This window comes from Enterococcus sp. H57 (assembly GCF_003112495.1).
GTDB lineage: Bacteria > Bacillota > Bacilli > Lactobacillales > Enterococcaceae > Enterococcus_B > Enterococcus_B faecium.
The window spans coordinates 46,922-92,090 of sequence record NZ_BEHC01000068.1; the positions used below are offsets into that span (position 1 = coordinate 46,922).

A 45,169-nucleotide genomic window follows, 5' to 3' on the forward strand; every position below is an offset into this window, starting at 1 on the left:
AGCTAATGCACCAGCAGCAAATCCAACGATCAAACCAGGGCGGTCACCGATACTTGAAGCAATAAATCCTGCTAATACCGGCAGCATGAAACCAAATGCAGCTTGTCCGATTTGGTTGAACCAGCTAGCAGCTTGATTGTAATTCCCTAGATTTGATAATTGATCATGTGGCACGCCAATAAATTGGTCGATCATGAAAGAAAGCGCAATAGCGATTCCTCCACCAATAACGAAAGGTAACATGTGTGATACGCCGTTCATCAAATCTTTGTAGATTCTTTGTCCGATAGTACCATCCGCATTTCCTTCTTCTGAACTGCTTTCTTTTCCATCACCATGGAATACTGGTGCAGTACCACTAAGGGCTAGATTGATCAACTCTTCTGGTTTACGGATACCATCACTGACAGGACGATTGATCAGTTCTTTTCCGTCAAAGCGATTCATCTCTACTTTTTTGTCTGCTGCAACGATTACACCTTCTGCACGGGCGATGTCTTCAGCAGTCAATCGGTTTTTGATTCCTTCTGAACCGTTCGTTTCGACTTTGATCTCCACACCCATTTCTTTCGCTCTTTTCTTCAAAGCATCTTCTGCCATGTAAGTGTGAGCGATCCCTGTTGGACAAGCTGTAACGGCAACAACGAATTTTCTTTCTGGATGAGCAGAAGCTTCTGCAGCTTGTGTTTCTTGTTCTGCTTTTTCTTCTGCTTCTTTTTGCTCTTCAGCTGTTTGGAACAAGTCTTGGACTTCTTCTGGTGTATTTGCTTCTTTTAATTTTCCTACGAAATCTGCATCAATCAGCAATCGAGATAGTGCTGCTAATGCTTGCAAATGTGTGTCGTTTGCGCCTTCTGGAGCTGCGATCATGAAAAACAGATAAGTTGGCTGTCCATCTAAGGCTTCATAATCTACTCCTTTTTGGCTTTTTGCGAATAAAACTGTTGCTTCTTTAACTGCACTATTTTTCGCGTGAGGCATGGCGATTCCATCACCAAGACCTGTAGAAGTTTGTGCTTCACGGGCTAGAATTCCTTCTTTATATGTGTCGATATCGGAAATCCGGCCGGCATCAAACATTTTTTGGACCATTTCATCGATTGCGCCTTTTTTATCAGTCGCTTGCAAATCCATGATCATCGCTTCTTTGACCATTAAATCCTTGATATTCATGATTATCCTCCTTGAAACTAATCAATTTTTGTGATTTCAACTTCTGGCAGCAACTCATCAATCAATTCGCGAGCTGCCAAGTCATCAGAAAAAGCTGTTGCGCTTCCGCAAGCAACTCCCCATTTAAAGGCTTCGATTGGATCTTTCGTACGGCTGTAAGCCCCAATAAAGCCGGCAATCATTGAATCCCCTGCACCTACTGAATTTTTCAATGGGCGAACTAATACATTCGTTTTATAAGTTCCTTGTTCCGTGAAGAGCAAAGCACCGTCTCCAGCCATTGAGATCAGCACATTCTGTGCCCCTTCAGCTAGCAATTTTTTACCATACGGAATGATTTCTTCTACAGATTGAAAGGTTGTATTGTAAAGCTCAGCTAATTCGTGATTGTTTGGTTTGATCAACAATGGTTTCTTAACAAGTGCATTTTTTAGGTCATCACCTGTTGTATCAATCACGAAATCTGCACCTTTTTCTCGAATGATATCAATCAGTTCTTGATAAAATCCTTTTCGCAGGCTAGCCGGCGCGCTTCCTGACAATACGACGATATCTCCTTGTCCTACCGTTCCTAATGCTTGCTTCAACTCATCGATTTCTTCATCTGAAATAGATGGGCCCAAACCGTTAATTTCAGTTTCAGTATCTGATTTTAGTTTGATATTGATTCTTGTATCTTCTTTTACGGTTGTGAACAAAGACTGGATTTGTTCTTTTTCAAGCCACTTCGAAATAAATTCGCCAGTGAACCCTCCTAAAAACCCTAGTGCTGTAGATTGAGAATCGATCCGTTTCAAAATACGGGAAACATTGATCCCTTTTCCTCCAGGTAACTTGAAGTCTTCCTTCATTCGGTTCAAATCGCCTAGTTTTAACCCATCTACGCGTACGATATAATCAATTGATGGATTAAGTGTTACTGTGTAAATCATTGTATTGCCTCCTTAATTGTTGTCTTTTCACGGAATTCATTAACGAATTCTAATGGACAACGCTCGGTTATGATCGTGGCTGCTTCCAAAGGTGCAACAGAGGTGAACGACAACTGGTTGAATTTGGTATGATCAATCAATACAAATGTCTCTTCGGAATTTTTCATGGCTAAACGTTTAACAGCTGCCTCTTCTGGATCCGGAGTCGTGAATCCTTGTTCAAGATGGGCACCGTTCATTCCCATAAATGCTTTATTAAAATAAAAATTTTTTAGTTGTTCTATCGCATTAGATCCTAAAACAGCATTAGTTGCCAGCTTTATCGTTCCACCTAAAATAATGGTAGCAAGCTCCAAATCAACTAAATTTGCCGCATGTTGAACGGAATTTGTCACTACTGTGATCTGTTTTCCTTGCAGAAAAGGAATCATTTCTAACGTAGTAGAGCCAGCGTCTAAATAAATGACATCTTCGTCATTAATGGTTTCAGCTGCCGATTTGGCGATTTGCTGTTTTTCGTGAACGTTTTTGAGTGATTTTTCACTCATATTCTGCTCAAAATTCAATAATTGCTCTTTCTTAGCTCCGCCATGAACTCTTTCTAGAAACCCACTATTCTCCAGCTCTTGTAAATCACGTCTTATCGTTGATTCAGAAGCATTCAAAAGGTTTACAAGATCTTGTGATTTCACGATTTTCTGCTGTTCAAGCAAGTCTAGGATTTTTTGTCTGCGTTCCTCTGTAAGCATTTTCACGATCACCTCAATACAAATAATAGCATATTTTTTTTCTACTCGCAATATAAATCAGTCAAAAACGTTCATAAAAATTATAAATCAGTCAAAAAAAATAAAAAACCAGTCAAAAAGACTGGTTTTTTATTTTTTTGTCTATCATCAAACCGTTTTATCGTTTTTTATTTTCGCTTCTTGTTTTTTTCATATAAACAGAAGCAGGTTTTCTTTCCTTATGAAGAAGATAATAATAAAGTCCCATCCCGCCAAACATGACCAAAAAACCGATGACTGATCGAATAGGAAAATTAGGAACAAAAAAGAGACAGACGGATAATAATGATGCCGGAACCATTATTCGATAATAGAGTTGTTTATCCATTTTCTTCACCTCATATTTTTTTTAAAGTAATCAATTGTTCTAATTCTCGGTAATCTAAAAATTGCACACGCAGATGCTGCTCACCTTTCTTGACATCGAATTGGATACTTCGCCGCTTTTTCTTTATTCGTTTGAAGGTAACATCAGAGAGTCTATGTTTGACTTCCTTTAACGGTAATTCTGACAGGGATTCTGAAGGAACATAGATTCTTAAGGATAAAAGATACTCTTGATATTTTTCATCTGTTACCTCTACTTCTAGATATTCCCTAATATAATAACAATAAGCTTCGATTCCATTATCCAAAGCAACAGTCGGATCGATAACTTTATAGCACATCATGCGCGAGCGATTCTCGTCAACCCAAGGAAAATACGCCTGAGCATTTAGTGTTCCGCGAACACGCCTTTCTTTATAATCTTCTTGTTGAATATCATAACTTTTTGTTACAAAAAATGAAGCATTCTTTTTAGGAACAGGTTGCATTTGTGCATTCTGATACTGGACAGATTGGATCGTATGGTCAGTGTAAATGTATTCAACGAATGGCGGTTTCAATAAACCGACACCATTGTCCCAAGCAAGATGATCAAACCCAAGCTGGTCCCTAAAATAGGATTGAAACATTTGATTGTTTGGCTTTTGCCAGTTAAAGGGGTCTCGATAAAGCTGGATACATATGACTTCGTTTTCTAATTCCTTCACTTTTTCTACTTGTTGGATGTCGAGAAAAATCGGTTTAGGGATGATTTGATGATAATAGCGACTATAATACATTTCCCAACACGAAGTGAAACATAAACCTTGGTAAAAAAGATCGTATCCTGGAAATTGGTTGCAATCGACTACTACTTCCCCGTTTTGTTGTTTCATTTTAGGTAAATGTTCGATTTCATCCTTTTTCTCAAACAATAGCCGTTGAGAGATCTGTTTTGTATTGTGATAGATAAACTCGCTATAAGCTCGCATATAGGCGAACACCCCATGAGCAATCATTTTTTTCTGAATGAAGTCTCGAATCAAAAATTGCTTTTCTTTGAAAACAGAGATAGACAATACATTTTTTATCAACAATTTATTATCTTCCAAGCGAAAACTACATTCGTTCTCGTCATTTCCTACAACTAACCAACTTTCGTCTCTTACCGATGCTAGCATTATTTTTTCTTGAAGCTTTCGAAGATCATACGGATCCGCTTGTTGTGTGAAAGAGCGGATAAATGTTGGCTGGATCAACAGACGTGTCAAAATAGCCCAATCGCTTATTTCCTGTTTTTTTTCTTCTTCATTTAAGTCTGTGAGCTGGATAGTCATCAATAATTTATCTTCACCAATCATTTTCTCACCTCTTTCAAATATTTTTATAATTTAATTATAACCAATGATAAAGAAAAACTAAAACTTTATGTCTTAGAAACCAATTTGGACGATTACATGATAGACTAAGTAAAAAGAAACAAAGAGGTGTTTACAATGGGGTTGAAATTTGAACGTACAGATAATTTAGATAAACTTTTCGAATCATTTGCTGTCGATCCGGAAAAAACAGTTGCACCAAAAGAAGAGATCGATCGATTTCTAAAACCACAGCCACAAAATGAAAAGAAAAAAGACAAGAAACAAAAGTAAGTTAAGCTCAAAAAAAGACTTACCAGCCAAACTTTTATGAAAGAGTTTGACTGGTAAGTCTTTTTTATTCTTTTTATGATTCAATTGCTTGTTCGATTGCTGCCCACGCTTCTTCTTTTCCCTGTTTTGTAACGGAAGAAAAGAGAATAAACGTGTCATTGCGATCAAAATCCAACGCTTTTTTGATTTCGCTCTCATGCTTGTTCCATTTACCACGAGGGATCTTATCTGCCTTAGTGGCAACAACAATTACAGGGATATCATAATACTTCAAAAATTGATACATCTGGATATCTTCTTGAGAAGGCTTATGACGCAAATCTACTAAAGAAACGACCGCACGTAGCTGGTCTCTAGTCGTTAAATATGTCTCGATCATCTTTCCCCATTTTGCTCGCTCAGTTTTGGATACTTTTGCATACCCATATCCCGGAACATCGACAAAATGTAATGCGTTCTCGATCAAATAAAAATTCAATGTCTGGGTCTTTCCTGGCTTACCGGAAGTACGGGCTAAATTCTTGCGATCAATCAATGTGTTGATAAAAGAAGATTTCCCTACATTTGATCGTCCTGCCAGAGCTATTTCTGGCAATTGTGTATCTGGATATTGTTTTGGTGCCACTGCACTTATGATAATTTCAGCTTGATGGACTTTCATGGTCTCTCTCCTTAACAAGGTGATGAATAAAGCAAGCGGCTGTCGCAAAAGCCAAAATGACTTTTACGGCAGCCTCTTTTCATCAACCCGCTTTTTTCTCTGAATCTTTATAGATTACTGTTGGCTCACCAGACAATTCAGCTGCTTCTTTTGTGATAATCACTTTTTCGATGTTTTCATTTGAAGGGATATCAAACATTACATCCATCATGATTTCTTCAATGATGGAACGAAGTCCTCGAGCACCGGTATTGCGTTCGATTGCTTTTTTCGCAATGGCTCTCAACGCTTCAGGTTCGAATTCAAGTTCGGTATTATCTAGAGAAAGAAGTTTTTGATATTGTTTGACTAGCGCATTTTTCGGCTCAGTCAAGATCCGTACCAGATCATCTGTTGTCAATTTCTCTAAAGCTGCCATAACAGGTAATCGTCCGATAAACTCAGGGATCAATCCGAATTTTAGTAAATCTTCAGGAATGATATGCTGCATGACACTTTCGTCTTCAGAAAGTTTTTGGTTTTGTGTACCAAATCCAATCGTCTTTTCGCCCATACGATTCTTCACAATCGTTTCGATGCCATCAAATGCACCACCTACGATGAACAATATGTTCGTCGTATCAATCTGAATAAATTCTTGATGTGGATGTTTACGTCCTCCCTGAGGTGGCACGCTTGCAACAGTTCCTTCTAGAATTTTCAGCAAGGCTTGTTGGACACCTTCGCCGGAAACGTCACGAGTAATAGATACATTTTCGCTTTTACGCGCAATTTTATCGATCTCATCAATATAGATGATCCCTTTTTCTGCACGTTCCACATTGTAATCAGCAGATTGAAGCAATTTAAGCAAAATGTTTTCTACATCTTCCCCCACATAACCAGCTTCTGTCAAACTTGTCGCATCTGCGATTGCAAAAGGTACATTCAATGTTTTTGCTAATGTTTGTGCTAAAAATGTTTTACCAGACCCTGTAGGTCCGATCAAGCAGATATTGCTTTTTTGCAGTTCAACATCATCTGTGTTTTCTTGTGCTTGCTGATTGACACGTTTATAGTGATTGTATACGGCAACAGCTAACGAGCGTTTTGCGCGATCTTGTCCAATCACGTAGTTATTCAATACTTCAAGAATTTCTAGTGGTTTAGGGACTTCAGTGAATTCGCGTACAGCTTCTTCATAAAATTCTTCATCAATGATTTCTTTACATAGGTCGATACATTCATTACAGATGTAGACCCCTGGACCAGCTACGATCTTTTTCACTTCTTCTTGGGTTTTCCCGCAAAAAGAACAACGTACGGTCTCATTGCTACTTGGATTGTCATACATGGTCTTCACCCCTTAACTTGCAAAAAGTATGCAAGAAACTATCAAAGACTTTACAGTCTTTTACTATCATAACATAGTTTAGTAAAAAGAAAAAGTGTTTAACAAAGGATCAACTGACCTATACCTTTGCATTTTTTACTCTTAACAAAAAATAAGGAACTGTGACAAAATCGTGTCACAGTCCCTTATTTCGAATAAACAATTTTCTAGAAGTAGCTTCTTCAGAAATGATTTATTACTTGATTTCTATTCTTTCGCTTCTGTCGCTGTACCTGTGATCAATTCGATTGCTTTTTTCATTGTCACATCATGTTCCAGCATATCTTCTGTCAACACGCGTTTGATTTGTTCGATTGGCATGTTGTATGTTTCTGATAATTCTTGGATTTCTGCATTGATTTCTTCTTCTGTTGCTTGAAGATTTTCAGCAGCTGCAATTGCTTCGATCACAAGATTTGTTCTTGTGCGCATTTCTGCTTCACCTTCGAATTGTTTATGCAAGTCTTCTTCTGTAGAACCAGTTAATTGATAGTACATTTCAGGAGAGATACCTTGACGTTGCATGTTGTTCAAGAATTCGTCCATTGAACGATGTACTTCATCATGAACCATCACGTGTGGCAATTCAACGATTTCTGCGTTTTCAACAGCCATACGGATCGCTGCTTCATCTTTTGCATCGTCCGCTGCTTTTTCTTTTGTTTCTACTAATTCTTTGCGATATTTTTCTTTCAATTCGTCTAATGTTGATACTTCGTCATCAACATCTTTTGCGAATTCGTCATCTAATTCAGGCACTTCTTTTGCTTTTACTTCATGGATTGTCACTTTGAAGACTGCTTCTTTTCCAGCAAGATCTTCTGCTTGATAATCTTCTGGGAAAGTTACATTTACATCTAGACTTTCACCTGATTTATGACCAACTAATTGATCTTCAAAACCTGGAATGAATGAGCCTGAACCTAATTCAAGTGAGTAATTTTCGCCTTTTCCGCCATCAAACGCTTCGCCATCTACAAAGCCTTCGAAGTCGATTACTACTGTATCGCCATTTTCAGCTGCAGCATCTTCTTTGATAACTAATTCAGCTTGTGCTTCTTGTTCACGTTTGATACGTGCATCCACGTCTGCATCTGTTACTTCACGGTCTTGTTTTTCAACAACTAGATCTTTATATTGTCCTAATTTTACTTCTGGTTTCACTGTTACTTCAGCAGTGATTACCCAGTCTTGACCTTTTTCCATGCTTTCAACATCGATTTTTGGTTGAGAAACAGGATCGATGCCAGCTTCTTTGACAGCAGCTTCATAAGCTTCTGGTAATACAGCATTCAATGCATCTTCATATAAAGCTTCTTCACCGTACATACGGTTGAATACTTGACGAGAAACTTTCCCTTTACGGAATCCAGGTACGTTCAAGCTTTTTTTCACTTTATTAAACGCAGTTGTTAATCCTTTTTGGATTTCGTCTTGCGCAATCGTAAATTTTAAAACACCATCATTCGTGCCTTTTTTTTCAAATGTTGCAGTCATTTAATTCCCTCCGAGTTTAGAAATTCATTTTATACATCAAAAACGTTTCATGCATACCTTTAAATAGTACACTAACCCTTTCAAATTGTAAACATATTGAATGGATAGAATCCTTGTTTTTCATAACATTTTTATCTTTTTCACTGATAAAATTTAATGGAAGAAGATCATTTGCTGCAAAATTTTTTCTCTTTTTTTTAAAAAATCTTGTTTTTCATCTTCTGTACCTTCATACATCGTTTTTCCTGTACACGCCTCTACAGTCAGTTGAAACCAGCGCTTCGGGTCTTCGATGTATGTATCATAGACAGGATAAACAATTGCAGATTGCAACGTGAATTCTTCTTTTAACACGGAACTAAGCAGCGCATCTTCATTACCGTAACGATCTGAAAACACACATAATCGCTGGTAACTTGCCTGCTGCTGCGGCTTTGGCAGATCTTTTGGTATGACTCTGACTAACTTTTCTTCAATCGTCAAATAGAAAACAGGATGGCATTCGTTCAATTGCCTAAGTGTCTCCAGTAATTTTGCCCTTGCTAAAATATGGATCTCTGGCGATACAATAAGTTTACTCGCTGTTTGGATAAACTCATGATAAGGAAGCTGTTCGATCTCATCAATAGACGCAAGCTGACGTGCAGGTTCCAACGAAGGAAGTTCCTCCGATTTATTGTGGAGTGCCTTGATCTTCTGCCTCTCCATTTGTCCGGATAATTCTTCTGCAAATTGGATTTTTTCAATGACCCGCTGCTCGAAAGCTTCATAAAAATCTGTACTTGCTATCAATTTTCTAGCATATAAAAAATCTTGTGTACTGATTAACAAGTCAAAATAAAATTCAGCAAACTCCTCATTTTGAAGATACTGTTTTTCATGCAAGAGTGCTTGCTTCAATGCTTCTTTTTTCTCGTCCAACTCGTAAAGACAAAAAACAAGCAGGCTATTAGCCTCAAAGCTTTCTTTCAACTCGTAAGCTCGTTGAAATAATTCTTTTGCCTGCTGATATTGCTGGTTTGCTAGTGCTTGTTGTGCTACTCGCATTAAATTCTCATATTTTTCTGGAAAATCAATCGGCTTCACGCAGTGTCCTCCTCTTGCTCATGTTCAGCTCATGTTCAATAGTAGCAAAACAAAAAAAGCATGACAATTAAAAATAACTGAAGCACCCTCTAAAAGCTAGATTTTAGATCTGACTTTTAGAAGGTGCTTTCAACTGTTACTGCTTTTTATTGCTCATCAGCTGTTGACTTCCTGGTTGAATGCTTTGATCAGATTGATCGTAACAACACTTGTATTAGTGAAAAAATCGCCCAGATGTTGCTTTTTCTGATTAAAGATTGCTGGAAGATACCCTAACATCAGCAAAGGAAATTTTAGAATGAACCGGCAAGCACCTTCTCTAACTAAAACGGTTGACCAGCTAAGTTCTTCTTCATCAAAGCTGATGACTCGAATACCAAAGATCATTTTCCCAATCGTTTGGCCATGATTGAATTTCGTCAATAAAATAAAATACGCTAGATAAATAAGTAAAGCTGTGAATCCGTAGAGACTCAGATAAGAATCTGAAAAATTAAGCCAACCTAGATTTTTGGCAATACCAAGTGTTAAACACGTAATAGCTCCGATACACAAAAGATCGACCAAGAAAGCAAACATTCGGATAAAAAAACCTGCATAGAAATACTTAGGAAAATCATTTGCTTTCGGCGGTTCATTTCTTGTGTCCGTATACTTTTTCCATTTACGTTGTTTCTTTTTGATTTCTTCGGGCGTCAAAGGCTCTCTTTCAAAAGAGCTCAGTACCTTTTGGAAAAAGTTGGAGTCAGGTCCTACAGCAGGCTGCTGTTGCTTATCTTTTTCTTGTTCCTTATTTTCATTTGAAAGCTCTGACATGCTTACTCACCTCCGTAATAATACATTGCTTTTGGTGATTCCGCTGTCCCTAGATTCTCAAGAACGGATAAGATCTGACTAGTCTCAGAAGGCTTCAATCCCTGGAATTCTGCTAGTTTACTTCCTAACCATGTACTAGCAAACCCAGATGGCGTGGAAGAATATTCTACTAGTTCCGCATCTTCAAGCTGTTGTTCCTTTCGCATAGCTTTTAAAGCATCTTCAGGAAATCCCAATTCATCGACTAAACCTACTTCTTTTGCTTGGACACCATCATAAATCCTTCCATCAGCAATTTTTTTGACTTCTTCTTCAGATTTATTCCGTCCCTCGCTGACGATTGCTACAAAACGACTATATGCGCTGTCGATATATGCTTGAAGCACCGCTTCTTCTTCTTTTGTCTCTGGTCGCGTTCCTGAACCCATATCTTTCAACGCTCCGCTTTTAACTGTTGTATCTTCCACACCCAGTTTTTCTAGAAGTCCTGAATAATTCAATCCTGACATGATCACACCAATTGAGCCGGTCACTGTTTCTTCTGTTGCAAAGATTTTATCTGCTTGAGCAGAAATATAGTAGCCACCGCTAGCTGCCATGTTTTTCATGCTGACATACATTGGGATATCATGTTCTTTACGAATCGTATCCAATTTCTTAGCGATTTCCGCACTTTCGTAGACACCGCCACCAGGAGAATTTACTTCTAAAAAGATACCTTTGACTGTTGGATCTTCTTCAATCGCCTTCAGTTGTTCCATAAAATTTTTATGATTGTAACCTTCAGAAGCAAATAAACCTGAAGACCCTCCCGCAGCAATCGTTCCATCTACTGATAATTTTACGATTTTTTGCGTACTGTCTCCCTCTTCCAGCACATTTGGAGCTAGTTCTTCATCCCCATATAACCAACTGTTCAATCCCTCAATTTGATCGTTTTCCTGAGGCTTAGTCAAACTAGCTGAAACTAACGAAACCACAAATAATCCTGCAGCAATCAGAACTGCTGCCCAACGTCTTTTATTCATTCTTTCTCCTTTCTAATACAGGTTTTTTATGACGATCACAGTTTCTGACTGCTCAGAAGTGTCGAACCGCTCTGCTTTTTCTTCCCGCGCATACCCGGAAAACGACTCTTTTGTCAATTCATCTTCTACCGTAAACTCACGAGTTTGAGCAACTTCCAAGGCATCAGGTGCGATTTCTTGGATGCTATCCCAGCCAGTATCTAAAAATATTTTCGTATCATCTGATACTTCGAATTTGGACAATTGTTTTTTTAACATTCCCAGTGTCATGATCTCAATTTTTGAATCCATTTTTACTCCTCCTCTATCCGATTACTTTCTATTGTACCGAACTCCTGAAAAAGATGATAGATAAAAACCCATTATTTTTTGACATAAAAAGAGCATTTGACAAAGCATTTGATATATACCAATTTATTTTTTATTCTTTTTTTGTTGACAAGAACATTCGCAAAAGGTTATGATTTTAAATGTTTCCAGATAAAAAACAAAAAGGAGGATAGTTATACCTTTTAGGATAGCGCCAGGTCTGTGTAAACAGATGACGAGGAGAGGGTTTATCGAAAGATTCGGCGGATGGCCCTAGGGACTGCACTCTACAGAAAATCCACAAAAAGTATCTGCAAAGATAAAACAAAAGGATTTTCCTGCAGCTGGAAGCATTCATACGAATTCATTATAGAAAGTAGGATGTTTTTTATGTGCGGAATTGTTGGAATGATTGGATTAAAAAATGTAACACCAGGATTGATTGACGGTCTAGAAAAATTAGAATACCGTGGATATGATTCAGCTGGTATCTTTGTCTCAGATGGCACAACTGATTATCTGGTCAAAGCACAAGGCAGAATTCAAAATTTGAAAAACAAAATAAATATTGATACTACAGGAAATATAGGTATTGGTCATACACGTTGGGCAACTCACGGGCAACCTTCTGAAGAAAACGCCCATCCACATACTTCCCAAAGTGGACGCTTCGTGCTCGTTCACAATGGCGTAATCGAAAACTTTGAAGAACTTAAAATTGCTTATTTAGCAAATGACCACTTTATTGGTGAGACCGATACTGAGATTATCGCTCATCTAATTGAAACTTTTGCGAAAGATACTACAACGCAAGAGGCGTTTTTAAAAGCTTTGCGGGTCATCAAAGGTTCTTACGCTTTCGCTTTGATTGATCGTACAGCACCTGATGTTATTTACGTCGCTAAAAATAAAAGTCCACTATTAATCGGACTTGGCGATGGATTCAATGTGATTGCCAGCGATGCAATGGCTATGCTTGCTCATACGAAGGAATTCGTTGAGATTGAAGATGAAGAGATGGTTACCGTCACATCAGAAAAAGTTATTATTCAAAATTTTGCAGGTGACATCGTAGAACGTTCTTCATTCGAAGCACAAGTAGATTCTTCAGATATCGAGAAAGGTACCTATCCTTTTTATATGCTGAAAGAAATCGACGAACAGCCTATTATCATGCGTCGTATCGCTCAAAAATACGTAACAGAAGACAATCGTGTCTCTCTTGATCAAAAGCTGGTCGATACATTGTCTGATAGCGATCGAATCTATATCGTTGCTTGCGGAACTAGTTACCATGCGGGTTTAGCAGGTAAACAGACTTTGGAAAAATTGACACAGATTCCTGTTGAGGTTCATTTAGCCAGTGAATTTGGCTATAACACACCTCTTCTTTCAAAAAAACCATTCTTTATTTTCTTGAGTCAAAGTGGCGAAACAGCAGACAGCCGCCAAGTGCTGGTAAAAATCAACCGTCTCGGCTACCCTTCACTTACGATTACAAATGTTGCTGGTTCTACTCTTTCGCGGGAAGCATCCTTTACACTGCTATTGCATGCTGGACCCGAAATCGCAGTAGCATCAACGAAAGCTTATACTGCACAAATAGCTGTACTAACTTTATTAGCCAAAGCTATCGGTGATAAAAAAGAATTTGAAACTTCTCTTGTATTCGATATCACTCATGAATTGAGTTTAGTTGCTAATGCGATGGAATCGGTCATCGCCCAAAAAGATTATTTAGAAGAGTTGGCAGCAGTATATTTCAGCGGTACAAGAAATGCCTTTTACATTGGACGTGGCGCTGACTACAACGTTTCTCTTGAAGCTGCTTTGAAATTGAAAGAAATCAGTTATATCCAGGCAGAAGGTTTTGCCGCTGGCGAATTGAAACATGGAACGATTGCTTTGATCGAAGAAGGAACACCAGTGATCGGAATCATCAGTGAAGAAGTGACTGGTGCGCATACTCGAGGAAACCTGAAAGAAGTCGAAAGCCGTGGCGCTAAAACACTAGTTATTGTCTCAGAGGGATTAGAAAAGGAAAGTGACCAGCTGGTGCTACCAACTGTCCACCCTTATCTAACTACTCTAACCACAGTCGTACCGACTCAATTACTTGCATATTACGCAACGCTATTACGGGGATTCGACGTTGACAAACCACGTAATTTAGCGAAATCAGTGACAGTAGAATAATAAAAGAACAGGGGCCAGTGTCAGACATCTGACACTGGTCCTTGTTCTTTTATTTTTTATGAAAATATCTCTTAATCCAGTCCAATTTCTTCTTTGACTACTGCTGCGATTTTATCGACATAGTAATTGACTTTCTCATCAGTAGGCGCTTCTGCCATCACTCGAAGTAATGGTTCTGTACCGGAAGGACGAACTAGGATTCTTCCTTCTGATCCCATTTCAGCTTCTGCCTCTTCAATCACTTTTTTGATTGCCGGAACATCCATCGCACCGTTTTTATCACTTACGCGGATATTCACTAATTTTTGCGGATAGATTGTTACCTCTGCTGCAAGCTCTGATAATTTCTTACCTGTCTGTTTCATGATATTCAGTAACTGAATTCCTGAAAGCATCCCATCTCCAGTTGTGTTAAAATCTAAGAAAATCATGTGCCCAGACTGCTCGCCGCCAAAGTTATAATCGTTTTTGCGCATTTCTTCTACAACGTAACGATCACCAACTTGTGTAACGACATCTTTCAAACCGATTCCTTCCACCGCTTTGTGGAATCCTAAGTTACTCATGACAGTCGTAACGATCGTATCTTTTTTCAACCGATTTTTTTCTGCCAAATATTTAGCACAGATAAACATGATTTTATCACCGTCGACGATGTTTCCAAGTTCATCCACCGCAATAATACGATCGCCATCGCCATCGAAAGCTAGTCCAGCATCTGCTCCTTTTTCAACGACCATCTCAGCTAAACGTTCTGGATGGGTAGAGCCTACGCCGTCATTGATATTTAACCCGTCTGGATTTGTGCCCATGGTATAAAAATCTGTTTCAAGATCGGCAAACAAACGATTAACACTTGTTGAAGTTGCTCCGTTTGCTGCATCGACACAAATGGTCAACCCGGAAAGGTCACCGTTGATCGTTTGTACAAGGAATTGAGAATATTTCAATAAGCCTTCTGGAAATTCTTCTACAGTTCCCAATCCTTCAGCTGATGGACGAGGCAATTCATCCACTTCAGCATCTAATAATGCTTCAATTTCTAGCTCTTGGTCATCTACTAATTTAAAACCATCTGCACCGAAAAATTTGATTCCATTATCTTGTGCTGGATTATGAGAAGCAGAAATCATGACCCCTGCGCTTGCTTTTTGCAAACGTGTCAGATAAGCAACACCTGGTGTAGAGATCACACCTAGCTGAAACACTTCGATACCCACCGATAAAAGTCCTGAAATCAGCGCTTCTTCTAACATTTGACCTGAGATTCTTGTATCCCGCCCTACTAACACGCGTGGGCGTTTTCCTTCTTCTTCATGCTGGCTTAGGACATAACCTCCGCACCGTCCCAGCTTAAATGCAAGTTCTGGCGTAAGTTCCTTGTTGGCTTCACCGCGTACGCCGTCTGTTCCAAAATATTTACCCATAGTTGTAAAATTACTCCTTTAACTTAATTTTCTGAGGAATTTGTTCTGCTCATTTGCGTTGATTCGCTTGTTTCTGATGTTTCTTCTGTACTTGTGGTCGAGCTGCTTGTCCCAGATTCCGAACTGGAAGAAATGGTTGTTGTCGATGGTTCCGTTCCTGAATCAGCAGATGAAATACTTCTACTCGTACTTGTATTTTCTTGTGTCCGACTGCTCGTCGAAGCAGAGCTACTGCTTGACGTTTGCAATACGGGTGTAATCTCCACACTAACTGATTCGGGCTTGATACTTAACCCCTCTTCTACTGGTATTTCAATTTTACGAGTTGTTCGATGATTGATACCTGAGACATTGATCGGTACAGCAATACTGTCACCGATCGATGCAAGCAAATCGCTAGAGCCGCTTACTTCTGCTTCCAGTTTTGAAAAACTGAAATCATAGCTTTCTACCCCGGCAGCTGGTGTTCCTTGCTGTATCCCATAAAGTCGTACCGACTTGCTTGGCTTGATTGAATCAGCTTTCACTGTTACTTGCACTGGATCAGAGACGATACTTAATACTTCCCCTGCTGCATTCAGCGCCTGTATTGGGACCTCACTATTAATCCCATCATCTGTGACCATCGAAGCGTCCACATCAGCTACTACTCGTTTGATTTCTGCCAATGTTTTGTCACCTGTAGTGATAGAGACTTTTTTAGGACTAACGGAAGTAGCATCAAGTTCATATCCAGATGGTGTGAACGTTGAAGGAATCAACGTTTCCACATCGAAATCTTTTATTACCTTTTTCTCAACCGTTACTGTAATAGTCGATGGTTCGATCTTTGCTGTGACAGCACTGCTCAAATTTTGAATTTTTAGCGGAACTTCATGTGTTCCTTCGCCCAGCTTAGTGATATCTGCTGTGACGCGGAACATCCGTGTATCTTCGTTTGCCTCTGCATTCAACTGAACTCGGTTTGCACTGGAAAGTTTGACAGTCACTGCATTTTCATATCCATGGATATAGTAGCGCTTTGAATCATAAGAAATCTTGATAGGCACCCCAGTAACTGTTTGATTATACGCTTCATTTCCAGAAAGCGTATTTGGAACGGACTGGCCATTTGCATTGAAGTACAGCGCAATACTGAACAGCAATGCAATAAAACTGTAAAGAATGCTTGTCCGTTTCTCTTTTGAGATCATTTGCGATCCCCTCCCTTAGTCATACCGTCTAGGAAAGATTGAATCACGTTTTTCTTGTTTTTTGTTTTCTCTTCAGCAATCAGTTCTCTACGCAAAATTGCCAAATATTCTTGCTGGGATAAGCCAGCCATCAGTTCATTATCTAATGTAATGCTGACATCCCCGGTTTCTTCAGAGACAACGATGGTAATCGCGTCGCTGACTTCGCTTATACCGACAGCTGCCCGGTGTCGAGTCCCGAATTCTTTAGGAATCAACATACTTTCTGATAGAGGAAGATAGGCGCTTGCTACTGCGATCTTTCCTTCTTTTACAATAACTGCACCGTCATGCAGCGGTGTATTAGGAATAAAGATATTGATCAGCAGCTCTCCAGTGATATCTGCATCTAATGCAATTCCTGTCTCAATATACTCATCTAATCCAGTATGCCGTTCGATAGTAATTAGCGCACCGATTTTTCGCTTGGACATATATTGGATGGCTTTGTCAAAAGACAAGATCATCTTCTCATCTTCCTGCTGTTCGCTTTTTGATTGTTTGAAAAGCGAACTGCGTCCAAGATGTTCTAGTCCTCTCCGGATTTCCGGCTGAAAAATCACGATAGCAGCTATCACCCCATACGTGATGACTTGGTTCATCAACCAAGACAAAGTGTGCAGACCAATGATTTCCGCTACGATTCGGATAACAATAAAGATAGCTACACCTTTCAGAAGCTGAATCGCTTTTGTGCCACGCAGCAGTTGGATCAGTTTGTATACAAGATACCAGACAACCAGAATATCAAGTATGTTCACCAAAAAATTCAGAGAGAACAAGTCACCGGAAAACATTTGCTGCCAATAGTCCAAATTGAAAAGTTCCCCGATTTGAAATGACATAAAAAGCCTCTCTTCTCTTTTGAGATTTCCTCTTTAGTATATCATATGTTTTAATTTTAGAGGCTGATCTGCTCGTTTTTTTCTTGATAAAAACGCATAATTTTCAAGAAAATTGCAAGTATGCGTTTTATTTTTCTCTGCAATAAATATTTTTAAACTTCAGAGAATTATTCATTATATTTTTTCTGTTATTTTTCCTTTTTTTCTTTTGTAGCTTGTTCCATTTTTTTACGTCGTTCTGCTCTGGCAGCTCTTCTAGCAGCTCTTCTTTCTTCTGCTTCAAGGTCCGTCGTTTTTTCTTTTCTAGTCTTAACGGGTACATCGATAGATTCCTCTGGTTCAAGTCGTTTCTTGATTTTTTCTAATTCTCCCGTCAGTGCAGCATAGTTGTAAAAACGTGTTTTAGCGTCGTGGACAGTCTTTTCAAATAAAGCTTTTGCAAGATTTGGATTTGCGTTCTCTAGCGAGGAAAAGCGAACTTGTTTCCTCATGAAATCAGGCATAGCAGAGAAATCAGGTTTTTTGTAGTCCAAAGTCATTGGTTTCTTGTTTTTTTCGACCATTGCAGGGTTATATCGATATAATGACCAATAACCAGAAGAAACAGCTTCTTTTGCTTCTTTAAGCGATTCTTTCATTCCGCCAAGCAAGCCATGTGTGATACAAGGCGTATAGGCAATAATCAGAGAAGGACCAGGATACTTTTCTGCTTCTTCAAATGCCTTGATTGTTTGCATTTGATTGGCACCTGAAGCAATTTGCGCCACATAAACATTTCCATATGTCATCGCCATCATTCCTAGATCTTTCTTTGAAGCATACTTTCCACTAGCCGAAAATTTAGCGATTGCCGAAGCTGGTGTTGCTTTTGAGGTTTGACCGCCAGTATTGGAATAGACTTCGTTATCCAAAACAAGGATATTCACGTCTGCTCCGCTGGCAAGTACATGATCGATCCCGCCAAAACCAATGTCGTAAGCCCATCCGTCTCCACCAATCATCCATTGGCTGTTTTTTACGAATAGATCCTTTCTCTTGTATATATCCTCCAGTTCAGGGAAAATTGATCGTTCGCTTTCGATCGCAGCTTGCAGTTTTGCTGCTCTTTGCTGCGTTCCTTCACTCTCAAACATGTGTACCAACCAGTCTTCCATCAATTCTCGTAGTTCTTCTGATACTTTTGGCAATACTTCTTTGATTGAACTTGCCAAAGCCTCGCGACGAGTCTGTGCCGCTAGAAGCATACCATAACCAAATTCAGCATTATCTTCCAATAAAGAATTTGACCATGCAGGCCCCTGACCACATTCATTTGTCGTATAAGGAGAAGCAGGAGAAGCACCGCCCCAAATAGAAGAACAGCCTGTCGCATTCGCGATCATCATTCGATCACCGAACATTTGTGTCAATAATTTTACATAAGGTGTTTCGCCACAGCCTGAGCAAGCGCCCGAGAATTCAAGAAGCGGTTGATTGAATTGTGTAGACAAGACAGTATTCTTTCCTTTGACTGGATTTGCTTTTTGTCTTAATGTCATTGCAAAAGCCCAATTCACAGCTTGTTCTTTCTGTTCTTCATAAGGCTTCATCACTAAAGCTTTTTCTTTTGCGGGACAAGCCTCTACACACAGACCACAACCTGTACAGTCTTCCACTGAAACTTGGATACGGTATTTTACGCCGTCTGCGCCTCGCATTTCTCTCACGATAAATCCTTCTGGCGCTTCTTCCATTTCCTCTTCATCTGCTAAAAATGGACGGATGGCAGCATGAGGACAAACAAAGGCACATTCATTACACATCGTACAGCGATCACTAATCCACTCAGGTACTTCTAAAGCGACGCCCCGCTTTTCCATAGAAGCCATTCCTAAAGGCATCTCTCCTGTTGTCATTCCATTTGCTACAAGTGTACCAACAGAGAGTTGATTTCCTTCCTGTGCATTCACTGGTTCAAGTATTTCTTGTACATAACCAGTGTTCCTTTTATTGATTTTTTCAGGCATCTCCAACGTTCTCCAATGTTCTGGGATCGCGACTTGATGAAGCAGTTCGGTCGTCCGGTCGATTGCTTGTATGTTTTTTTCTACGATAGCCATTGATTTATGTCCATAGCTTTTCAGGGCTTCTTCTTTTAGCAGCGGAATCACTTCATCAAAAGGAATGATGTCAGCTAATTTAAAAAATGCCGTTTCCATTGCCGTATTGATCCGGCGTCCCAAACCGACTTCTTGGGCCAATCTCATGGCATTGATCGTATAGAATCTAATGTTATTTTCAGCCAAGTAACGTTTTAATTTTAAGGGCAGATGCGTTTCTAATTGTTCGTCGCTCCAAAGAGTATTCAATAAAAAAATGCCACCTGGCTTCAATCCTTTGACCAAGTTATAGCTATGCAGGTAAGCTGGTGTGTGACAGGCAACAAGGTCCGCATGCTCGACAAGATACGCAGAACGTATCGGCGTATCTCCAAAACGAAGATGAGAGACAGTCAGACCACCAGATTTTTTCGAATCATAATAAAAATAGCCTTGCGCATATTTATCGGTGTGATCTCCAATAATCTTGATAGCTGATTTATTTGCTCCGACTGTTCCGTCAGATCCAAACCCCCAAAACTTGGCCTGGAATGTTTGCGGTTCTGTCAAATCCAGACTTTCCTTTGGTTCCAAAGATTGATAAGTCACATCATCAACGATACCTATGGTGAAACGTTTTTTGCGTATGCTTGGGTCTTTTTGCAATTCATCAAAAACTGCTGAGATTTGGTCAGGAGTCACATCTTTAGAACCCAATCCGTAGCGACCACCAATAACAGCCGGGCGAAGTTCAGAATCATATAACGCACTTTGAACGTCTAATAAGAGAGGTTCTCCACCTGCCCCTGGTTCTTTACTTCGATCAAGAACAGCAATTGTTTTTACTGTATGAGGCAACTTTCGCACGAATGTTTCCACTGGAAAAGGACGATAAAGATGGATATTCAAAAAACCTGTTTTCCGTCCGTTTGCATTCAAGTAATCAATCGTTTGTTCAATCGTCTGTGCAACTGATCCCATAGAAACAATGACTTCTTCCGCATCGTCTGCTCCGTAATAAGTCACCAAGTCATAAGAAGTTCCTCGTAATCGGTTGATCTCTTTCATATATTTTTGAACGATTTCAGGTAATTTATCATAATAGGGGTTGATCGTTTCCCGTTGTTGAAAATGGATGTCTGGATTCTGGTTCGTACCACTAACAGTCGGATGATTGGGATTCATCCCTCGTTTACGAAATGAAGCTAATTTCTCCTGATTGATCAGAGGAGCTAATTCTTCATATTCCAAAACTTCGATTTTTTGAATCTCGTGACTCGTACGGAATCCATCAAAGAAATTCAAAAAAGGTACTTCTCCTTCAATAGAAGCAAGATGGGCAACAGGTGCTAAATCCATCACTTCTTGTACACTGCTTTCAGCTAACATAGCAAATCCTGTTTGTCTTGCAGCCATCACGTCTCCGTGATCTCCGAAAATATTCAACGCATTTGTCGTCACTGCCCGACTAGCAACATGGAAAACACTTGGCAGTAGTTCCCCAGCAATCTTGTACATATTCGGTATCATCAAAAGCAGCCCTTGAGAAGCGGTATATGTAGTTGTCAGTGCACCAGTTTTCAATGATCCATGGACCACACCAGCTGCTCCTGCTTCGGATTGCATTTCTACTACTTTTACTGGTTGACCGAATACATTTTCTTTTCCTGCTGCTGACCATTGATCTACTAATTCAGCCATGGTCGAACTGGGTGTTATTGGATATATTGCAGCAATCTCGGTAAATGCATAAGAAATATATGCGGCTGCCGTATTGCCATCCATTGTTTTCATTTTTCGCATGATTCATCATCCTTGTTCATATTCTCTCTTATTATCTGTTCCATTATAACGTAAAACATTCCATTTTTTCTTTTATTTATAAAAATATTTCACATATGTCTATTTGAATTGGTCATCTAATTTTTAGACAAACAGTCTAAATCGTTGCCTTTTTTTGTCAGACATGTATAAACTATAAGCGAAAGAGGTGTTTTAACATGGATATATCAGTGATTGATGCAACGAAAACAAATACACAAAAAGGAATCCTTTATGGTTCATCGAATGCTCCTAAAAAAATGGTCGAATTCATCAACCTAGCTTGTCCGTATTGCCGACAATGGTTTGAAGAATCTTATGAGCTATTAGAAGAAGCAGTCCAAAGCGGGCAATTGCAGCGAGTGATCAAATTGTTCGATAAAGAAAAAGAAAGCTTGCAGCGAGGAAACGTGATGCACCGGTATCTCACAATCAGCGATGGTCAAAAAGCGATCAAAGAGATCAAACAAATATTCGATACTCAAGACGAGTGGAAACATCTTTCTCTCCAAGAAGTAGCGGATTTTGCAGTAGATAAACTAAAGCTGACAGAACAAAAAGACGAACAGCTGAGCCAAGCTGTCATCAACGAAGCTGAGCAAGCACATATTCGATTTGTTCCGACTGTCATCTTGGGTAAAGAAATCTTTGATGAATCTATTTCAATAGAGGAATTAAAAGAATTGATCCAAACAAAATAAAAAAATAAGGAGCGTAGGACAAAAGTAAAGAACACTTTTGTCTCACGCTCTAAACACCTATAAACGGCGGAAGCAGAAGCAACTCCTTCTTATTTCTTGGAGTTAAACGCTTCTGTCCCAGCCTCCTTATTCCGAATAAATGGTGTCCAAAAGCTTGCATCTGCCAGATTATCTCATTTCTTATGACAAGCTGAGCAAATTATCTCCACCAAATAATTTATTCATATTTTTGACTTGCGCATACTAACTAATTCTTAAATTTTCATACAAAATTTCTCAAATTCCCTTAACGAGTAATATTTATGTACGGTGATTCACACTAGTATCCCAATCACTTTTTAAGTTATCCCGATTTCAATTCTACTTCAAAAATAGTTGCTTTTATGTATGCTGTTAGTTGATTAGATGGTCGTTTGTTGAGCTAGGTCGTTTATTTTAAACAAGTTGTTTCTTTAGCTTATACCTATCTCGTCTACCAAACGCAAGATGGCAAACACAAATGCATACGCATCTGTATTTGCCACTTTGATTCGTATAAAGCTAACAACTCCTAACTCCTCTCATTTAATAGTTGCTCTCTTTTTTATTCAGATACATTTTTGCTGATCACAGCCTAGTATTTCAATGGTTTTGAACACTAAACCAAATTGTTCCATTACAACATTCACTGGCTGATGAAATGGATTAATAGATTTCGATTATTCAAAGCGATTTTCTATTGGTGGATTGTGTTCCCAACTAACAAGACGGATTCCAAAGTCATCATATAACTCTTCAAGAGTTAACCCTTTCCTGTTCCCAATAGATGTATCTCTCCCACGCTCGATATAAAATATGGAGTTTCGAATGCCAAGACCTGGCAAATCTTTCCTTGTTACAGTTACACTGCTACTAACTTCCCCCATATAAAATCCAGCTCCTCCAAAATGATAATATATTTTTCGACCATCATCTAACTCATGTAACAATAATTGTTGTGCCCTCTTGTCACTCGCCAAATGCAAACGCCACGTGCGATACCATGCCATGCTACCTGCATCTGCAGAAAATCCATCAAATAATGCAACAATTGTATCTTCTATCACAATCCTTTCCCCATCTACTTCATATTCTAATCTAAAATCAAACTCCCCTCGGGTAATCGCAGGTCTTGGTGGCTTAGGACCCAATATTATTCTACTTAAAACCGCATTCGTTCCAAGATGAAACACAGCTATAACAACAATAATGATTAATATTTTGTTTCTATTTGATAAATTTCTCATTATTCGCAAATCACCTCTACATTCTCACATACTAGTTCGTAATACTCCTTTAATATCAAAATATCTACTGATCGTAATAATATTCGCTATGAATTCCTACTACTCGTATAAGAAAGGCCAAATCATCAGCTTTTACTTGCTGATGATTTGGCTTGTTTCTATTTATCGTAATTGTTTTCTAATCACCAAAATTGTTAACAATCGGTTCAGATATTTCCCAATTCACTAGCCTTATATTATATTGATTTAACAATTCTTCTTCATTTATTGTATTTTGATCAAGCGGACCAAATTGTTCTAATAATTCTTTGTCATGTAAAATATCCCTTCTAGTAATGCCTCTTTCCCTTTCAATGAAAGAAGCACTAGGAAAAGTATGATTATAACCATTCAACCTATCTCCCATGTAATAATTAGCAGGTCCTGGAAAATAAAATATTTGCTTATTATCACTAACTTCTAACAGCAACACTAAATCTTCTCCGCTGGCTAAACGACTTGTCCATCTACGATATCTCCCTATGCCTTCGTTCATTCCAAATCCATCAAATTCAACTATTAACGTGTCTTCTATCACATGTAATTCTTCATTCAATTCATACTCAAGTCTAAAAGGAAATTCTCCATATGTAATCTCTGGCAATGGTGGTGCTGGAGTTCTCCAAATAAATACAATAACTGTGAATAGAAAAAATCCAACGATCGATATAAATGTTATGAGACCTGCTCGAAGTAAAACCCGATATAATAAAAATGCTGTATTTCGCTTTGCTATATCTAGAAAAATAAAAAGTACTGCAATCATAATGATAGTAAAAGTTGTAAAAAAACGCATTTTTGCCCTCCCTTTATAAACATCGATTCTCAAATTCTAAACCAAATCTTGGTAGTTCAAGTTCAGGTATAACGTATTCCAACCATACATCTCAATTACTATTTATGAACTTATGATTATCACTGAATAAATCACTCCATCCCCTTGTTAAAACTTCTACATTAATTACACCTGGTTGTTTTCGACTAGCTAATCCAATGAACTTATCAACCATCCTTATCCACCAACCACGAGAATCTTGACCAGAAGTAAGAAGAGCAGTTCTCAAGGATGATCGAGCAGTTCCTTCCAGTTTTTTAATTAATCAGGCCAGTTATAGATAAATACTTGATCTTATCTATATCAGGACTTCTATATTAAGCAAAAATTTATGTACAAAACTAAAATCTTCATTCAGTTGTCTCCCCGCTTTTTATACGATTGTATTAAAAACAATAGAAGCCTTTCCAAATTATGTTACTCCAGTAAAGATGGAATTATAGTTTGACGGAAGAAAAGCAAGTATAACTTTTTAAAAAAACTGATACATTCGCATCTCCTGCTTCATGTATCAGTTTTTTCTTTGGATTAAACTGCTTCTTCACGCAGTTTTTCCGCAAATTCATTTATTTTGCGAATTCGGTGATTAATTCCCGATTTTGATATCGCACCTGAGGGAATCATTTCCCCTAATTCTTTCAAGCTGACCTCTGGATGTTGAAGCCGAAGTTCTGCGATTTCCTGAAGTTTTTCAGGAAGGGCATGTAGACCGACCTTTGCTTCGATCAATTCGATGTTTTCGATTTGTTTAGAAGCCGCATCAATCGTCTTGTTCAGATTTGCTGTCTCACAATTGACTAGACGATTGACCGAATTTCTCATATCCCGTACGATTCGAACATCTTCAAATCGGAGCATTGAGTTGGTTGCACCAATCAATGTTAAGAAATCAGCAATTTTTTCTGCTCCTTTTAAATAAGAAATATAGCCATTGCGCCGTTCAAGCGTTCGAGCATGTAGACCGTAATAATTTAACATATCGCAAATGTCTTGGTTATGCTGTTCATAAATAGAAAATATTTCCAAATGATAACGGCTCGTTTCCGGATTATTGACTGAACCTGAGGCCATAAAAGCACCACGTAAGTAAGAACGCATTTTTTGCGAATTTCCCATAATCTCGTCCGAAACGTGTCCATTGAACATCATACCATCCATGATATCAAGATCCATCAACACATCTTTTGTGCCTTGCTTCAACCGGACGATATAGACATTGTTCTTTTTTAATTTCATTTTTTTACGAACGAGTAGCTCACTTCGTACCTGATAGTGATCTTTCAAAAGAGAATAGATACGTCTGGCAATTGCAGCATTTTCTGTTTGGACGTTCAAAATAAACTGCTGGTTCACAATACCTAAAGAGCCGTTCATTCGCAGCAAAGCAGCTAATTCCGCTTTCGCATGTTCTCGATGAACTTCCAAACCAGTTAGTTCTTTCTTCACATCTGCAGCAAATGACATCCTATTCTCCTCCTTTCTCCAACAATAAATTGCTTAATATTTTGAACCGAAAACTAAACGGAACAATTCTTCTACTACTTTGTCTCCATCGTGGAAGACACCACCATCTTTCAATTCCAAAAAGTCGGTGGAAATCACTCGACATCCTTCATTTCTCAATCCGTTGAAGTCGTGTGCGACTTGTACTAGATACTCATCATAGATCTCTGGGTCCATATAATCTTCAGGCACTTTTTCCGTATTGACCAATACTGTATCGATAAAAGGCTGATTCAAATGCTTGTGTAAAACACGTATATGATCGGCATCTGTGAAATGTTCCGTTTCCCCTTTTTGGGTCATGATATTACAGATATAGACGGTTTCAGCAGTTGTCTTGAGCATTGCTTCGCCGATTTCTGGTATCACTAAATTTGGAAGGATACTGGTGAATAAACTTCCGGGTCCCAAAACGACCATGTCGGCGTCCATAATTGCTGAAACGACTTTTCGAGCCGCTTTGGCTTCACTTTTATCATTTGTGTTGCAGACATACACACGGTCAATGGTTTTACGGTCGATCGCGATTTTAGATTCTCCTACTGCAGTCGTTCCGTCTTTAAAGACAGCATGCAAGGTCAAAGGAGTTTCTGAAGAAGGATAAACATGTCCATCTACATGCATCATTTTTGCTAATAATTGAATCGCCTCATAAGTGCTTCCCCGCATCTCGGAAACTGCGGCAATGATCAGATTACCGATCGTATGATTGGCTAAAAACTGATCTTCCTTTTTGAAACGGTATTGGAAAATATCTTCATAGAATTGTGGCATATCCGATAACGCCACTAAGACATTTCTCAAGTCACCAGGAGGAGCCATAGCGATCGATTCTCTGATTGCACCGCTGCTTCCCCCATCATCTGCAACAGTCACTACTGCTGTGATATCTGCTCCTTGATTTCGCAAACTTTTCAGGATAACTGGCAGACCAGTGCCACCGCCGACCACTACGATCTTTGGTTTTCTTATCCGGTAGGTTTTCATTTTCACGACCGGTTCACCGTCTCTTTCCTTTTATCCTTGTCCCGATGTGTCACATTGACTTTATAGTTTTTCCCTAAAGCATTTGCCAAACGTTCAGTCAATGCCACAGAACGGTGTTGACCGCCTGTACAGCCGATTGCAACTGTCAAGCTGCTTTTTCCTTCTTTAATGTATCCAGGCAATACAGTTTCCAGAAGATCCAAAAATTTATGGTAGAATGATTGCGTTTCATCAAAGGACATCACATAATCATAGACTGGCTGATCTTTTCCGGTCAATGGTCTTAGTTCCGGGATATAATGAGGGTTGGGCAAAAAACGCACATCCATCACAATATCCGAATCGATCGGCAACCCGTATTTAAAACCAAATGATACAAATTCGATCCGAAATCCTTGGTCTCCCTTTGATTTGAATGACTCATTGATTTTTTCACGTAATTGTCGTGGTGTCAATGTCGTCGTATCAATGATCACGGAAGCTTGGGCTTTCAAGTCGTCTAGTATCGCCCGTTCTTTACGTATCCCTTCAGTGATCAAACCGTCCATCGCCATTGGATGTGCTCGTCTTGTTTCTTTGTAGCGAGCCACTAGTTCTTCGTCTGAAGCATCTAAAAATAAGATAGAAGTGTCGATGAAGTTCGTATTTTCGATTTCGATCAGCATGTTTTGGATTTCTTCAAAGAAGGAACGAGAACGTAAATCCACTCCTAAAGCCATTTTTGTGACTTTGCCTGATTCTTTGATTAATTCCCAGAATTTTGGAATCAATCGAGGCGGCATATTATCGATACAAAAATAGCCCATATCTTCAAAACTTTGGATAGCTACTGTTTTCCCTGCACCGCTCATACCTGTTATGATGACTAATTGCAAATTATCTGTCATAATTACGAACTCCTCTCACATTGTGCATAGTAAAATTATATCATTCCGGGCGTATCATTACCAGTTTTCTTTTTCTTTTACAAAAAGATTTGGACCAAATATCTTTTAGGATATTTGCCCCAAATCCAATTTTTTTACTTTTCCGATGCTGTATCCAATGCCTTGCTTCTTTCAGCTAGCGCTCGTTCAATCGTCCGATCTGCTAAAATAGATTGGGCATCGATCACTGGATAATGGTTATCTTCAGCAAATTCATGCATCAATGACAATTCTGTGCAACCTAAGATGACTTTTTCACAGTTTAGGCGCTCTACCGCTTCTTCTAAGATTTCGTAATATAGCTCTTGATTCAAATAATCCGATTCCTTGATCTCATGATAGATCAGATAATTGATTTTTTCTTGAAGAACAGTATCAGGAATCACTGTTTCGAATCCAAGATTTTTGACTTCGCGTTCATAGATTCCAGCTTTCATACTTCCTTCTGTTCCTAGAATCGCTACTCTCCCTGTCGTATGCTGACGGACAAGTTCATTTGCTGCTTCTCTTGGCATATGAAGGATAGGAATATCCGTTGCCGCTTGTAATTCTTCAAAAAAGTAGTGTGCGGTGTTACAAGTCAACACAATGAAGTTCGGCTGCAATAAATTTTGTTTCTCAATATCATCCAGCAGAAACGGCATTGGATTTTCTTCTGATCGATCTAAAATATAAGCTGTACGATCAGGAACTGTTGCATGATTGAATAAGACATAATTCAAATATTCTTGATCTTTTGTAGCTTTCGTTCGGTGGTTGATCAAGCGAACAAAACTTTCTGTCGCCATCGTGCCCATTCCGCCTAAAATACTGAAAAAATTCTCCATGAACTAGCCTTCTTTCACATGAAAATACTTTTTGAATCTTGGAATATAGTTATGGAACATATATTTCATCAACAACCAGCGCTTGATTGACCGGTCTTTTTCATAAAACACAGTAGTACCGTAACGATTTTCTTTGATCATTTGCTCAGCTAGTTTTTTGTCTTCATTTTCCCGAGCATATTCTAAAAAGATTTTTTTGGGCACACCCATCCATAATCTTGCTTTATCTGATTGATTCGTTCCATAGGTCGTTTCAACAAAGGGTTTGTTAAACACTCGATCTTCTGTGACGAAACGAGCCAGATTCAAGCCGTTCAATGTCACAAAGAAACTGCTACGACCTTGTCTCAAATTGATTTCAAATAATTTATATTCTCCATCTCTAGGATCATACTTCATATCGAAATTGGCAAAGCCTGTATATTCGATTTTTTCCAAAAATGCCTTAATGGTTTGATAGATTTTTTCGTTATAATCTGGCATGATCACAACGTAATTACCAATCGATGCTGGTGTAGGATCTTCTAACAGTGGATGACCAAGACACATCATCCGAACTTGATGATCTTCATCTACATACGCATTTAGCACACGCATATTACTATCATCACCCGGGATAAAATCTTGTACAATCATTTCACTTTTATAACCGGCTTCGTATATCCGGCCTAAAATTAAATCGAACTCTTCTCTAGTCTCTAAAATAAAAGCTTTTTTTCTTCCTTCAAATTGGACAGAAAGATACTCCACACTGTTTGCAGGTTTCAAAGCAACTGGGAATTCAAAAGGCAATTCCTGTTCCAAATGTCCATTTACTAACATTTCTTCTCTGACGATCAATGTTTTAGGATACGGAAGATCATATTCTTCACAAACTTCATAAAAGCTTACTTTATTGATCAGTCTTTCAAATAAAGAATAATCAATATATGGACAGATAAAATATTCTGACAGCTCTTGTTTATGTTGGGAGATCAATTCTGCATATCCATCACCACAAGCAATCAAAAGATATTTTTTACTCTTATCAGAATATCTTTCTTTTGCCAAACGAAGCATCGTCTCGATAAATACAGGGTCTTTATCAAATCCTGGAATAACTTCTACATTGACAATTTTACTGTAGCGGGTAGGGGCTAACTGATCCGAAGCATATGCTTGGCAGATTTTGCCGTATGCTTCATTAAAAGAACGTGCCATACCATAAACGTTCATGTCGCTTCCTAATAATATAGGGATAAATTCTTCATTTTCAATACTGTTCATCATTATCTCTCACTTACTCATAATCTCTTGTTTTTCTTTTCCAACTACACAAGGAATATCATACCATAAAGAAAAAAGCAATCAAAGGAAACTCCTCCGATTGCTCAATTCTTTTTTGAACGGATTGAACTTATAGGAAGTTTTTGTCTATACCAATCAGTGTAGAAAGAACTACCATGTAATGATTCTAGAACACTGATATTAATAAAACAAGCAAAAATTCATTTTTTTATGTTTTTTTAACTATCTCAGCTATCTATCCTCTTTATACCATTATTTTTTTCAAATAGTGACCTGTATAACTTTCTTTTACGTTAATGATTTCTTCTGGTGTTCCAGTCGTAAGGATCGTTCCTCCACCTTCTCCACCTTCTGGTCCTAAATCAATGATATAATCTGCTGTTTTGATTACATCTAGATTGTGTTCAATCACTAAAACTGTGTTACCAGCATCTACTAATCTTTGTAATACATGCAACAAGCGGGCGATGTCATCGCTATGAAGTCCTGTCGTTGGTTCATCTAGTATATAGAAATTCTTTCCATTAGAGATTTTGTGCAATTCACTGGCAAGTTTCATCCGTTGTGCCTCACCACCGGACAATGTCGTTGCTGGTTGCCCCATCGTCACATAACCTAAGCCAACATCAACAATCGTTTGCAGTTTGCGATGAATCTTTGGAATGTGCTTGAAGAATTCTACAGCATCTTCTACTGTCATTTCCAAAATATCAGCAATGCTTTTTCCTTTGTAATGCACTTCTAATGTTTCAGAGTTATATCGTTTGCCATGACATACTTCACAAGGAACATAGACATCAGGCAAAAAGTGCATTTCGATCTTAATAATTCCATCCCCGCGACAAGCTTCACAACGACCGCCTTTTACGTTGAAACTAAAACGCCCTTTCTTATAACCCCGCATTTTTGCCTCGTTCGTTTGAGCAAATAACCCACGGATATCATCAAATACACTTGTATAAGTCGCTGGATTACTTCTCGGCGTCCGGCCGATTGGGCTTTGATCGATATCGATGATCTTTTCGATACTTTCGTAGCCGGAAATTGTCTTGAATTTACCTGGCTTAGCAGAATTCTTATTTAATTTTTGCGCTAACGATTTCTTTAAGATACTATTGACCAATGTACTCTTTCCAGAACCAGACACACCTGTGACTGCTACAAATTCTCCTAATGGAAATTCAACACTAATATTTTTCAGATTGTTTTCTGAAGCACCAGTGATCTTGATTGCTTTCCCATTACCTTTACGGCGTTCTTTTGGTACAGGGATTGATTTTTTCCCTGAAAGATATTTCCCTGTCAAAGAATTTTCATCATTAGCTACTTCTTCAGGAGTGCCTGCAGCCACGATTTGTCCGCCTTGTTCTCCGGCCCCAGGTCCGACGTCAATCAGATAATCTGCTGCCCACATCGTATCTTCATCATGTTCGACTACAACGAGGGTGTTGCCAAGATCACGCATTTTCTTTAATGAGCCAATCAGTCGATCGTTGTCGCGTTGATGCAATCCGATCGATGGTTCATCTAAAATATACAAAACTCCAGAAAGATTCGATCCAATTTGTGTAGCCAATCTGATTCGCTGCGCTTCTCCCCCAGATAATGTTCCGGAAGCGCGACTCAAAGTTAGATAGTCTAGTCCCACATTTTCCAAGAATGAAAGTCTGTCATTTACTTCTTTTAAAATCGGTTTGGCAATTACTTTCTCTTGTTCAGATAACGTTAAGTTTGAGAAGAAATCTACTGCTTTTTGAATAGACAACTCATTTGTTTGCCCGATATTCGTTCCATTGATTTGAACAGATAGAGCTTGGGGATTCAATCGATAACCTTTACATGTCTGACAAGTTAATTCTGTCATATAAAGACGCATTTGCTCACGCGTGAAATCACTGTTCGTATCATGATAACGACGCTCGATATTCTTCAATACCCCTTCGAAAGTCGTTTCTACATCGCGAACGCCACCAAAATCATTTTCATAATGGAAATGGAAAAGATCATCTGTCCCATTCAAGATGATATCCTGATGCTCTTCCGGTAATTCTTCGAATGGTGTATCTAAATCGATACCGAAACTTTCACAAGCCTGCGCTAACATTTGAGGATAATACTGAGAGCTGATTGGATTCCATGGAACGATAGCACCTTGACTAAGTGTCTTCGTTCTATCTGGAATCACTAAATCTTGATCGACTTCTAATTTGACACCTAAACCATCACAGTCTGGACAAGCTCCAAAAGGCGCATTGAATGAGAACAGTCTTGGTTCTAGTTCGCCAACAGTAAATCCGCAATAAGGACAGGCATAGTGTTCGCTAAACAACATTTCTTCTTCACCGATCACGTCAACCAGAGCATAGCCGTCTGCCAATCGCAGGGCCGCCTCTAAAGAATCAAATAGACGAGAACGAATCCCTTCTTTCACAATGATCCGGTCGATGACGATCGCGATATCATGTTTTTTGTTTTTCTCCAGCTCAGGCACTTCACTTAAATCATAGATCTCACCATCGACTCGAACGCGGACGTATCCCTCTTTTTGGATTCGTTCGAATATTTTTTTATGTTGTCCTTTTTTCTTTACCACGATCGGTGCCAACACTTGGATCTTTGTGCGCTCAGGCAAAGCCATTACTTGATCTGCCATTTGATCTACTGATTGACTGGTAATCTCGATATGATCGTTGGGACAAATCGGATGTCCTACACGTGCAAACAACAAGCGTAAATAGTCATTGATTTCCGTCACAGTACCTACTGTCGACCGAGGATTTTTACTTGTTGTTTTCTGATCAATAGAAATCGCCGGACTCAATCCGTCGATGCTATCTACGTCCGGCTTATCCATTTGTCCTAAAAACTGACGAGCATAAGCAGAAAGGCTCTCTACGTATCTCCGCTGCCCTTCAGCGTACAGCGTATCAAATGCTAGGGAACTTTTTCCAGAACCGGACAAACCTGTAACGACCACGAATTTATCTCGTGGAATCGTTACATCTATATTTTTCAAGTTATGGGCACGTGCACCGTGAATCGTAATTTTATCGTTAGCCATGTTGTCCTCCTACTTTGAAGCTTTTAATTCTAAAATCATATCTCGCACATTAGCGGCTGTTTCAAAATCCAATGCTTTCGCCGCATCTTTCATTTCTTTTTCTAATTTCATCAATAACGTATCTTTTTCTTCTTTCGTCATTTCTTCATACGAGACTTGTACCGCTTCTTTTGTATCATCTTCCGATTCTTTCGTAATAGAAATCAAATCTCGGATTTCTTTAATGATCGTTTTTGGAACGATCCCATGTTCTTCATTGTACTTCTGCTGAATCGTACGGCGTCTTGATGTTTCATCCATCGCTAGACGCATAGAATCTGTTACTTTGTCTGCGTACATGATTACTTTACCTTCTTCATTCCGAGCAGCTCGTCCAATCGTTTGGACTAAGGAACGTTCACTACGTAAAAAGCCTTCTTTATCCGCATCCAAGATAGCAACAAGGGAAACTTCAGGTACGTCTAATCCTTCACGAAGCAAATTGATTCCAACTAACACATCAAATTCACCTAATCGAAGATCTCGAATGATTTCTGTTCGTTCCAGCGTTTTGATATCACTATGCAAATATTTGACTTTGATCCCTAATTCTTTGAAATAATCTGTGAGGTCTTCTGCCATTTTTTTCGTCAATGTCGTTACAAACACCCGCTGGTCTTTTTCGACTCGTTCATTTATTTCGCCTACTAGATCATCGATTTGTCCCATGATTGGACGAACTTCGATCACTGGGTCAAGCAGCCCTGTCGGACGGATGATTTGTTGGATAACGGTATCTGTTTGTTCATGTTCATATGGTCCTGGCGTCGCAGAGACATAAATGATCTGATTGACATGTTTTTCAAACTCTTCTAACCGAAGTGGCCGATTGTCTAAAGCAGATGGCAAACGGAAACCGTAATCTACTAGCATCTGTTTTCTCGCTCGGTCACCATTATACATTCCTCTGATTTGAGGCATGGTTACGTGCGATTCGTCCGCCACGATCAAAAAATCTTCAGGAAAGAAATCCAATAGCGTATAAGGCGGTTCACCTTCTTTACGTCCGTCCATATGCCGAGAATAATTTTCAATTCCCGACGTGTAGCCCATTTCTAACATCATTTCAATATCGTAATTGGTTCGCTGTTCTAAACGTTGAGCTTCCAGAAGTTTGTTTTCATTTCGCAAGACAGTTAAACGCTGTTCTAATTCCGCTTTGATATTCGCTACGGCATGCTCCATATGTTCATCATTCGTCACAAAGTGAGTCGCCGGGAAGATTGCCACGTGTTCCGTTTCTCCTAAAACTTCACCTGTCAGTGCATTGACTTCTCGGATACGTTCGACCTCATCTCCAAAAAACTCCACACGTAAGGCACGTTCATCTCTTGAAGCCGGAAAAATCTCCACGACATCACCGCGCACTCGAAAACGACCGCGCTGAAAATCTATATCATTTCTTTCGAATTGGATACTGACTAAGTCACGAATCAACTGATTGCGATCTAGTTCTGCTCCCTGTCGAATCGAAACTACTTGTTTTTGGTACTCAAAAGGCGAACCTAATCCAAAAATACATGAAACGGATGCAATGACGATCACATCATTTCTTTCTAATAATGAACTAGTAGCCGAATGTCGTAATTTGTCGATCTCATCATTTACACTTGAATCTTTTTCGATATACGTATCGCTTGAAGGCACATAAGCTTCAGGCTGATAATAATCATAATAAGAAACAAAATATTCAACAGCATTGTTAGGGAAAAATTCCTTGAATTCCCCGTACAGCTGACCAGCCAATGTTTTGTTATGGGCAATAATCAGTGTTGGTTTATTCACTTTCTCAATAAGATTGGAAATCGTATATGTTTTCCCTGTTCCAGTCGCACCTAATAAGATTTGTGCTTTTTTCCCGCCGACTACGCCATCCACTAATTGGTTAATCGCTTCAGGCTGATCACCAGCCGGTTGGTATTTCGAGACAAGCTCAAAGTGTCGGGAGGTATCTCTCTCAATCATTCTTCGTCCTCCTTTTCATTCATTCCTTTTCATTTTACGACCAATAAAAAGAAAAGGAAAGCAAAGGCATTCCTTACTAAAAAATTATACCACACCGAACATACTTTCGCCACTTTTTTATCTTATTATGCATGTTACGTTTTATAACATAAAATGTTAGAAACTCGCATTTTTTTCATTTTTTCGAGCTTACAGTCTTGTCTGATTCAGCACTTTTCGCCTATAATAATAAAATATTGGAAATTTAGGAGGTTGATTATGAAAAGAAAGCATTTATTTCACTCATTTGTTTTCTTAATGACAGGACTTGTGACACTTGCGTTTGGACATGTTGCACAAGCTGACAACACTACAACGGCAGAGTCAAGCACAAGCGAGACAATGCAAAAAATAGAGCCCAAAAAAGACGTATACGTAATTGCCAGTGACTCTGCTTTTGCTCCATTTGAATTTCAAAACGCAAAGGGCGAGTACGAAGGCATCGATGTAAAATTGATGGAAAACATCGCCAAACTGCAAGGATTTAACATCCGAATGGACTACCGTGGTTTCTCTGCTGCTTTGCAAGCTTTGGAATCAGGACAAGCAGACGGAATGATTGCCGGAATGACTGTAACAGATGAACGAAAGAAAAGCTATGATTTTTCTGATTCTTACTTTGATAGCGGGATCCAATTAGCTGTCAAAAAAGGAGATACTTCGATCAAGTCTTATGAAGATTTGAAAGGAAAAACAGTCGGAGCAAAAGTTGGTACCGAAAGTGCTGAATTTTTAAGCGACCATGAATCTGAATATGGCTATTCTATCAAATATTTTGATGCTGCTGATCAATTGTACGACGGGTTAAAAGTTGGCGCAATCGATGCAATGATGGATGATTATCCGGTAATCGGTTATGCGATCAAACAAGGACAAGAATTGGAAACACCGATCAAAAAAGAATCTGGCGGAAAATATGCATTTGCCGTTAAAAAAGGACAAAATCCTGAGCTTCTTAATATGTTCAATGAAGGATTGAAAGAATTAAAAAGAACAGGCGAATACGATAAGATTATTAAAGAATATGTAGCGGATGGTTCAGAAACTTCCAGTGAGTCTTCCACTGCTGATGAATCAACATTTCTTGGACTTATCCAAAACAACTATCAAGCATTGTTGAAAGGACTTTGGAGAACAATTCTCCTAACTTTGATCTCCTTTGCTTTGGCTATAGTAATCGGTGTGATTTTTGGATTATTCAGTGTAGCACCAATACGCGCTCTTCGCACAATTGCTAGTATTTATGTCGATATCATCCGAGGAATTCCAATGATGGTTCTTGCGTTCTTTATTTTCTTTGGGTTGCCTGGTATCGTTGGATTTACGATTCCTGACTTCCTTGCTGGTGTTATCACCTTGACTCTTAACGCAAGTGCTTATATCGCAGAGATTGTTCGAGGCGGGATCAACGCCGTTCCTGTCGGACAAATGGAAGCTTCCAGAAGTTTAGGTCTTTCTTATAATCGGACAATGCAAAAAATCATTTTGCCGCAAGCGATACGCATCATGATCCCATCATTCGTCAATCAGTTCGTTATCTCATTAAAAGACACAACGATCATTTCCGCAATCGGTGTAGTCGAATTGCTGCAAACTGGTAAGATCATTGTTGCACGTACAACACAAAGTACGTATGTTTACTTGATCATTGCGATCATGTACTTGATTTTGATCACAGCATTGACAAAATTAGCAAAAGTTTTAGAAAAGAAGGTGAAGTAAGATGGCAGAAAAAATCTTAGTTGAGCATTTAGTCAAAAAATACGGCGATAACACAGTATTAAACGACATCAATGTGTCCATCAACGAAGGAGATGTCGTCTGTATCATTGGCCCTTCAGGTTCAGGAAAAAGTACATTTTTGCGTTGCTTGAATCGTTTAGAAGAACCTTCTGACGGTGAAATTATTATTGACGGCGCCCACTTGATGGATAAAAGCACAGATATCAACTTGGTGAGACAACATATCGGAATGGTATTCCAGCACTTTAACCTATTCCCTCATCTTTCTATTTTGGAAAACATCATTTTAGCACCGATGGACCTGAAGAAAGAATCTAGAGAAGAAGCAGAGAAAAAAGCAATCAAATTGCTGCAGACAGTTGGTCTAGAAGATAAAAAAGATATGTATCCTGAAATGCTTTCCGGTGGACAAAAGCAGCGTGTGGCTATTGCTCGTGCTCTAGCGATGAACCCTGACATCATGCTTTTTGATGAGCCTACATCTGCACTCGACCCCGAAATGGTCGGTGATGTCTTGAACGTCATGAAAAAGTTAGCAGAACAAGGTATGACGATGGTTATCGTTACGCACGAAATGGGCTTCGCTAAAGAAGTGGCCAATCGTGTCATGTTCATTGACGACGGAAACTTTTTAGAAGACGGAACGCCTCAACAAATCTTTGAAAATCCGCAAAATGAACGGACAAAAGATTTCTTGAATAAAGTATTAAATATTTAATAAAAACTAAAAATGCCCGGTCGCTTCATGACGACCGGGCATTTTTAGTTTCTTGTTTTTTCACTTAACTGTACCAGCCGCATCGCTTGTTCTCCTGCACAAACAAGCAATCGCTCTACCTGTTCCATCGCATAAGAAAGTACCATGGGTTCATTGACGATATCAAGTACATAGTCGATACCACCTTCAGAAACTATGATGATTATCTTATTCTAAAGCTGGCTTTTTTGTTGGTACAAACATGACAACTACAAAAAAACCAGGCGAACGTATGATTGTTCGTCTGGTTTTTAATTATTAATGACTTAGCGTTTTTACTAGAAATAGAAAATTTGGGCAAGTCTACTTTATATTTTTACTAGAAAAACTACTTCCGCTTTTTCCCGCCAAAAGCATCTTTAAACTTATCGAAGAAACCGTCTTCTTGCTGTTCTTCAACTTTGATGCCACCAGCTTCAGCGAATGCACGTAATGCTTCTCTTTGTTGTTCATTTAGATTTTTCGGTGTGATCAGTTTTACTTTGACATGTTGGTCGCCTGTTGCACCACCACGTAACTTCGGAGCGCCTTTTCCACGTAAACGGAAGTTCGTACCTGTCTGTGTTCCAGCAGGGATCTTCAATTTCACATCTCCATGGACAGTTGGTACTTGGACTTCATCCCCCAAAGCTGCTTGTACAAAACTTAAAGGCAATTCATAGTAAATTTCAGAACCTTCACGATCAAAGATATCACTTTCTTCTACACGAAAAACCACATACAAATCACCAAATGGTCCGCCGTTTTCTCCAGCTTCTCCTTGACCAGCTAAACGCATTTGTTGTCCTTCTTCTACACCAGCTGGTACATTCACTTTAACTGAATGTGCTTTCTTCTCATGTCCTGAGCCATGACAGGTTGGACAAGGTTCTTTGATTTCTTTCCCTGTGCCATGACAAACATCACAAGTTTGACGGCTCATCACTCGTCCAAGTGGCGTTTGGCGTTCTACATTGATCGTACCTGCACCATGACATTTATGACAAGTAGTTGGTTGTGTGCCTGGTTTTGCACCGTTTCCACCACAAGTATGACAGATTTCTTCCCGATTATACTTGATTTCTTTTTCTACACCAAAAATCGCTTCTTCAAAAGACAAGTCGACCGTATATTGCAAATCAGCACCTTGACGAGGCGCATTTGGATCGACTGACCGACCGCCTCCTCCAAAGAAAGAGTCGAAGATATCTTCAAAACCACCGAAGCCGCCACCAGAGAAGCCGCCGAATCCACCAAATCCGCCACCAGCTCCACCAGCACCGTAATTTGGATCTGTGCCTGCATGCCCGTATTGGTCGTATGCAGCGCGTTTTTGCGGGTCACTTAAAATCTCATATGCTTCTGATACTTCTTTGAATTTTTCTTCCGCATCAGGTTCTTTATTGATGTCAGGATGGTATTTTTTCGAAAGCTTACGATAAGCTTTCTTTATTTCATCTTCTGATGCTCCTTTTGAGAGCCCTAAGACTTCATAATAATCACGTTTTGTTGCCATAGGCTTTCCTCCTATTGGTTCTCATCATTTTCACGTCGCTTGTTATCATATCATATTTTGTTTGAAACAAAAACCGATACTTCAAACTATTTTTCAAAAGAAAAAGCCAAAGTAGCAACTTTGGCCTTCTCTCGAAATTCAGTGAACTGATTATTTATCGTCGCCATCGACTTCTTCAAAATCAGCATCAACGACATCATCTGCTCCGCCTTGAGCTGCTTCTGGATTTTCTTGAGCTTGTTGTTGTGCAGCTTGTTCGTATAGTTTAACAGTCAAGTTTTGAACGATTTCGTTCAATGCATCGCGTTTAGTTTTCATTTCCTCGATGTTGTTTGCTTCAACAGCGGCTTTTAATTCGTCACGAGCTGTTTCTGCTTTTTTCACTTCTTCTTCGTCCACTTTGCCTTCTAATTCTTTCAATGTTTTGTCCACAGAGAATAGCAATGCGTCTACATCATTACGTAGGTCAACTTCCTCTTTACGAGCTTTATCTGCTTCAGCGTTTGCTTCTGCATCTTTCACCATACGTTCGATTTCTTCGTCTGTTAGACCTGAAGAAGATTTGATCGTGATTTTTTGTTCTTTTTGTGTACCTAGATCTTTCGCAGATACATTTACAATCCCGTTTTTATCAATATCGAATGTTACTTCGATTTGTGGAATACCACGAGGAGCTGCTGGAATATCTGTCAATTGGAATCTTCCTAGAGTTTTGTTGTCAGCAGCCATTGGGCGTTCACCTTGTAATACATGGATGTCTACTGCTGGTTGATTATCTGCCGCAGTTGAGAATACTTGTGATTTACTTGTTGGAATCGTTGTATTGCGGTCAATCAATTTAGTGAACACTCCACCCATTGTTTCGATACCTAATGACAATGGTGTAACGTCAAGTAAAACAACATCTTTCACATCACCAGTGATCACGCCACCTTGGATAGCAGCACCCATAGCAACTACTTCATCAGGGTTAACTGATTTGTTTGGTTCTTTTCCTGTTTCTTTACGTACTGCTTCTACAACTGCAGGGATACGAGTAGATCCACCGACTAAAATAACTTCGTCGATTTCTGATTGTGATAAACCTGCATCTTTTAGCGCTTGACGTACTGGTACTTTTGTACGTTCTACTAAGTCAGCTGTTAATTCATCAAATTTTGCACGTGTCAATGTCATTTCCAAATGCAATGGTCCAGATTCTCCTGCTGTGATAAATGGCAAGCTGATTTGTGTGCTTGATACGCCAGATAAATCCTTTTTCGCTTTTTCAGCAGCGTCTTTCAAGCGTTGTAAAGCCATTTTGTCTTGAGACAAGTCAATGCTGTTTTCTTTTTTGAATTCTGCTACCATGTAGTCGATGATTTTGTTATCAAAGTCGTCCCCACCTAGATGGTTGTCGCCAGCTGTTGACAATACATCAAAGACACCGTCTCCTAGTTCAAGGATAGATACGTCAAAAGTACCGCCACCAAGGTCGAATACTAAGATTTTTTCGTCGCGATCTGTTTTATCTAAACCATAGGCAAGAGCAGCTGCAGTTGGTTCATTGACGATACGTTCTACTTCTAGACCAGCGATCTTACCAGCATCTTTTGTTGCTTGACGTTGTGCATCATTAAAGTAAGCTGGCACAGTGATAACTGCTTTTTCGACTTTTTCACCTAAATAGTCTTCTGCGAATCCTTTGATATATTGAAGGATCATTGCTGAGATTTCTTGTGGTGTATATGATTTACCTTCTACATCTACTTTGTAACCTGCTTCACCTATATGGCGTTTGATTGATGAAATCGTATTTGGGTTTGTCACAGCTTGACGTTTTGCAACTTCCCCTACTTGGATTTCTCCATTTTTGAATGATACAACAGAAGGTGTTGTACGGTTTCCTTCTGGGTTAGCGATGATTTTTGCTTCGTTTCCTTCCAATACTGCTACTGCAGAGTTAGTCGTACCTAAGTCAATACCGATAATTTTACTCATAATTAACGTCTCCTTCTTTAATTGAAAGTGTAAGTTTTATATCCGCACAATTATTGTGCAACAATGACCATAGTTGGTCTTAACACGCGATCATGTAATTTGTAGCCTTCTTGTAGTACTTCTACAATCGTATCGGCTGGTGTATCTTCAGTCGCTGGAACAGTTTGTACTGCTTGATGAAGATTAGGATCAAAGGCTTCTCCTTTAGCAGGGATTTTTTCAATTCCTTCTTCTTCCAGTGCGTTACGCAAACTTTCCAAGACCATTTCCACGCCTTTTTTCAAACCTGCCCCTTGATCATCTGACACTTCTGTGGCTAATGCACGTTCCAGGTTGTCAATTGATGGAAGTAATTTTTTGGCTAAATCTTGTGAACGGTATTTTTGTAATTGCTCACGCTCATTTTTTCCTCGATTTGCCATATTTGCGATTTCAGCACGAGCCCGCAAGTATTTATCTTCCATTTCTTCTAACTCAGCTTTTAATTTCGCTGTTTCGAATTCTTCCGCTTCAGCTTCTGAAATACCCGAATCTTCTGCAGCTTCGACATCGATTTCCGGTTCTGGCTGAGCATCTGTCATTTCTTTATCTAGTTCTTCTTGATTTTCTTTCACGATACAGTCTTCCTTTCATTATTCAGTCAGCTGTTTGATTGCTCTTACTAAGAAAGAGAGAACGATCAGCTGCAAATAGCTTCGTTATTCACATTACGAGTTTGACAAGTCAAGCGAGCGGTAGTAATCGGCAAGTTTAGCTGCTAGTTCTCTTCGATAAACATCGACTAGACCGAACATCCGAGAATAAGGCATACTAGTAGGCCCTAACAAGGCTATTGTACCTCTTCCATGACCATCTATCTCGTAACTTGCTTGAATCATACTCATATTCTGCAATAAATCATTGCCTAATTCAGCACCAATCTTGATATGAATATTGCTATCCATCGGAGTGATCATTTGTGTAAGTCCGTCTGAGTCTTTCATAAAAGAAAACATCGATTTGAACTGATCAAGATCTTGACGGGGCTCATAATCCAAGAGATTCATTTGTCCACTGACATAAACCTTTTCTTCAAAAACATGACCAAGAACGGTGTCAAATAACTGAGACATCCCTTCTGTCGTCTGGAAATATTTATGAAGAATCATCGGAATCTCCGTACGAAGTTTATGGTACACCGTCATCAGAGGATCTCCGACTAGACGGTCGTTTACAATCTGTACCATTTTTTCTAGTTCCTGACTTCCCATATATTCGGGAAGAGTGAACACTTGGCTTTCTACATTCCCCATATCTGTTACGACGATAGCAATAATCTGTCGATTATTCAAGGGTACGATACGAAAGCCAGTCAGTCGGCGGTCTTTTATTTCAGGTCCCAATGAAAAAGTCGTATAGCTTGTCAGCTCAGATAATATCTCAGCAGATTGCTTAATAATCTCATTGATTTCATGAAATTCTCTGCCTAGAGACTGACGAATCAGCAGCAAATCATCTTCTGCTACGCGAGCAGGTTTTAACAAATGATCCACGTAATAACGATAGCCTAAAGCAGATGGAATCCGCCCAGAAGAAGAGTGAGTCTTCAACAGCAATCCTTCATCTTCTAATGCTTTCATATCATTGCGAATCGTTGCTGAGCTGGCCTCGACTCCCTCAGACATTAATGTTTTGGAACCAACGGGCACGCCACTACTCGTATAGTGTTGGATGATCAGACGTAAAATGTCGTTTTGTCGCTTTGTTAACATCTTCCTCACCTCTCATTAGCACTCATATATTCTAAGTGCTAATTCACTTATAAATATAGCAAGAAGCCCTTCTCCTGTCAAGAGAAAGACTCCATTTTTTAGCACTCTAAACACAAGAGTGCTAATTCTAAATAATTGATGTAAATCCAGTTATATCAATACTTCAATACCTCATTGTCAAACTTTCTAAACTTTTTCTTTTCAAGTTTCGATAAAAAACAAATATTCTTCAAACTATTTTTCAAATAAAAAGCGCTCAAACACATTGTTCCCCAAAAAAGTCCCTCTTGGTGTCAAATAAACACGGTCTTCTTCATTAACAAGTAACCCTTCTTGCTCTAATTCCCTTAGCACATCACCGTACACCGATTCAATTGTTTTTTGATAGCGATCATAGAAATGTTTTTTAGTAATCCCTGTTTTTTTTCTTAGTCCTAAGAACATTTCTTCTTCTATTTGATTTTTTCGTGTCAATTTTTCTTCTTCCAATACCGGGCGTTCATTTGCTCGTAATGGGCGTAAATAGTGTTGGATTGGTCCTTTGTTGCGGTAACGAATATCTCCAAGATAACCGCTAGCACCAGCTCCAAACCCAAAATAGTGGTCATTGTTCCAGTACATGAGGTTATGTTGAGATTCATGTCCGGAGAGCCCAAAGTTACTTATTTCATATTGGTGACGTCCATGCTTTTCCATTGCTTCAATCGTCTCTTCAAACATTCTGGTTTCCGTTTCCTGATCAGGCAGTTCGAGTCTTCCTTGTCGTACCCAGTTCATGAACATTGTTTTGTTTTCGAGGATCAATGAGTACAAAGAATAGTGAGGCAGATCCAAAGCCAAAGCTTTTTCCAAAGTATCCCGATATCCTTCTAGTGTTTGTCCCGGTAATGCATAAATCAAATCGATGCTTACATTGGTAAAATTTTCTGCTTCTAAAAATTGCATTGTTTGATACACATCTTCTGCAGTATGTTTACGTCCAATTTTTTTCAATAAGCGATTGTCAAATGTCTGCACTCCCATGGATAAACGATTGACGCCATAGTTTTTCATCACTTGAAGTTTTTCACGGGTCAAATCACCAGGATTCGCTTCTACAGTAAACTCATTACCATTTTGAAAAGGCAGGATCTCTCTAGCACCTGATAATAGTCGATCAAGTTGTTTAGCAGATAAAGAAGTTGGTGTTCCGCCTCCTACATAAAGTGTTTCCAAATTCGCTGTAGGATGACTTTCCAGCATTAAACTCATTTCATTCAGCAGCATTTCCACATACTCATCTACTGGCTGCCCTTCTAAAAAAACTTTATTAAAGTCACAGTAATAGCAGATATGCTCGCAAAATGGGATATGAATGTACGCAGAAACCTTGTTTTCTGCGGGATTTATTGTTTCTATCATTGAAATTCTTTCTCCTTACGTCGAAAAGTCGTGCCTGTTTTCGACCTTCTTAAAATCGCGTTCAAGCACCAACTCATTGAAATAAGCCGCATATTTAGAATCAAGGAAACCTAGCTCTAAAAATGCTTGCTTATTGTCATCGGAGCTACACGGTGCTTTTACAGCCTCTCGATAAACGGTAATCGCAAAGCTGACCTTCGGCATTAAGTCAAAATCTGCAAAAATATGAAAAGCTATTCTCACAGATTCCTCCTTAAGTGCTCAGACCACAACGCTTTGCTTACAACCTCTCATATACGCATACTAAACGTATTTGGCGAACAAATCCACTAAAAAATCCAAGAATCGACTTCTTGGATGATTTTTTTACACTCATGATTCTTCCTAAACAATTTTGTCCTTATTTTATTCATAAAAAAATCTAGTCAAATCTCTCACTTCAAGAGTTTTAACTAGATTCCAATTATTATTTTTTTGTAAAAATAAACAGTCTCTTAATCATAGACATTTCTTCGGTGCCCTACTTGAATAGCGATAACAACGAATTGATTATCTTCTATCTCTACCAATACACGTATTTGCCAATCAGAGCTGCTTCTGAATTTCGGGCGTGAATTTTAAACGGCGGGTCATTCCAGCCCACCAAATTCATTAAGGATTCTTCCATGAATACTGTTGTTTTCCCACTTCTTATCCAATGTTTATGGGCAATTTCAGCCGTTTGACGATTGTATTCATCTTCTAGTTATTCCATCGAATAGTTTTTTAGAAGTTCAGATAAAGTAATCCCATAAAATTCAGCCATATAAGAAAGCCATTCTTTTTTGGCGTCACTTACACGAACCGTAATCATAGCCCTATAATTGCCTCTCTTAAAGAATCTCATGCATTTCCTGATGTGATTTTAGAAAAATTTACTTGCTAAAAAACTGTGAAAATGTAGGAGCTAGCATCCTTGTAGTAAATGATCGAGCTCTTTATTATACATTAAAAAAGTTCAGAAATTTTGATGAAGTAGCCAACTACTTTTTCATGAGTAAAGCAACACTAGAAAAAGAATCCTCCAGTACTTAGAATTTACTGGAGGATGTACTTTTGAAGAAGCCTATAGGTTATTTAAAAAATATTACTACAGGAAGGAACGAGAATTACTTCGTTACTTATAATAGAACTTAGTCTTATATAGAAGGCATAGCTCACATTAGCTTATTTGTCCTATAAAAATAAATTACGGTATTTTAGAAAAGCTATTTTCTTGGAATGGCAACAGTTTTTTTGACAAATTTTATAAGGTGCAGAACTTCTTTCCGTATGCTATTCCGATTGTCCTTGACAATGAGCCTCCTCGG

Annotated in this window: 36 protein-coding genes and 2 pseudogenes; 5 read left to right on the plus strand and 33 right to left on the minus strand. The window is 38.9% G+C overall.

The annotated features are described in order from the left end of the window. The 5 genes from DIZ30_RS13805 to DIZ30_RS11775 all read right to left on the minus strand — a co-directional run. On the minus strand, window positions 1-1,173 hold a 1,173-nt coding region (locus DIZ30_RS13805), incomplete at its 3' end, for a fructose PTS transporter subunit IIA (RefSeq protein ID WP_234414816.1). Between the two features lie 17 nt (window positions 1,174-1,190). Further along, complete coding sequence (gene pfkB, locus DIZ30_RS11760; protein WP_002288484.1) at window positions 1,191-2,105, minus strand: 1-phosphofructokinase; 915 nt, start codon at window positions 2,103-2,105, stop codon at window positions 1,191-1,193. Continuing rightward, window positions 2,102-2,854 carry a DeoR/GlpR family DNA-binding transcription regulator gene (locus DIZ30_RS11765; RefSeq protein ID WP_033602674.1) on the minus strand — a complete coding sequence of 251 codons (753 nt, stop codon included), beginning with the start codon at window positions 2,852-2,854 and terminating at the stop codon, window positions 2,102-2,104. Before DIZ30_RS11765 ends, pfkB begins: the two co-directional genes overlap by 4 nt. A gap of 157 nt (window positions 2,855-3,011) precedes the next feature. Beyond that, window positions 3,012-3,221 (minus strand): hypothetical protein, encoded by a 210-nt coding sequence (locus DIZ30_RS11770; protein ID WP_002294422.1) that lies wholly within the window; start codon window positions 3,219-3,221, stop codon window positions 3,012-3,014. Window positions 3,222-3,231: 10 nt separating this feature from the next. Next, entirely contained in the window at window positions 3,232-4,560 is a 1,329-nt protein-coding gene (locus DIZ30_RS11775; RefSeq protein WP_061573502.1) for a hypothetical protein, read from the minus strand. Window positions 4,561-4,695: 135 nt separating this feature from the next. Here DIZ30_RS11775 and DIZ30_RS13560 point away from each other — a divergent pair, with 135 nt between their 5' ends. Further along, window positions 4,696-4,851, plus strand: a complete 156-nt coding sequence (locus DIZ30_RS13560) for an SPJ_0845 family protein (RefSeq protein ID WP_002288488.1) — start codon at window positions 4,696-4,698, stop codon at window positions 4,849-4,851. 73 nt (window positions 4,852-4,924) lie between these two features. Here the strand turns inward: DIZ30_RS13560 and yihA are convergent, their stop codons facing one another. The 7 genes from yihA to DIZ30_RS11810 all read right to left on the minus strand — a co-directional run bounded on the left by yihA (window position 4,925) and on the right by DIZ30_RS11810 (window position 11,602). Beyond that, window positions 4,925-5,512 (minus strand): ribosome biogenesis GTP-binding protein YihA/YsxC, encoded by a 588-nt coding sequence (gene yihA / locus DIZ30_RS11780; RefSeq protein WP_002288491.1) that lies wholly within the window; start codon window positions 5,510-5,512, stop codon window positions 4,925-4,927. 82 nt (window positions 5,513-5,594) lie between these two features. Further along, complete coding sequence (gene clpX / locus DIZ30_RS11785; RefSeq protein WP_002294425.1) at window positions 5,595-6,845, minus strand: ATP-dependent Clp protease ATP-binding subunit ClpX; 1,251 nt, start codon at window positions 6,843-6,845, stop codon at window positions 5,595-5,597. A 246-nt stretch (window positions 6,846-7,091) separates the two neighbouring features. Continuing rightward, window positions 7,092-8,381, minus strand: coding sequence for a trigger factor (tig, locus tag DIZ30_RS11790; protein WP_002292069.1), 1,290 nt, complete (start codon window positions 8,379-8,381; stop codon window positions 7,092-7,094). Window positions 8,382-8,534: 153 nt separating this feature from the next. Next, complete coding sequence (locus DIZ30_RS11795) at window positions 8,535-9,467, minus strand: hypothetical protein (protein WP_002326939.1); 933 nt, start codon at window positions 9,465-9,467, stop codon at window positions 8,535-8,537. Between the two features lie 156 nt (window positions 9,468-9,623). Continuing rightward, window positions 9,624-10,283: an RDD family protein gene (locus DIZ30_RS11800; protein WP_098188983.1), complete on the minus strand. Its 660-nt coding sequence runs from the start codon at window positions 10,281-10,283 to the stop codon at window positions 9,624-9,626. A 2-nt stretch (window positions 10,284-10,285) separates the two neighbouring features. Next, on the minus strand, window positions 10,286-11,311 hold the full coding sequence (gene sppA, locus DIZ30_RS11805) for a signal peptide peptidase SppA (protein WP_002324980.1): 1,026 nt from the start codon (window positions 11,309-11,311) through the stop codon (window positions 10,286-10,288). Window positions 11,312-11,323: 12 nt separating this feature from the next. Then, window positions 11,324-11,602: a hypothetical protein gene (locus DIZ30_RS11810; RefSeq protein ID WP_098188982.1), complete on the minus strand. Its 279-nt coding sequence runs from the start codon at window positions 11,600-11,602 to the stop codon at window positions 11,324-11,326. A gap of 408 nt (window positions 11,603-12,010) precedes the next feature. On the opposite strand from DIZ30_RS11810, the gene glmS reads away from it, so the two are divergent. Further along, entirely contained in the window at window positions 12,011-13,816 is a 1,806-nt protein-coding gene (glmS, locus tag DIZ30_RS11815) for a glutamine--fructose-6-phosphate transaminase (isomerizing) (RefSeq protein WP_098188981.1), read from the plus strand. A 71-nt stretch (window positions 13,817-13,887) separates the two neighbouring features. On the opposite strand, the gene glmM is transcribed toward glmS, so the two are convergent. The 4 genes from glmM to nifJ form a co-directional block, all read right to left on the minus strand. Further along, a complete protein-coding gene (gene glmM / locus DIZ30_RS11820) occupies window positions 13,888-15,243 on the minus strand; it encodes a phosphoglucosamine mutase (protein ID WP_002287824.1) in 1,356 nt (451 codons plus the stop codon). A gap of 23 nt (window positions 15,244-15,266) precedes the next feature. Beyond that, window positions 15,267-16,436, minus strand: a complete 1,170-nt coding sequence (locus DIZ30_RS11825; protein ID WP_002326934.1) for a YbbR-like domain-containing protein — start codon at window positions 16,434-16,436, stop codon at window positions 15,267-15,269. Continuing rightward, a complete protein-coding gene (gene cdaA / locus DIZ30_RS11830) occupies window positions 16,433-17,320 on the minus strand; it encodes a diadenylate cyclase CdaA (RefSeq protein WP_002287821.1) in 888 nt (295 codons plus the stop codon). The genes DIZ30_RS11825 and cdaA overlap by 4 nt, the downstream gene beginning before the upstream one ends. A gap of 188 nt (window positions 17,321-17,508) precedes the next feature. Beyond that, entirely contained in the window at window positions 17,509-21,201 is a 3,693-nt protein-coding gene (nifJ, locus tag DIZ30_RS11835; RefSeq protein WP_098188980.1) for a pyruvate:ferredoxin (flavodoxin) oxidoreductase, read from the minus strand. Between the two features lie 197 nt (window positions 21,202-21,398). Between nifJ and DIZ30_RS11840 the strand changes: the two genes are divergently transcribed. Next, window positions 21,399-21,920: a DsbA family protein gene (locus DIZ30_RS11840; RefSeq protein ID WP_002287818.1), complete on the plus strand. Its 522-nt coding sequence runs from the start codon at window positions 21,399-21,401 to the stop codon at window positions 21,918-21,920. A 698-nt stretch (window positions 21,921-22,618) separates the two neighbouring features. On the opposite strand, the gene DIZ30_RS11845 is transcribed toward DIZ30_RS11840, so the two are convergent. The 9 genes from DIZ30_RS11845 to uvrB all read right to left on the minus strand — a co-directional run bounded on the left by DIZ30_RS11845 (window position 22,619) and on the right by uvrB (window position 34,654). Next, complete coding sequence (locus DIZ30_RS11845; RefSeq protein ID WP_002339987.1) at window positions 22,619-23,185, minus strand: hypothetical protein; 567 nt, start codon at window positions 23,183-23,185, stop codon at window positions 22,619-22,621. Window positions 23,186-23,363: 178 nt separating this feature from the next. Then, the gene (locus tag DIZ30_RS11850) at window positions 23,364-24,020 is read right to left on the minus strand and encodes a hypothetical protein (RefSeq protein WP_002299629.1); all 657 of its coding nucleotides are present in this window, start codon (window positions 24,018-24,020) and stop codon (window positions 23,364-23,366) included. A gap of 567 nt (window positions 24,021-24,587) precedes the next feature. Next, the gene (whiA, locus tag DIZ30_RS11860) at window positions 24,588-25,523 is read right to left on the minus strand and encodes a DNA-binding protein WhiA (RefSeq protein WP_002289698.1); all 936 of its coding nucleotides are present in this window, start codon (window positions 25,521-25,523) and stop codon (window positions 24,588-24,590) included. Window positions 25,524-25,556: 33 nt separating this feature from the next. Next, the gene (yvcK, locus tag DIZ30_RS11865; protein ID WP_002306471.1) at window positions 25,557-26,555 is read right to left on the minus strand and encodes a YvcK family protein; all 999 of its coding nucleotides are present in this window, start codon (window positions 26,553-26,555) and stop codon (window positions 25,557-25,559) included. Next, window positions 26,552-27,436 (minus strand): RNase adapter RapZ, encoded by an 885-nt coding sequence (gene rapZ, locus DIZ30_RS11870; protein WP_002289695.1) that lies wholly within the window; start codon window positions 27,434-27,436, stop codon window positions 26,552-26,554. The genes yvcK and rapZ overlap by 4 nt, the downstream gene beginning before the upstream one ends. Before the next feature lie 134 nt (window positions 27,437-27,570). Beyond that, window positions 27,571-28,302 carry an aspartate racemase gene (locus tag DIZ30_RS11875; protein WP_002294440.1) on the minus strand — a complete coding sequence of 244 codons (732 nt, stop codon included), beginning with the start codon at window positions 28,300-28,302 and terminating at the stop codon, window positions 27,571-27,573. A gap of 3 nt (window positions 28,303-28,305) precedes the next feature. Beyond that, window positions 28,306-29,571, minus strand: a complete 1,266-nt coding sequence (locus DIZ30_RS11880) for a D-aspartate ligase (protein WP_002294441.1) — start codon at window positions 29,569-29,571, stop codon at window positions 28,306-28,308. 262 nt (window positions 29,572-29,833) lie between these two features. Further along, window positions 29,834-32,650, minus strand: a complete 2,817-nt coding sequence (uvrA, locus tag DIZ30_RS11885; protein ID WP_002319652.1) for an excinuclease ABC subunit UvrA — start codon at window positions 32,648-32,650, stop codon at window positions 29,834-29,836. Between the two features lie 9 nt (window positions 32,651-32,659). Next, on the minus strand, window positions 32,660-34,654 hold the full coding sequence (gene uvrB / locus DIZ30_RS11890; RefSeq protein WP_002294444.1) for an excinuclease ABC subunit UvrB: 1,995 nt from the start codon (window positions 34,652-34,654) through the stop codon (window positions 32,660-32,662). Between the two features lie 258 nt (window positions 34,655-34,912). On the opposite strand from uvrB, the gene DIZ30_RS11895 reads away from it, so the two are divergent. Beyond that, window positions 34,913-36,415 carry an amino acid ABC transporter substrate-binding protein/permease gene (locus DIZ30_RS11895; RefSeq protein ID WP_002296521.1) on the plus strand — a complete coding sequence of 501 codons (1,503 nt, stop codon included), beginning with the start codon at window positions 34,913-34,915 and terminating at the stop codon, window positions 36,413-36,415. Window position 36,416: 1 nt separating this feature from the next. Continuing rightward, window positions 36,417-37,154 carry an amino acid ABC transporter ATP-binding protein gene (locus DIZ30_RS11900; protein WP_002292113.1) on the plus strand — a complete coding sequence of 246 codons (738 nt, stop codon included), beginning with the start codon at window positions 36,417-36,419 and terminating at the stop codon, window positions 37,152-37,154. A gap of 367 nt (window positions 37,155-37,521) precedes the next feature. Here the strand turns inward: DIZ30_RS11900 and dnaJ are convergent, their stop codons facing one another. The 8 genes and pseudogenes from dnaJ to relB all read right to left on the minus strand — a co-directional run bounded on the left by dnaJ (window position 37,522) and on the right by relB (window position 44,706). Next, the gene (gene dnaJ, locus DIZ30_RS11905; RefSeq protein ID WP_002289374.1) at window positions 37,522-38,688 is read right to left on the minus strand and encodes a molecular chaperone DnaJ; all 1,167 of its coding nucleotides are present in this window, start codon (window positions 38,686-38,688) and stop codon (window positions 37,522-37,524) included. A 150-nt stretch (window positions 38,689-38,838) separates the two neighbouring features. Continuing rightward, complete coding sequence (dnaK, locus tag DIZ30_RS11910; RefSeq protein ID WP_002292134.1) at window positions 38,839-40,668, minus strand: molecular chaperone DnaK; 1,830 nt, start codon at window positions 40,666-40,668, stop codon at window positions 38,839-38,841. 50 nt (window positions 40,669-40,718) lie between these two features. Next, a complete protein-coding gene (gene grpE, locus DIZ30_RS11915) occupies window positions 40,719-41,282 on the minus strand; it encodes a nucleotide exchange factor GrpE (RefSeq protein ID WP_002296525.1) in 564 nt (187 codons plus the stop codon). 93 nt (window positions 41,283-41,375) lie between these two features. Continuing rightward, a complete protein-coding gene (gene hrcA, locus DIZ30_RS11920; RefSeq protein ID WP_002339984.1) occupies window positions 41,376-42,419 on the minus strand; it encodes a heat-inducible transcriptional repressor HrcA in 1,044 nt (347 codons plus the stop codon). A 234-nt stretch (window positions 42,420-42,653) separates the two neighbouring features. Continuing rightward, on the minus strand, window positions 42,654-43,820 hold the full coding sequence (gene hemW / locus DIZ30_RS11925; protein ID WP_010718131.1) for a radical SAM family heme chaperone HemW: 1,167 nt from the start codon (window positions 43,818-43,820) through the stop codon (window positions 42,654-42,656). A 15-nt stretch (window positions 43,821-43,835) separates the two neighbouring features. Beyond that, window positions 43,836-44,063 (minus strand): hypothetical protein, encoded by a 228-nt coding sequence (locus DIZ30_RS11930; protein ID WP_002339983.1) that lies wholly within the window; start codon window positions 44,061-44,063, stop codon window positions 43,836-43,838. Between the two features lie 251 nt (window positions 44,064-44,314). Next, a pseudogene (locus tag DIZ30_RS13975) lies at window positions 44,315-44,395 on the minus strand (type II toxin-antitoxin system RelE/ParE family toxin); the annotation flags it as partial. A gap of 54 nt (window positions 44,396-44,449) precedes the next feature. Then, window positions 44,450-44,706 (minus strand): annotated as a pseudogene (gene relB / locus DIZ30_RS11935) (type II toxin-antitoxin system RelB family antitoxin). Window positions 44,707-45,169: the final 463 nt, after the last annotated feature.

Excerpts from the sequence above, each read along its gene's own strand:
- hrcA (WP_002339984.1), bottom strand. The coding sequence starts at position 42,419 with ATGTTAACAAAGCGACAAAACGACATTTTACGTCTGATCATCCAACAC.
- DIZ30_RS11775 (WP_061573502.1), bottom strand. The coding sequence starts at position 4,560 with ATGATTGGTGAAGATAAATTATTGATGACTATCCAGCTCACAGACTTA.
- glmM (WP_002287824.1), bottom strand. The coding sequence starts at position 15,243 with ATGGGTAAATATTTTGGAACAGACGGCGTACGCGGTGAAGCCAACAAG.
- glmS (WP_098188981.1), top strand. The coding sequence starts at position 12,011 with ATGTGCGGAATTGTTGGAATGATTGGATTAAAAAATGTAACACCAGGA.
- uvrB (WP_002294444.1), bottom strand. The coding sequence starts at position 34,654 with ATGATTGAGAGAGATACCTCCCGACACTTTGAGCTTGTCTCGAAATAC.
- clpX (WP_002294425.1), bottom strand. The coding sequence starts at position 6,845 with ATGTATGACAATCCAAGTAGCAATGAGACCGTACGTTGTTCTTTTTGC.
- rapZ (WP_002289695.1), bottom strand. The coding sequence starts at position 27,436 with ATGACAGATAATTTGCAATTAGTCATCATAACAGGTATGAGCGGTGCA.
- DIZ30_RS11765 (WP_033602674.1), bottom strand. The coding sequence starts at position 2,854 with ATGCTTACAGAGGAACGCAGACAAAAAATCCTAGACTTGCTTGAACAG.
- DIZ30_RS11850 (WP_002299629.1), bottom strand. The coding sequence starts at position 24,020 with ATGCGTTTTTTTACAACTTTTACTATCATTATGATTGCAGTACTTTTT.
- sppA (WP_002324980.1), bottom strand. The coding sequence starts at position 11,311 with ATGAATAAAAGACGTTGGGCAGCAGTTCTGATTGCTGCAGGATTATTT.
- dnaJ (WP_002289374.1), bottom strand. The coding sequence starts at position 38,688 with ATGGCAACAAAACGTGATTATTATGAAGTCTTAGGGCTCTCAAAAGGA.
- DIZ30_RS11895 (WP_002296521.1), top strand. The coding sequence starts at position 34,913 with ATGAAAAGAAAGCATTTATTTCACTCATTTGTTTTCTTAATGACAGGA.
- whiA (WP_002289698.1), bottom strand. The coding sequence starts at position 25,523 with ATGTCATTTGCTGCAGATGTGAAGAAAGAACTAACTGGTTTGGAAGTT.
- pfkB (WP_002288484.1), bottom strand. The coding sequence starts at position 2,105 with ATGATTTACACAGTAACACTTAATCCATCAATTGATTATATCGTACGC.
- DIZ30_RS13560 (WP_002288488.1), top strand. The coding sequence starts at position 4,696 with ATGGGGTTGAAATTTGAACGTACAGATAATTTAGATAAACTTTTCGAA.
- yihA (WP_002288491.1), bottom strand. The coding sequence starts at position 5,512 with ATGAAAGTCCATCAAGCTGAAATTATCATAAGTGCAGTGGCACCAAAA.
- uvrA (WP_002319652.1), bottom strand. The coding sequence starts at position 32,650 with ATGGCTAACGATAAAATTACGATTCACGGTGCACGTGCCCATAACTTG.
- hemW (WP_010718131.1), bottom strand. The coding sequence starts at position 43,820 with ATGATAGAAACAATAAATCCCGCAGAAAACAAGGTTTCTGCGTACATT.
- DIZ30_RS11800 (WP_098188983.1), bottom strand. The coding sequence starts at position 10,283 with ATGTCAGAGCTTTCAAATGAAAATAAGGAACAAGAAAAAGATAAGCAA.
- DIZ30_RS11810 (WP_098188982.1), bottom strand. The coding sequence starts at position 11,602 with ATGGATTCAAAAATTGAGATCATGACACTGGGAATGTTAAAAAAACAA.
- DIZ30_RS11875 (WP_002294440.1), bottom strand. The coding sequence starts at position 28,302 with ATGGAGAATTTTTTCAGTATTTTAGGCGGAATGGGCACGATGGCGACA.
- DIZ30_RS11880 (WP_002294441.1), bottom strand. The coding sequence starts at position 29,571 with ATGATGAACAGTATTGAAAATGAAGAATTTATCCCTATATTATTAGGA.
- tig (WP_002292069.1), bottom strand. The coding sequence starts at position 8,381 with ATGACTGCAACATTTGAAAAAAAAGGCACGAATGATGGTGTTTTAAAA.
- DIZ30_RS11900 (WP_002292113.1), top strand. The coding sequence starts at position 36,417 with ATGGCAGAAAAAATCTTAGTTGAGCATTTAGTCAAAAAATACGGCGAT.
- DIZ30_RS11845 (WP_002339987.1), bottom strand. The coding sequence starts at position 23,185 with ATGAGAAATTTATCAAATAGAAACAAAATATTAATCATTATTGTTGTT.
- cdaA (WP_002287821.1), bottom strand. The coding sequence starts at position 17,320 with ATGTCATTTCAAATCGGGGAACTTTTCAATTTGGACTATTGGCAGCAA.
- DIZ30_RS11840 (WP_002287818.1), top strand. The coding sequence starts at position 21,399 with ATGGATATATCAGTGATTGATGCAACGAAAACAAATACACAAAAAGGA.
- DIZ30_RS11825 (WP_002326934.1), bottom strand. The coding sequence starts at position 16,436 with ATGATCTCAAAAGAGAAACGGACAAGCATTCTTTACAGTTTTATTGCA.
- DIZ30_RS11770 (WP_002294422.1), bottom strand. The coding sequence starts at position 3,221 with ATGGATAAACAACTCTATTATCGAATAATGGTTCCGGCATCATTATTA.
- dnaK (WP_002292134.1), bottom strand. The coding sequence starts at position 40,668 with ATGAGTAAAATTATCGGTATTGACTTAGGTACGACTAACTCTGCAGTA.
- nifJ (WP_098188980.1), bottom strand. The coding sequence starts at position 21,201 with ATGCGAAAAATGAAAACAATGGATGGCAATACGGCAGCCGCATATATT.